At 72.8% G+C, this 48184-nt stretch carries 42 protein-coding genes and 1 rRNA gene (1 of these 43 cut by a window edge); 15 read left to right on the plus strand and 28 right to left on the minus strand.

The window, feature by feature from the left end; genetic code table 11:
- Positions 1-919, minus strand: partial view of an MFS transporter gene (locus tag ACIGXW_RS29770; protein WP_399575865.1) — the 5' portion only. Its footprint begins 710 nt before the window's first position; 919 of the gene's 1629 nt are visible here — the first part of the coding sequence; its start codon is at positions 917-919; its stop codon lies off the left edge, out of view.
- A 154-nt stretch (positions 920-1073) separates the two neighbouring features.
- Between ACIGXW_RS29770 and ACIGXW_RS29775 the strand changes: the two genes are divergently transcribed.
- Both ACIGXW_RS29775 and ACIGXW_RS29780 read left to right on the plus strand, forming a co-directional pair.
- Positions 1074-2258: a glycosyltransferase family 39 protein gene (locus tag ACIGXW_RS29775; RefSeq protein WP_399575866.1), complete on the plus strand. Its 1185-nt coding sequence runs from the start codon at positions 1074-1076 to the stop codon at positions 2256-2258.
- Positions 2259-2520: 262 nt separating this feature from the next.
- Complete coding sequence (locus ACIGXW_RS29780; RefSeq protein WP_399575868.1) at positions 2521-3549, plus strand: phosphatase PAP2 family protein; 1029 nt, start codon at positions 2521-2523, stop codon at positions 3547-3549.
- A gap of 88 nt (positions 3550-3637) precedes the next feature.
- On the opposite strand, the gene ACIGXW_RS29785 is transcribed toward ACIGXW_RS29780, so the two are convergent.
- Positions 3638-3853 (minus strand): I78 family peptidase inhibitor, encoded by a 216-nt coding sequence (locus ACIGXW_RS29785; RefSeq protein WP_399575870.1) that lies wholly within the window; start codon positions 3851-3853, stop codon positions 3638-3640.
- 503 nt (positions 3854-4356) lie between these two features.
- Here ACIGXW_RS29785 and ctaD point away from each other — a divergent pair.
- Positions 4357-6039: a cytochrome c oxidase subunit I gene (ctaD, locus tag ACIGXW_RS29790; RefSeq protein ID WP_399575871.1), complete on the plus strand. Its 1683-nt coding sequence runs from the start codon at positions 4357-4359 to the stop codon at positions 6037-6039.
- Positions 6040-6049: 10 nt separating this feature from the next.
- On the opposite strand, the gene ACIGXW_RS29795 is transcribed toward ctaD, so the two are convergent.
- Both ACIGXW_RS29795 and ACIGXW_RS29800 read right to left on the minus strand, forming a co-directional pair.
- Positions 6050-6940, minus strand: coding sequence for a hypothetical protein (locus ACIGXW_RS29795; protein WP_399575873.1), 891 nt, complete (start codon positions 6938-6940; stop codon positions 6050-6052).
- Between the two features lie 89 nt (positions 6941-7029).
- Complete coding sequence (locus ACIGXW_RS29800) at positions 7030-8280, minus strand: glycosyltransferase family 4 protein (RefSeq protein ID WP_399575875.1); 1251 nt, start codon at positions 8278-8280, stop codon at positions 7030-7032.
- Positions 8281-8556: 276 nt separating this feature from the next.
- Here ACIGXW_RS29800 and ACIGXW_RS29805 point away from each other — a divergent pair, with 276 nt between their 5' ends.
- Together ACIGXW_RS29805 and ACIGXW_RS29810 are read left to right on the plus strand one after the other, a co-directional pair.
- Positions 8557-9324 carry a hypothetical protein gene (locus tag ACIGXW_RS29805; protein ID WP_399575876.1) on the plus strand — a complete coding sequence of 256 codons (768 nt, stop codon included), beginning with the start codon at positions 8557-8559 and terminating at the stop codon, positions 9322-9324.
- 152 nt (positions 9325-9476) lie between these two features.
- The gene (locus ACIGXW_RS29810) at positions 9477-9794 is read left to right on the plus strand and encodes a hypothetical protein (RefSeq protein ID WP_399575878.1); all 318 of its coding nucleotides are present in this window, start codon (positions 9477-9479) and stop codon (positions 9792-9794) included.
- 88 nt (positions 9795-9882) lie between these two features.
- On the opposite strand, the gene der is transcribed toward ACIGXW_RS29810, so the two are convergent.
- The 4 genes from der to ACIGXW_RS29830 form a co-directional block, all read right to left on the minus strand.
- Positions 9883-11343, minus strand: coding sequence for a ribosome biogenesis GTPase Der (der, locus tag ACIGXW_RS29815; protein ID WP_360913594.1), 1461 nt, complete (start codon positions 11341-11343; stop codon positions 9883-9885).
- A gap of 63 nt (positions 11344-11406) precedes the next feature.
- On the minus strand, positions 11407-12114 hold the full coding sequence (locus ACIGXW_RS29820; RefSeq protein ID WP_399575880.1) for a lysophospholipid acyltransferase family protein: 708 nt from the start codon (positions 12112-12114) through the stop codon (positions 11407-11409).
- Entirely contained in the window at positions 12111-12881 is a 771-nt protein-coding gene (cmk, locus tag ACIGXW_RS29825; RefSeq protein ID WP_399575881.1) for a (d)CMP kinase, read from the minus strand. The genes ACIGXW_RS29820 and cmk overlap by 4 nt, the downstream gene beginning before the upstream one ends.
- Before the next feature lie 110 nt (positions 12882-12991).
- The gene (locus tag ACIGXW_RS29830; RefSeq protein ID WP_071965002.1) at positions 12992-14077 is read right to left on the minus strand and encodes a prephenate dehydrogenase; all 1086 of its coding nucleotides are present in this window, start codon (positions 14075-14077) and stop codon (positions 12992-12994) included.
- A gap of 478 nt (positions 14078-14555) precedes the next feature.
- Here ACIGXW_RS29830 and ACIGXW_RS29835 point away from each other — a divergent pair, with 478 nt between their 5' ends.
- Complete coding sequence (locus ACIGXW_RS29835; protein WP_399575883.1) at positions 14556-15821, plus strand: IS110 family transposase; 1266 nt, start codon at positions 14556-14558, stop codon at positions 15819-15821.
- A gap of 76 nt (positions 15822-15897) precedes the next feature.
- Positions 15898-16260: a DUF952 domain-containing protein gene (locus tag ACIGXW_RS29840; RefSeq protein WP_071965014.1), complete on the plus strand. Its 363-nt coding sequence runs from the start codon at positions 15898-15900 to the stop codon at positions 16258-16260.
- A 70-nt stretch (positions 16261-16330) separates the two neighbouring features.
- Here the strand turns inward: ACIGXW_RS29840 and ACIGXW_RS29845 are convergent, their stop codons facing one another.
- From ACIGXW_RS29845 to ACIGXW_RS29885, 9 genes are all read right to left on the minus strand, one after another.
- Complete coding sequence (locus ACIGXW_RS29845) at positions 16331-17641, minus strand: pseudouridine synthase (RefSeq protein ID WP_360913586.1); 1311 nt, start codon at positions 17639-17641, stop codon at positions 16331-16333.
- Positions 17641-18291, minus strand: coding sequence for an SMC-Scp complex subunit ScpB (gene scpB, locus ACIGXW_RS29850; RefSeq protein WP_071965013.1), 651 nt, complete (start codon positions 18289-18291; stop codon positions 17641-17643). The genes ACIGXW_RS29845 and scpB overlap by 1 nt, the downstream gene beginning before the upstream one ends.
- Positions 18292-18311: 20 nt before the next feature.
- Positions 18312-19319, minus strand: coding sequence for a segregation and condensation protein A (locus ACIGXW_RS29855; RefSeq protein ID WP_399575885.1), 1008 nt, complete (start codon positions 19317-19319; stop codon positions 18312-18314).
- An 82-nt stretch (positions 19320-19401) separates the two neighbouring features.
- The gene (locus ACIGXW_RS29860) at positions 19402-19944 is read right to left on the minus strand and encodes a hypothetical protein (RefSeq protein ID WP_071965000.1); all 543 of its coding nucleotides are present in this window, start codon (positions 19942-19944) and stop codon (positions 19402-19404) included.
- Entirely contained in the window at positions 19929-21056 is a 1128-nt protein-coding gene (locus ACIGXW_RS29865; protein WP_071964999.1) for a ParA family protein, read from the minus strand. Before ACIGXW_RS29865 ends, ACIGXW_RS29860 begins: the two co-directional genes overlap by 16 nt.
- A 321-nt stretch (positions 21057-21377) precedes the next feature.
- Positions 21378-22493 (minus strand): alanine dehydrogenase, encoded by a 1116-nt coding sequence (gene ald, locus ACIGXW_RS29870; RefSeq protein WP_399575938.1) that lies wholly within the window; start codon positions 22491-22493, stop codon positions 21378-21380.
- A gap of 221 nt (positions 22494-22714) precedes the next feature.
- Entirely contained in the window at positions 22715-24859 is a 2145-nt protein-coding gene (locus ACIGXW_RS29875; protein ID WP_399575887.1) for a tetratricopeptide repeat protein, read from the minus strand.
- Between the two features lie 179 nt (positions 24860-25038).
- Positions 25039-25674, minus strand: a complete 636-nt coding sequence (locus ACIGXW_RS29880) for an NUDIX domain-containing protein (protein WP_399575889.1) — start codon at positions 25672-25674, stop codon at positions 25039-25041.
- Between the two features lie 75 nt (positions 25675-25749).
- Entirely contained in the window at positions 25750-27402 is a 1653-nt protein-coding gene (locus ACIGXW_RS29885; RefSeq protein ID WP_071964996.1) for a CTP synthase, read from the minus strand.
- 462 nt (positions 27403-27864) lie between these two features.
- Between ACIGXW_RS29885 and ACIGXW_RS29890 the strand changes: the two genes are divergently transcribed.
- Positions 27865-29667 carry a glycoside hydrolase family 15 protein gene (locus tag ACIGXW_RS29890; protein WP_399575891.1) on the plus strand — a complete coding sequence of 601 codons (1803 nt, stop codon included), beginning with the start codon at positions 27865-27867 and terminating at the stop codon, positions 29665-29667.
- Between the two features lie 57 nt (positions 29668-29724).
- Positions 29725-31350 (plus strand): PucR family transcriptional regulator, encoded by a 1626-nt coding sequence (locus tag ACIGXW_RS29895; protein WP_399575893.1) that lies wholly within the window; start codon positions 29725-29727, stop codon positions 31348-31350.
- A 12-nt stretch (positions 31351-31362) separates the two neighbouring features.
- Here the strand turns inward: ACIGXW_RS29895 and ACIGXW_RS29900 are convergent, their stop codons facing one another.
- Together ACIGXW_RS29900 and recN are read right to left on the minus strand one after the other, a co-directional pair.
- Positions 31363-32481, minus strand: coding sequence for a glycosyltransferase family 4 protein (locus ACIGXW_RS29900; RefSeq protein WP_399575895.1), 1119 nt, complete (start codon positions 32479-32481; stop codon positions 31363-31365).
- 176 nt (positions 32482-32657) lie between these two features.
- Positions 32658-34409 carry a DNA repair protein RecN gene (recN, locus tag ACIGXW_RS29905; protein ID WP_399575896.1) on the minus strand — a complete coding sequence of 584 codons (1752 nt, stop codon included), beginning with the start codon at positions 34407-34409 and terminating at the stop codon, positions 32658-32660.
- 121 nt (positions 34410-34530) lie between these two features.
- Between recN and ACIGXW_RS29910 the strand changes: the two genes are divergently transcribed.
- Positions 34531-35955, plus strand: a complete 1425-nt coding sequence (locus ACIGXW_RS29910; protein ID WP_399575898.1) for a S41 family peptidase — start codon at positions 34531-34533, stop codon at positions 35953-35955.
- 9 nt (positions 35956-35964) lie between these two features.
- Here ACIGXW_RS29910 and ACIGXW_RS29915 read toward each other — a convergent pair whose 3' ends face one another.
- Genes ACIGXW_RS29915 through ACIGXW_RS29925 form a run of 3 tightly spaced genes read right to left on the minus strand, consistent with a single transcriptional unit; the run spans position 35965 to position 37950 of the window.
- Positions 35965-36897, minus strand: coding sequence for an NAD kinase (locus tag ACIGXW_RS29915; protein WP_071964990.1), 933 nt, complete (start codon positions 36895-36897; stop codon positions 35965-35967).
- Positions 36894-37700, minus strand: coding sequence for a TlyA family RNA methyltransferase (locus ACIGXW_RS29920; RefSeq protein WP_399575940.1), 807 nt, complete (start codon positions 37698-37700; stop codon positions 36894-36896). Before ACIGXW_RS29920 ends, ACIGXW_RS29915 begins: the two co-directional genes overlap by 4 nt.
- 13 nt (positions 37701-37713) lie before the next feature.
- The gene (locus ACIGXW_RS29925; RefSeq protein ID WP_399575900.1) at positions 37714-37950 is read right to left on the minus strand and encodes a hypothetical protein; all 237 of its coding nucleotides are present in this window, start codon (positions 37948-37950) and stop codon (positions 37714-37716) included.
- Positions 37951-38019: 69 nt separating this feature from the next.
- On the opposite strand from ACIGXW_RS29925, the gene ACIGXW_RS29930 reads away from it, so the two are divergent.
- On the plus strand, positions 38020-38367 hold the full coding sequence (locus tag ACIGXW_RS29930; RefSeq protein ID WP_071964987.1) for a sterol-binding protein: 348 nt from the start codon (positions 38020-38022) through the stop codon (positions 38365-38367).
- On the opposite strand, the gene ACIGXW_RS29935 is transcribed toward ACIGXW_RS29930, so the two are convergent.
- The 3 genes from ACIGXW_RS29935 to ACIGXW_RS29945 are packed head-to-tail and all read right to left on the minus strand — an operon-like array spanning position 38315 to position 41291.
- Positions 38315-39166, minus strand: coding sequence for an ABC transporter ATP-binding protein (locus ACIGXW_RS29935; RefSeq protein ID WP_399575902.1), 852 nt, complete (start codon positions 39164-39166; stop codon positions 38315-38317). The two genes, ACIGXW_RS29930 and ACIGXW_RS29935, sit on opposite strands and share 53 nt — an antisense overlap.
- 26 nt (positions 39167-39192) lie before the next feature.
- The gene (locus tag ACIGXW_RS29940) at positions 39193-40248 is read right to left on the minus strand and encodes a FecCD family ABC transporter permease (RefSeq protein ID WP_399575903.1); all 1056 of its coding nucleotides are present in this window, start codon (positions 40246-40248) and stop codon (positions 39193-39195) included.
- Positions 40245-41291, minus strand: a complete 1047-nt coding sequence (locus ACIGXW_RS29945) for a FecCD family ABC transporter permease (protein ID WP_399575904.1) — start codon at positions 41289-41291, stop codon at positions 40245-40247. Before ACIGXW_RS29945 ends, ACIGXW_RS29940 begins: the two co-directional genes overlap by 4 nt.
- A gap of 54 nt (positions 41292-41345) precedes the next feature.
- Between ACIGXW_RS29945 and ACIGXW_RS29950 the strand changes: the two genes are divergently transcribed.
- Together ACIGXW_RS29950 and ACIGXW_RS29955 are read left to right on the plus strand one after the other, a co-directional pair.
- Complete coding sequence (locus ACIGXW_RS29950) at positions 41346-42383, plus strand: ABC transporter substrate-binding protein (protein ID WP_399575906.1); 1038 nt, start codon at positions 41346-41348, stop codon at positions 42381-42383.
- A gap of 34 nt (positions 42384-42417) precedes the next feature.
- Positions 42418-43263: a siderophore-interacting protein gene (locus ACIGXW_RS29955; protein WP_399575907.1), complete on the plus strand. Its 846-nt coding sequence runs from the start codon at positions 42418-42420 to the stop codon at positions 43261-43263.
- A gap of 139 nt (positions 43264-43402) precedes the next feature.
- Here the strand turns inward: ACIGXW_RS29955 and ACIGXW_RS29960 are convergent, their stop codons facing one another.
- The gene (locus tag ACIGXW_RS29960; protein ID WP_399575908.1) at positions 43403-44431 is read right to left on the minus strand and encodes an HAD-IIA family hydrolase; all 1029 of its coding nucleotides are present in this window, start codon (positions 44429-44431) and stop codon (positions 43403-43405) included.
- Positions 44432-44506: 75 nt separating this feature from the next.
- Between ACIGXW_RS29960 and ACIGXW_RS29965 the strand changes: the two genes are divergently transcribed.
- On the plus strand, positions 44507-45814 hold the full coding sequence (locus ACIGXW_RS29965; protein WP_399575909.1) for a DUF1015 family protein: 1308 nt from the start codon (positions 44507-44509) through the stop codon (positions 45812-45814).
- A gap of 94 nt (positions 45815-45908) precedes the next feature.
- On the opposite strand, the gene ACIGXW_RS29970 is transcribed toward ACIGXW_RS29965, so the two are convergent.
- Positions 45909-46661, minus strand: coding sequence for a hypothetical protein (locus ACIGXW_RS29970; protein ID WP_399575942.1), 753 nt, complete (start codon positions 46659-46661; stop codon positions 45909-45911).
- Positions 46662-46736: 75 nt separating this feature from the next.
- Here ACIGXW_RS29970 and ACIGXW_RS29975 point away from each other — a divergent pair, with 75 nt between their 5' ends.
- The gene (locus ACIGXW_RS29975; protein ID WP_399575910.1) at positions 46737-48086 is read left to right on the plus strand and encodes a hypothetical protein; all 1350 of its coding nucleotides are present in this window, start codon (positions 46737-46739) and stop codon (positions 48084-48086) included.
- Positions 48087-48092: 6 nt separating this feature from the next.
- On the opposite strand, the gene rrf is transcribed toward ACIGXW_RS29975, so the two are convergent.
- Positions 48093-48184 (minus strand): 5S ribosomal RNA (gene rrf / locus ACIGXW_RS29980); the annotation flags it as partial.

The following is a 48184-nucleotide window of genomic DNA, read 5'->3' on the forward strand; positions in this document are numbered from 1 at the left end:
CCAGCGCCAGCATGGCCAGCACGATGCAGCCCACGGACGTGCCGAACGCGGGCCGGGTGAACATCGCCAGGTCGACCAGCGGGTGCTCGCGCCGGCGCTGCCGCCGTACGAAGAGGACGATCAGAGCGGCCCCGAGGGCCGCCGGGACGACCGTGCCCAGGGAGAGCGCGTCGGCTCCGCCGACCCGCTTGACGCCGTAGACGACGCCGAACAGCCCGAACGCCGCCATCAGCGCGCCGAGCACGTCCCACGGTCCGTTGCGGTCGCCGGTCGACTCGGGCAGCAACCAGCGTCCGATGGGGAGGCTGACCGCCATCAGCGGAATGTTGATGAGGAAGACCGAGCCCCACCAGAAGTGCTCCAGCAGGAAGCCACCGAGCAGCGGTCCGACCGCCGCGCCCACCGCCGCCACCGCGCTCCACACGCCGATGGCCACCGCACGCTCCCGACGGTCGGGGAAGACCTGCCGGAGGATGGACAGCGTCGCCGGCATGATCATCGCGCCGCCGACGCCGAGCAGGGCCCGGGCGGCGATCAGTACCTCGGGAGCCGTCGCGAGGGCGGCCAGCGCCGAGGCCACGCCGAAGAGCGCGTAGCCGAACAGCAGCACGCGGCGGCGGCCGACGCGGTCGCCGAGGGTGCCGAAGAGGATGAGCAGCGAGGCGCAGACGAGCGGGTAGACGTCGACGATCCACAGCAGCTGTATCGCCGACGGCCGCAGGTCCTCGGTGACGGCCGGCACCGCGACGTGCAGCACGGTGGCGTCGACGGCGACGAGGAGCAGGCTGACACAGAGGACGACGAGCACGGCCCAGCGGTTGGCGCCGGCGGGACCGTACCCGTCCGCGCGGCGCGGCCGTGGCCGCTGCCGGGGAACGCCGACCGGCCGTCGGGGGCCGGCGGTGGTCGTCCCGGACATCCACACACCTCCGTGTCGTGCGCTCGCGGCCGCCGATGGCCTGGAAATTATGGGGCCCCGGCGGAGTCGAGGGGCGAGTGAGTCGACAGAGTACGCGAGTCCCGCGGGAAGCCACGTGGCCCGCCTCACGTCGCGGGGCTGGGACAATCGACCGATGACCGATCTCGCCACCCCCTCCGGCATAGCCCCCGGCGCGGCGGCCGCGGCGCCCCGCGGCCGCGCCGCGCTGCGCCGCGCCGTCCCCGCCCTGCTGCTGTTCGCGGCGGTGCGGGCGCTGGGCGTCGTGGCGCTCGCCCTGTGGGGGCTGGCGGACGGCAAGGGGGCGCGGCACCTTCTCTCGGCGCGCTGGGACTCCATCTGGTACGCCCGCATCGCCGAGCAGGGGTACGGCTACACCCTCCACCTCCCGGGTGGCAAGGTCCACTCCGACATGGCGTTCTTCCCGCTGCTGCCGTGGCTGGAGCGGCTGCTGTCGGCCGTCCTCCCGCTGTCGGTGCCCGACGCGGGGCTGGTGGTCTCCGCCGTCGCGTCGCTGTGCGCGGCCTGGGGGATCTTCGCGGTCGGCGATCACCTGTACGGGCGGCGGACGGGTGTGGCGCTCGTGGTGCTGTGGGCGGCCCTGCCGGTCGGCGTGGTGCAGTCGATGGCGTACTCGGAGTCGCTCTTCACGGCGCTGGCGGCGTGGAGCCTGTACTGCCTGCTCACCGGGCGCTGGGTGTGGGCCGGGGCGTTCGCCGCGCTGGCCGGGCTGACCCGGCCGGTGGGGGCGGCGGTGGTCGCGGCCGTGTGGATCACGGCGGCGGTGGCCCTGCTGCGGGCGCGCCGCGCACCGGACCCGCGGCCGCCGCTGCCGCGCCTGCTGCTCGGCGTGGCGCTGGCGCCCCTGGGCTGGCTGGCGTACTTCGCCTGGGTCGGGGCGCGCACCGGCAGCGTCACCGGCTATCTGGACGTACAGGGCGGCTGGGGCAACGGCTTCGACGGCGGGCTGGCCTTCGGCTCCTTCGTCTGGGAGCGGCTGGCGGGCCCGGCGTTCCCGGCGGGCCTGGGCCTGCTGGCCGGCGTCGTCCTGGTGCTCGTGCTGTACCGGGCCGGGGTGCGGCAGGGGCAGCCGCTGCCGCTGCTGTTCTTCACGGGCACGGTCCTGCTGCTGGCGCTGACCGCCAAGGGGTACTTCGGCTCCAAGCCGCGGCTGATGATGCCCGCCTTCCCGCTGCTGCTGCCCCTGGCGGCGGCGCTGGCCCGGCTACGCACGGTACGCGCGGTGTCCGTGGTGACCGTCGTCGCACTTGCGTCGGCCGTCTACGGCGCGTTCTGGCTGCACGGCTCCGGACCCCCATGATCATATTTTCGGGACGCGCGGCGGGCCGGCGGATAACGCCGCGGAACTCCTCGGCCAATCGCCGATAAACGCCTTCGTACGGAATGGAATTAAAGCGGTCCGGTCCCTTGCCCGGGAGGGCTGACGATTCTTTAGCTGTTTCTTATTCCGGCGTTTCAAACCTGAGCCTCCGCCACGATTGAGACGCATTCCACATCACATCGTCATCACAAAGAGCCCCGAACGGCCTAAGCCTCCCGTCACGCAATGTAACGTCGATTGAGTGCGTACCGATGACGAGCTCGTCCCCGTGGAGGAGCACCCGACCGAGCCCGTGCGGCCGCGGATGACCCGTACCCGCCTGGGGATCTTTGCCGCGACCTCCGTGGTCTACGCGGCGATCGTGGTCGGCGTGGTCACCACGTCCTGGCCGGTGCGGTTCGACTGGCAGGTCATGCTCTTCCGGCCGTACAAGCAGTGGCCGGAGATCCATGCCTTCCTCGACTACTTCGTGGTCCTGGGCCAGCGCGGCCCGACCGCGGTGGCCGTGGCGGCCTGGCTGGGCTGGTGCACGTACAAGCACAGGACCCTGCGTCCGCTGCTGGTGCTGGGCACGTCGTTGCTGCTGCTCAACGCGACCGTGGGCGCCGCCAAGATAGGCATGGGCCGGCTCGGCCCGCACTACGCCACCACCGTCGGCTCGAACGAGATGTTCGCCGGCGGCGACATATTCCCCTCCGGTCACACCGCCAACGCCGTGGTGACCTGGGGCGTCCTCGCCTATCTGGCCACCACGCCGCGTGCCCGCCGGATCGCCTCGGTGGCCGCCGCGATGCTGGCCCTGGGCGTCGGGATGACGACGGTCTACCTGGGCACGCACTGGATGAGCGATGTGACCCTGGGCTGGACCGCGGGCCTGCTGGTGCTGCTGGTCCTGCCCTGGTTCGAGCCGCTCATGGCCCGCACCGACGCCTGGCTTCTGGGCCTTTGGCAGCGGCTGCGCGGGCGCCGCGCGCTCGTCCCGGCCGCCGTCCCGGTGGCCGCCTCCGTCCCGCTGGGCGCTCCGCGCGGCCCGGTCGACGACGAACTGCCCGTCCTCGAACCGGTGGCGGCGGGCAGCCGCCAGGGCGCCGGTGCCTCGGTCCGCGTCGCCGACGGCAGACCGCACCTGTCCCCCCGGCCGCACACCGCACGCTCCGAGCGGACGCCGGTCACCCCCACCGGCAGCCGCCGGCCGCCGCACGCCGACCGCGCGCCGCGCACCTCCCCACTGGGCCCCGGCGCCGGCCGCGGCCGCGCCGCCGGGAACTGACGGCCCCGTACCGCACATGACGTGAAGGCGGCCCCGGAATCCCCGGGGCCGCCTTCCGTCGTGTCGCGGCCGTGCGCCGCCCGCCGGGTCAGCCCTTCCAGCAGCGCTCCACGACACCGGCGCGGACCTCGAAGTTCAGCCGGCCGATCCGGTACTCCATGGTGATGATCGCGCCGGGCGGCAGGGCCCGTACGTCCGTCCAGCCGAGGGCCCGCGCGCGGACGGCGGCCGCTTCCTCGGGGAGGCCGACGTAGGCCCCGGTGTCGTCGTCGGGCTCGCTGGGGAGGTTGGGGAGAGGTGCCATGGCAGCCACCGTAGGCGGCGCCGCGCGGCGGCGGAAGCCGGGGCCGCCCGGGCGCGGAACCCCGCCCAAGGCACCACTGGTCACACTTCTGTCACAGAAGACCCGTCGGGGTTTGGCCCGGAAGACCTCACCCGTGCGAGCACTCCGCTTTCTCCCCAGCGCTTGCGCAAAACCTCTGCGGTGAATTCACCTATCCGTTCCGGAACGGAGCCGCTAACCGAGCTTCCCGCACCTCGAATTACCGGGCCCGGGCCCGCCGGGATATTGATCCACTTTGGTGCGCTATTGATCCCGGGGCGAATTCCCCGACGCCCGGCCACCGGAGGCCCAGCACACCCGGAATATAAAGTTCCGGGACATCACTCGCCGTCCATGGGCTCCGGTTTGACACGGTGTCGGGGAGGCACCCTCGCGCGGTGTGCTCCCGGCGGAGCATCATGGCGATACCCGAGAGAGCACCTGTGCACGAGTAGCCCGTGTGGGCCGACAGCGAGGGGGCACGGATGGGGACCGGGACCGCGCAGAGCACCGCAGCGGATCCGGCCGGAGCCCGGCGGCCCGGCCGGATCGTCGTGGACTGGCTGACGACCACCGACCACAAGAAGATCGGCCACCTCTACCTGATCACGTCGTTCGGCTTCTTCCTCGCCGCCGGCCTGCTGGCCATGCTGATGCGCGCGGAACTGGCCCGCCCGGGCCTGCAGCTGATGACCAACGAGCAGTTCAACGAGGCGTTCACCGCCCACGGCACGATCATGCTGCTGCTGTTCGCCACCCCGGCCTTCGCCGGCTTCGCCAACGCGATCATGCCACTGCAGATCGGCTCGCCGGACGTGGCGTTCCCCCGGCTGAACATGTTCTCGTACTGGCTCTACCTCTTCGGCGGCCTGATCGTGGTGGCGAGCCTGCTGATGCCGCAGGGCGGCGCGACCTTCGGCTGGACCGGCTACGCGCCGCTGAGCAGCATGGCCCGCTCCCCCGGCATCGGCACCGACATGTGGATCATGGGGCTGGCGCTGTCCGGCTTCGGCACGATCCTCGGCGCGGTCAACTTCCTGACCACCGTCATCGGCATGCGGGCCCCCGGGATGACGATGTTCCGGATGCCGGTCTTCACCTGGAACGTGCTCTTCACCTCGATCCTGATCCTGCTGGCCTTCCCCGTGCTGGCAGCGGCCCTGCTCTGCCTGGAGGCGGACCGGCGGTTCGGATCGGTGGTCTTCGAGGCCGAGTGGGGCGGGGCGCTGCTGTGGCAGCACCTGTTCTGGTTCTTCGGCCACCCCGAGGTCTACATCATCGCCCTGCCGTTCTTCGGCATCATCACCGAGATCATCCCGGTGTTCTCCCGCAAGCCGATCTTCGGCTATCTCACGCTGGTCGGGGCCACCATGACCATCACCGCCCTGTCGGTGGTGGTCTGGGCGCACCACATGTTCGCGACGGGCGCGGTGCTGCTGCCGTTCTTCTCCTTCATGTCGTTCCTGATCGCGGTGCCGACGGGCGTGAAGTTCTTCAACTGGATCGGCACGATGTGGAAGGGCTCGCTGTCCTTCGAGACACCGATGCTGTGGGCGGTGGGGTTCCTGGTGAGCTTCCTCTTCGGCGGGCTGACCGGGGTGATCCTCGCGTCGCCGCCGCTGGACTTCCACGTCACGGACACCTACTTCGTCGTCGCGCACTTCCACTACGTGGTGTTCGGGACGGTGGTGTTCGCGACGTTCGCCGGCTTCTACTTCTGGTGGCCGAAGTTCACCGGGAAGATGCTGGACGAGCGGCTGGGCAAGGTCCACTTCTGGACCCTGTTCGCCGGCTTCCACACCACGTTCCTCGTCCAGCACTGGCTGGGCACCGAGGGCATGCCCCGCCGCTACTCCGACTACCTGGCGGCCGACGGCTTCACCGCGCTCAACACGCTCTCCACCATCGGCGCGTTCCTGCTGGGCCTGTCGAACCTGCCGTTCTTCTACAACATCTGGAAGACCGCGCGGTACGGCAAGAAGGTCGGCACGGACGACCCGTGGGGCTATGGCCGCTCCCTGGAGTGGGCGACCACCTGCCCGCCGCCCCGCCACAACTTCCTCACGCTCCCCCGCGTCCGCTCCGAGTCCCCCGCCTTCGACCTGCACCACCCGGAGGTGGAGGCACGGGTCCGGCCGCCCGCCGCGGCCGGACCCACCCCACGATGACCGGGGCGCGCTACCGGGCGGCGGCCACCGGCGGCCGCTCGTCGACCTTGATCGAGAGGTCGTTGTCGACCGTGTAGTACGGGCTCACCCGGGCAGGGGCGTAGGAGGCCGCGTAGGGCTTCGCCGGGTAGGTGAAGATCTGCTTCTTGTCGGCGACGTCGTCCAGGATCCGGGCGATGCGGACCGGCTGCGAGCCCTCCGGCCCGCGCAGCCACAGGTCCCACACGTCCAGTCCGCCCCGCCACTCCTCGCACAGCTGTGCGTAGGAGAGGGCGAAGGTGAAGTCCTGGCCGTCGGCGGTGACCGGTGCGGTGCGCACCAGCTCGGGGGCGCGGCGGCAGCGGGCCTCGACGACGGCCCCGGCGAGCCAGGCGCCGGGGTCCTCGACCCGGTAGAGGCTGCCGTGGCCGGTTATGCCGGAGTCCTCGACGAGCACGTCCCCCGCCTCGGCGTGCGGGGCGCGCAGCCAGCTGCGCAGGGAGAGGTTGCCGTGCTTGGTCGCGTACGGGATGCGGACCGCCAGCGGCGAGGTGCTGGGGCCGGGCCTGCGGTCGACCAGGGAGCGCAGGTCGGCCAGGCCCGGCAGCAACCGCTGCGGGGCGGCCTCGCCGCAGGCCACGTGGACGTCCCAGCGGCCTTCGGGGAGGGCGACCGTGCTGGGCAGGACGGCGCGCACCCGGCCGGCACCGCTGGGCGCGAGCGGCAGACGGACCTCGTCGGCGTCGCCGGGCGCCTCGGCCGGGGCACTGCCGCGGCGGCGCAGCACGAGGGCCGCGGACCAGTGGGCGGCCGCGTCGGCGCTGCCGGGGACGTCGAGGTCGAAGGTGAGTCCGCCCGCGGAATCGGCGATGCAGTCGGCGCTGGGGTTTTCCGCGCCGAAGGCCAGGGGAGGGGCAGACACGTCGGTGCACTCCTCGGAGGTGGTGGTCGAAGGAAAGCCGGGAGGACGCTCGTCGGGGCTCCCGGGCACGGTGGGCTGGTTCGGCGGTGTCACGCGGCACGCACCCTTCGCAGCGCGGAGCGGGAGAGGTCCTTGGCCTGGAAGGCGCTGCTGAGCAGGGCGCCGCGGGTGCGGTGCAGCGAGCCGCGCAGGCTGCCGCGGGCGAGGAGGTCGGTGAACAGGCTCTCGTAGCGGCCGGCGACCCGGGCGGGGTCGAAGCGTGCCGAGCTCGCCAGGGCCTCGCGTCCCATGCGGGCGCGCAGCTCGTCGTCGTTGATGAGCTTCAGCAGCCCGGCGGCGACGGCGTCGGGCTTGCCGACGGGCACGAGCAGTCCGTCGACGCCGTCGTTGATGATCTCTCCGGGGCCGTGCGGGCAGTCGGTGGAGACCACCGGCACCCCGCAGCGCATCGCCTCGACGATGGTCATGCCGAAGGACTCCAGGCTGGAGGTGACCGCGCCGATGGAGCCCTTGACCCACTCGGGGTCCAGCGGCGTGGCCGGGCCCATGAGCAGGACGTGGTTGTACAGGCCGTGCTTGTCGATGAGGGCGCGCAGCTTGGCGCGCTCGGCACCGGCGCCGTAGATCCGCAGCCGCCAGTCGGAGCGCTCGGCGACGACCTTCGCGAAGGCGCGGATGAGGATGTCGTAGCGCTTGGCGGGGGCGAGCCGGCCGGCGGCGATCACCCATTTGCCGCTGCCGTCGGCGGGCTCGAGCGCCGGTGCGGGCACGCTGTTGGGCACGGCTTCGACGCGTACGCCCGGCAGCCGCATCAGCTTGCGGTAGGTCTCGGCGTCGGCCTCGGTCACGGTGGTGACGGCGTCCAGGCGCGGGTAGTGGGTGCGCAGCGTCAGCTTCAGGCGCGGGGAGTGGGTGCCGAGCGTCAGGTGCTCCTGGCCGACGCGGACCGGGCCGCGGCGGGCCTGCTGGGCGATGTGGACGTTGAGCCCGGGGCGGGTGCCGACCACCACGTCGCAGTCCAGGCCCCGCAGGTGCTCGGCGATCCGCCGGTCGGTGAGGGCGCTGTACTGCTTGTAGCGGCCCTCGGTGGCCGGGAAGACCGACGCCGGGCGCTGGTAGTCGGGGTCGTCGCCCTCGTAGCCGGGGCTGTCCTTGCGCAGATCCACCAGATGGCGCAGCCGCACCTTGGGGCTGGGGGTGAAGACCGGCTCCTGGCGGTGACGGAAGACGGAGACGATCTCCACGTCGTGCTGCTCGGCGAGGGTGCCCGCCAGGTTGTACGTGGTGCGGATCGTGCCGCCGATGCCGTACGCGTTGTGAATCAGGAATGAGATGTGCATTCGTCCCCATGCAGCCGGTATGCCGCGGACAGTCCTGGTAGCCCGCCTCCACTGAGAGGTTAGACCGTGGGGCGGGCCGGCAGGTTGGCCTTGATCACCAAGTCGTTCTTCAACAGATGGCGAATCGGTAGCGGATCCGGGAACTTTTCCGGGGCGTGACCCAGGCCATGGATCGTCCGTTGTCTCCTTACGAGCCGGGTTCCGCCATGCTCACCCCGCGTAGCGATCCGCAGTGCTTGCCCACCGAGTGTCACACCAAGTTTTAGAGGAGACCCCGTGCCGCGCATGCTCGATGTCAGCGACGAGGTACGCGCCGAGATCGGCGCCGAGGAAGCGGAGCGTCTGCTGGGCGGCGACAGCGCCCCGGGGCCCTACGACTGCACCTCCTGCCGCACCCCCGGCCACACCGAGAAGGAGCGCACCAGCACGGTGCTGTTCGTCGGGGACGAGACGGCCGTGCTGGCCTTCGCCCACGCCGCCTGCATCCCCTCCCAGGTGGTCCCGGTCTCCGAGGAGCAGCTGCAGGGCGCCGTGCGCTCCATCACCGGCGAGGGCGAGCCGGAGGTGCCGCTGCAGGCCGAGCTCGGGGTGACGAGCGGTCTGGTGCTGGTCAGCGGCAATGTGCACCCCGCACTGGTGGTGGAGCCGCTGGGGCCGATCGCCCGCCCGGGCACCACGGGCCCGGTCGACGTCTTCCTGGAGCTGCTCACCGAGCAGGGCTTCGCGCCCGTGACCGACGTCGACGAGGAGCCGCCGCCGCTCCCGGGCTGGTCGGTGCTGGTGGCCATGGGCAAGCTGCACGCGGTCATGCAGCCGCCGGCCGGGGGGACCACGCCCCAGGCCTGGTGGCAGGCGCACCAGGCGATGCAGGTCGCCGACGAGTGGCGGGCCGCGGTCAACAAGACGCGCCAGGTACTGGTCTTCTGTGCCCCGGTCGGGACGATCGGGGCACAGCCGCGCGAGGACCTGCTGCGCGAGGCCCTGGACCGGGCGGCCGCGGGCGGCCGGCTGGTGGGGGCGGCCATGCCGCTGGCGGGCACATGAGCGGCGACCTGCGCCCCGTCGTGCACCCGGCGGGCATCCTCCCGGCGGGCCATTCGCGCCCCGGGCCGCATCCGACGGGCCTCGAGGTCGTTGGCAGGGATGTGTACTCATACGAACCCGCCCGGACCTCGTACCCGAACCACATTCCCGGCATGCGGCCACCCCGCGACGCCTCCACGGAGAGTCACCCCGCCTCGGTCACCCCGATCTACGACGCTCTCTGCTCCGAGTACCGCCGATCCTTCCGGGCCCTGCCCGGGGACCGCTCGGGCGAGGAGGACCTGCGGTTCAAGGCCTTCGGCCCGCACCAGGGCGGGTACGGCTACGCCGGGCAGCTGACGGGGCCGTCCGCCTATCCGGGTCAGTCGGGGTACAACGCGGTGTGGGAGTCGTACTACGGGCGCCCGCGCGGCAGTCAGCTGCCCGCCCTGCCGCCCGCCCCGCGCGACGGCCACTCCCGCGGCTTCTAGCCGCCGCCCCGCTCCGGCACACGACGGAGCCCCGGACCCCGGTGGGATCCGGGGCTGCCCGGCGTCGTACTACCGTCCCGCTTCTCGCCTACTTCTTGCGACCGCGCTTCTCACGCACCCGCACCGACAGGTGGATCGGGGTGCCCTCGAAGCCGAACTCCTCGCGCAGACGGCGCTCGATGAAGCGGCGGTAGCCGGCCTCGATGAAGCCGGAGGCGAAGAGCACGAAGCGCGGGGGCTTGGTGCCCGCCTGGGTTCCGAAGAGGATGCGGGGCTGCTTGCCGCCCCGGATCGGGTGCGGGTGGGCCGCGACGAGCTCGCCGAGGAAGGCGTTCAGCCGACCGGTCGGCACCCGCGTCTCCCAGCCCTCCAGGGCCGTCTCGATCGCCGGGACCAGCTTCTCCATGTGGCGGCCCGTGCGCGCCGAGACGTTGACCCGCGGCGCCCACGCGATCTGCTGCAGCTCGGTCTCGATCTCGCGCTCGAGGTAGTAGCGACGCTCCTCGTCGAGGGTGTCCCACTTGTTGAACGCGAGGACCATCGCCCGCCCGGCCTCGACGGCCATGGTGATGATGCGCTGGTCCTGGACGCTGATGGTCTCGCTCGCGTCGATGAGGATGACCGCGACCTCGGCCTTCTCGACCGCCGCGGCGGTGCGCAGGGAGGCGTAGTAGTCCGCGCCCTCCTGCAGGTGCACGCGCTTGCGGATGCCGGCGGTGTCGACGAACTTCCAGGTCGTGCCGCCCAGCTCGATCAGCTCGTCGACCGGGTCACGGGTGGTGCCGGCCAGCTCGTTGACGACGACCCGCTCCTCGCCCGCGACCTTGTTCAGCAGGGAGGACTTGCCGACGTTCGGGCGGCCGATCAGCGCGATGCGGCGCGGTCCGCCGGGGGCGGTGCCGAAGGTCTGGGCCGGGGCCTCGGGCAGGGCGTTGAGCACCTCGTCGAGCATGTCGCCCGTGCCACGGCCGTGCAGCGCGGAGACCGGCATCGGCTCGCCGAGACCGAGCGACCACAGCGCGGTGGCGTCGGCCTCGCCGGACTGGCCGTCGACCTTGTTGGCGCACAGCACGACGGGCTTGCCCGCGCGGCGCAGCAGCTTGACGACGGCCTCGTCGGTGTCGGTGGCGCCGACCGTGGCGTCCACGACGAAGACCACCGCGTCGGCGGCCTCGATCGCGTACTCCGCCTGGGCGGCGACGGACGCGTCGAGCCCGAGGACGTCCTGCTCCCAGCCGCCGGTGTCGACGACCTTGAAGCGGCGGCCGGCCCACTCGGCCTCGTAGGTGACGCGGTCGCGGGTGACGCCCGGCTTGTCCTGGACGACGGCCTCGCGGCGGCCGATGATGCGGTTCACCAGCGTCGACTTGCCGACGTTGGGGCGGCCGACGACGGCGAGCACGGGCAGCGGGCCGTGGCCGGCGGCGGCGAGCTCGCTCTCGACCTCCTCGGCGTCGAAGCCCTCCTGCGCCGCGAGCTCCATGAACTCCGCGTACTCGGCGTCGCCAAGCTCACCGTGCTCGTCGCCGGAGTGGATCTGGTCGTTCATGAAGTCAATTCCCTGCTTTTGAAGTGCTTCGTCATCGGACGGACCGCCCGTGCGGGCCGCTACTCAAGTCTCGTTGGTCGTACGACCGGTCAGCCGCCTGGCTTCCGCCAGGTGTGCGGCCAGCCGCTGCTGGACCCGGGTCGCGGCCGCGTCCAGCGCGGTCCGGGTCCGCTTCCCGCTGCCGTCGCCCGCCTCGAACGGGTCACCGAAGACCACGTCGATCCGGCTGCGCAGCGGAGGCAGCCCGGGGACCAGCCGGCCCCGCTCGCGGGCGCTGCCCAGCACCGCCACCGGCACGATCGGCGCCCCCGACCGTACGGCGAAATAGGCCAGCCCGGCGCGCAGCGACGAGAAGTCGCCCTCGCCCCGGGTGCCCTCGGGGAAGATCCCCAGGACGTGGCCGCGCTCCAGCACGGCCAGCGCGTCGCCGATGGCGGCCCGGTCGGCGCTCTCGCGGTCCACCTTGAGCTGGCCGATCCCCCGCAGGAACGGGTCCAGCGGGCCGGTGAACGCCTCCTGCTTGATCAGGAAGTGCACCGGGCGGGGCGCGGTGCCCATCACCATGGGGCCGTCGATGTTGTGGGAGTGGTTGACGGCCAGGATGACCGGCCCCGCGGTGGGCACCCGCCAGGCGCCCAGGACGCGGGGCTTCCACAGCCCGTACATCAGCCCGATCCCGATCCGGCGGCCGACGGCGGCCCCGGCCTCGGTTCCGGTGACAGGTCCGCTCACGCCGCTGCCCGCCGCTCCCCGCCCTCGGTCGCGCTTCATCTCGACTCCGCTCCGGCCGAGTGCCCCTCCCTCGTCCCTCGGTCGGAACCCTCGACCTGCGCTGCGTCTCGATTGCGCCGCTCCTCCACGAGCGTGACGACGCACTCGATGACCTGCTCGAGCGTCAGCTCGGTGGTGTCGACCTCGACCGCGTCGGCGGCCTTGGCGAGCGGGGAGGTCTTGCGGCCGGAGTCGGCCGCGTCCCGCTTGATCAGGGCGGCCTGGGTGGCGGCCAGGTCGGTCGCCTCCTTGCCCTTCAGCTCACCGCTGCGGCGGGCGGCGCGCGCCTCGGCCGAGGCGGTGAGGAAGATCTTGAGGTCGGCGTCGGGCAGCACGGTGGTGCCGATGTCCCGGCCCTCGACGACGATGCCGTCCGGGGCCTCGGCGGCGATGGTCCGCTGCAGCTCGGTCAGGCGCGTGCGCACCTCCGGCACCGCGCTGACGGCGCTGACCGCCGCGGTGACCTCCCGGGTGCGGATGGGCGCCGAGGCGTCCGCCCCGTCGACGGTGATGGTGGGCGCGGCCGGGTCGGTGCCGGAGACGATCTCCGGCTTGGCGGCGGCGTCGGCCACGGCGGCGGCGTCGGCGACGTCGATGCCGTTGCTCAGCATCCACCAGGTGATCGCCCGGTACTGGGCGCCGGTGTCCAGGTAGCGCAGGCCGAGCTTGGCGGCCACGGCCTTGGAGGTGCTGGACTTGCCCGTGCCGGAGGGGCCGTCGATGCCGACGATGACAGCTGCCGGGGCGGTCCGGGCGGCGGTTTCCACGGTGTCAGACACCTTCCTTGTGCACGGGGCGGAGCGGATGGGCCCATATCAGGCTCACCCAAGGTTACTGGCTCGCCGGACCGCCCCGCGCAGCCGTACGGTCCGGGCGGCTACTGGCGCACCGCCCAGCCCCGGTCCCGGAGCGTCGCGGTGAGCCCCGCCACGGCCGCCGGCTCGACCATCAGCTGGATCAGGCCCGCCTGCTGGCCGGTGGCGTGCTCGATGCGTACGTCCTCGATGTTGACGCCCGCCCGGCCGGCGTCGGCGAAGATCCGGGCCAGCTCGCCCGGCTGGTCGCCGATGAGGACGCTCACGCTCTCGTAGGCCGCCGGAGCCGCGCCGTGCTTGCCGGGGACCCGGGAGCGGCCCGCGTTGCCGCGCCGCAGGACGGCCTCGATGCCGGCCGCGCCGCCCAGGCGCTTGTCCTCGTCGGCGGAGTCCAGGGCGCGCAGGGCGGTGACGGTCTCCTCGAGGTCGGCGGCGACGTCGGCGAGGACGTCGGCGACGGGCCCGGGGTTGGCGGAGAGGATGTCGATCCACATGCGCGGGTCGGAGGCCGCGATGCGGGTGACGTCGCGGATGCCCTGGCCGCACAGGCGCACGGCCGTCTCGTCGGCCTCCCGCAGGCGGGCGGCGACCATGCTGGAGATCAGCTGCGGGGTGTGCGAGACGAGGGCGACGGCGCGGTCGTGGGCGTCGGCGTCCATGACGACGGGCACCGCCCGGCACAGGGCGACCAGTTCGAGGGCGAGGTTGAGGACCTCGGTGTCGGTGGCGGGGGTCGGGGTCAGCACCCAGGGCCGGCCCTCGAAGAGGTCGGCGGTGGCCGCCATCGGGCCGGAGCGCTCGCGCCCGGCCATCGGATGCGTGCCGAGGTAGCCGCTGAGGTCGCAGCCGAGCTCCTCGAGCTCGCGGCGCGGACCGCCCTTGACGCTGGCGACGTCCAGATAGGCGCGGGCGAGGTCGTCGCGGATCGCCTCGGCGAGGGTCATGGCGACGTGTGCGGGCGGTACGGCGACGATCGCGAGGTCCACGCGTCCCTCGGGCGCCTGGTCCGTGCCGGCGCCGCGTGCGGCGGCCGTACGGGCCTGGGCGGGGTCGTGGTCCATGAGGTGCACCTGGACGCCGCGACCGGCCAGTGCGAGGGCGGCGGACGTGCCGATCAGTCCGGTTCCGATGACAAGGGCGGTTCTCACGGCCCCAGCCTAATGGGGCATCAAGGAGGTGCTGATCTCTTGCCCCCAGCCAGAAGGCCTTGAGCCCTATGACTAGAGCGAGGCAGTGCCGCCCCTGTCGGTCAGGGCCAAGGTCTGGTCCGCCACCTGGACATGAAGTCCTTTAGTGAGAGCGATCTCGCCCTGACCGGCATCAATCACGTCCGCCCACACCGCTGGGCAGATTGCACACACGGCGGCACGAGCTGAGACAGATTGGTTCATCGTGCCCGCTGTGGTGCTTCGGAGAGTTTTGTTGTCCGTGGCTTGAGTCGGCCGTGCGGATCACCTCTCACCACACCGAGGGCCATCGAGCTCTGGTTAAGAGCGAGGGCCGCGCGGCTCGCTGGGGTTGCGAACGGCTGGTGGGATGTTGTGCCCGTGAGCACTGCCATTAGGGAGCACGCGCACCCTGCACAGGCTCTGGCCTGCGTAAACGCCTGAGCACGAGGAGAACACGATGGAGATCACAGGGTTACCGGCGCCGGTGTTCTGCGGGGTGGACTGGGCCGAAGACCATCATGACGTCGCACTGGTCCGAACCGACGGCAAGCAAGTCGCCAAACTGCGGATCAGCGATGACAAGGCCGGTTTCGCCCAGCTCACCGCGCTGCTGAGCGAGCACGGTGACAGCCAGCAGTGCCCGATCCCAGTCGCGATCGAGACCTCACGCGGCTTGCTGGTCGCCTGCCTGCGAGCGACCGGCCGCCCGGTGTTCGCGATCAACCCGCTCGCCGTGGCCCGCTACCGGGACCGGCACTCGGTAGCCCGCAAGAAGTCCGACGCGATCGACGCTGCCACCCTGGCCAACATTCTGCGAGTCGACATGGCCGAGCACCGGCCCCTGCCGAAGGACTCCGAGCTCGCCCAGGCGATCGCCGTGCTCGCCCGCGCTCAGCAGGACGCGGTCTGGGCCCGCACCCAGTCCCACAACAAGCTCCGCTCCCAGCTGCGCGAGTTCTACCCCTCGATCCTGGTGGCCTTCGCCGACAAGCGCGATGGCGTGTCCTCTCGAGAAGCCCGCACCATCCTGGCCGCGGCACCGACCCCGACCGCAGCCTCCAAGCTCACACGCCGGCAGTTGCAGGCCCTTCTCAAGCGCGCTGGACGTATCCGTGGCATCCCGGCCGAGGCCGACCGGCTCCACGAGATCCTCCGCCGCGACTACCTGCACCAGCTGCCAGAGGTCGAGCACGCTCTCGGACAGCAGGCCGCCGCCCTAGTGCGGCAGCTGGAGACCGCTTGCGCCAACGCCGAGGATCTTGAGGCCGCCACCGTCACAGCGTTCGACCAGCACCGGGACGCGCAGGTCATCGCCAGCTTTCCGGGACTGGGACGATTAGCCGGCGCCCGCGTGCTTGCCGAGATCGGGGACGACCGATCCCGCTTCGCGAACGCCTCCTCCATCAAGGCCTACGCCGGAAGCGCACCGGTGACCCGGTCCAGTGGCAAGAGCTGCGTCGTGATGAGCCGCAAGGTCAAGAACCAGCGCCTGGCCGCCGTCGGCTATGTGTGGGCCTTCGCAGCCCTCACCGCCTCCCCCGCCGCCAGAGCTCACTACGACCGCCGCCGGGAGGCCGGAGACCGGCACGTCGCCGCCCAGCGGCATCTCTTCAATCGCTTCATGGGAATGCTCTTCCACTGCCTGCAAAACGATCAGGGCTACGACGAGACGAGGGCCTTCCCGAACCAGCCGTCGAAGGAGATCGTCGCCGAAGCCGCTTGACGCGTTCAGTGCGTGGGATGTCTAGTCAGCCCGCCGCCCGGGACTGGCGGGGCCCTCGTCGGGTACAACCGTGTTCATGATCTATCACGTGGTGCCGCTGGACGACTGGCTGACCGTGCCCGACCGCCCCTACTCCCCCGCGTCCCTCGCCGAGGAGGGCTTCGTCCACTGCTCCCCCGACGAGGCGACCACGCTCGCCGTGGCCACCGCGTTCTACCGCGAGGTGCCCGGCCCGCTGATGGTCCTGCTGATCGACGAGCACAAGCTGGACGTGATGGTGCGCTGGGAGGCCGCCGTGCCGGCGCCGCCGCCGGGGGTGGCGGCGGGCACCCTGTTCCCGCACGTCTTCGGCAGGATCACCCGTGACGCGGTGGAGGGCATGATGGAGATCCAGCGCGACGAGGAGGGCCGGGCGACGGGCCTGGCGGTGTGGTCGTAGCCCACGGGCGGCACGAGCGCCGCACGACCGAACGCCAGGGCGGGCCGTGCGGCCCGCCCTGCCGGGTGGTCTAGAGGTCGACCTCGCGCATGAGCATGCCGACCTCGGTGTTGGTCAGGCGGCGCAGCCAGCCGGACTTCTGGTCGCCCAGGGGGATCGGGCCGAAGCTGGTGCGGACCAGCTTCTCGACCGGGAAGCCGGCCTCGGCGAGCATGCGGCGCACGATGTGCTTGCGGCCCTCGTGGAGGGTCACCTCGACGAGGTAGTTCTTGCCGGTCTGCTGGATGACGCGGAAATTGTCGGCGCGGGCCCAGCCGTCCTCGAGCTGGATGCCGCTCTTGAGCTGCTTGCCGATGTCGCGCGGCAGCGGGCCCGTGATGGCCGCCAGGTACGTCTTCTGCACGCCGTACTTGGGGTGCGTGAGGCGATGGGCCAGCTCACCGTGGTTGGTGAGCAGGATGATGCCCTCGGTCTCCGTGTCGAGACGGCCGACGTGGAAGAGCCGGGTGTCGCGGTTGGTGACGTAGTCGCCGAGGCACTGGCGGCCGTCGGGGTCCTCCATGGTGGAGACGACGCCGGCCGGCTTGTTGAGCGCGAAGAAGAGGTACGACTGGGTGGCGACCGTCAGGCCGTCGACCTTGATCTCGTCCTTCTCCGGGTCCACGCGCAGGCCCTGCTCGGTGACGATCTCGCCGTTGACCTCGACGCGCGCCATCTCGATGAGCTCTTCGCAGGCACGCCGCGAGCCCATGCCGGCCCGGGCCAGCACCTTCTGCAGGCGCTCGCCCTCCTGCTCGGCGCCGGGGAAGGTCTTGGGGGTCTTCACCTGCGGCTTGTTGTGCCGCTCCCGGTTGCGCTCCTCGATCTTGGCGTCGAGCTCGCGCGGGCGGGCGGGGGCGTAGCCGTGACCGCGGGCGGGCCCGCTGCTGCGACCGCCGGAGCCGGCCGTGGAGCTCCGCTTGGGGCCGCCCTTGGCACCGCCGCGGGCCGCCGCGCCGCGACCGCTGGTGGGGCCGCTCTGACGGCCGCTGGTGGCGCCGCCGCGGGTGCGCTCGGCGTCCGGGCCCACGTCGTAACGGCGCTCCTCGGGGCGCGGACGACGCGGACGCTCCTGCTGCCGGTCATCGCGACGGTCGTCGCGGCGGTCCCCGCCGCGACCGCCCTCGTAACGCCCGCCCTCGGAGCGGCCGCCGTAGCTGCCGCCGCCGGAACGACCGCCGCCGTAGCTCCCGCCACCGGAGCGGCCGCCGCTCTCGGGGCGTCCGCCGCCGGAACGGCCGCCGCCCGCGCGCCCGCCCCCGGACGCCGGACGGGAAGACCCTGCCCGGCCGCCCCGGTCGTCCCGGTTGCCGCTTCCGCTGTTCCTGCCGCTGCTTCGCATCAAAGTTCCGTCTTGTCGTCTGCGTCGGTGTCCGGTGCGTCCGGATCGAACGACGGCACACCTTCCTGAGTGTCGCCCTCGATCGCTTCCGCCTCGGGGAGGAAGGGGGCGAGCTCCGGGAGCTCGTCCAGGCCGCGCAGGCCCATGCGCTCCAGAAAGTAATTCGTCGTCCTGTACAGGATCGCACCTGTTTCGGGTTCCGTCCCCGCCTCCTCCACCAGACCGCGCTGGAGGAGGGTGCGCATGACGCCGTCGCAGTTCACGCCGCGTACGGCCGAGACCCGCGAACGGCTGACCGGCTGACGGTACGCGACCACGGCCAGGGTCTCCAGCGCGGCCTGGGTGAGCCGGGCCTGCTGCCCGTCGAGGACGAAGGCCTCGACGGCGTCGGCGTACTCGGTGCGGGTGAAGAAACGCCAGCCGCCGGCCACGTGCCGCAGGTCGAATCCGCGGCCCTGGGCGGTGTAGTCGTCGGACAGCTCGCGCAGGGCGGCGGCGACGTCGCGCCGGGGCCGCTCGAGGACCTTGGCGAGGTGGTCCTCGGTGGCCGGCTCGTCGACGACCATGAGCACGGCCTCCAGGGCCGGCTTGAGGGCGAGCCGCGCGAGGGCCGTCTCCCCGGCCAGGTCTTCGGTCATCTCTTCGGCCATGTCGTGGATCACGTCTTCGGTCACGGTGTGCTCTCCTCCGGCTCCGGCCCGGTCCCGGTGTCCCGTCCGGCCTCCGGCTCGGTCTCCGGCTCGCGGTCGAACTCGTCCGTCACCGTCGGGCGGGCGTCCTCCGCGCCCGTCCAGCGGACGTTCAGGGCCCCCAGCGCCTCGTCCTGGTCCAGGGCGACCACCCGCTCGCGGTAGAGCTCCAGAAGGGCCAGGAAACGCGCCACGACGGTGAGGGTGTCCGGTGCGTCCTCGGTGAGCTCCCCGAAGCTGGCCTCGCCCGCCTCGCGCAGCCGGGTCACCACGACTTCGGCCTGCTCCCGGACGCTGACCAGCGGCGCGTGGATGTGGTCCACGTACACCTGGGGCGCGGGCTTGGGCCGCATGGCCTTGACGGCCAGCTCCGCCAGCCGCTGCGGCCCGATGCCGAGGACGACCTCGGGCAGCAGCTCGGCGTGGTGCGGCTCCAGGCCGACCGTACGGGGGTGGCGGCGGCCTTCCGTGGCCAGCCGCTCGCTGAAGATCTCCGCGATCCGCTTGTACGCCCGGTACTGCAGCAACCGGGCGAAGAGCAGGTCGCGCGCCTCCAGCAGGGCCAGATCCGCCTCGTCCTCCACCTCGGCGGCGGGCAGCAGCCGGGCCGCCTTGAGGTCGAGCAGCGTCGCCGCGACCACGAGGAACTCGGTGGTCTGGTCCAGGTCGAAGTCCGGTCCCATGGCACGGATGTGCGCCATGAACTCGTCGGTGACCTTGGACAGGGCGACCTCGGTGACGTCCAGCTTGTGCTTGGCGATCAGCTGCAGCAACAGGTCGAAGGGCCCCTCGAAGTTCGCCAGCCGGACGGTGAACCGCCCGTCGTCCGCACCACCGGCGGCCGCGGCGGCCTGCGGCACGTCCGGCCCAGGACCTTCCGGCTCCGGGGCCTCGTCGGCAGCCGGCGCCTCCGGCTCCGGCTCCACCGGCCGGTTCCCCGGGCCGCGGCCCAGCGGACGGCGGGCCGGAGAGGGAGCGGCTGCGGGCATCGGGGTTCCAGGGTGCGGGGCGGGGCGGCGGGCCGTGCGGCCCGGGGTGCGGGGACGGCGTTCGACTGCGGTTGACGGCAGGTTAGCGGCCGCGCAGGCGCCGCACGAGGATGCTCGCGTCGCCGCGCTGTTCCAGGTCGGCGAGGACGACGGCGACGGCCTCGCGGACGATGCGGCCGCGGTCGACCGCGAGCCCGTGTTCGCCGCGCAGCACCAGCCGGGCGTGCTCGAGGTCCATGAGCTCCTCGGCGGAGACATAGACGGTGATCTTCTCGTCGTGGCGCTCGCGCCCGCTGGGCCGGCGGTTGGCGGCGCGCCCGCGCCGCTTGCCCTGGGTGGCGGGCTCGCCCGCCGCACGGGCGGCGGCCGCGCGCTCGCGGCCGTCCACGGCGCGGCGCTCGGCGTCCTGCTCCTGGCCCGTGGCCGCCGCGGCCGCGGGGGCGGCCGCACCGCGCCCGTCCCGCTCCGCGCCCTTGGCCGGGCGCTCGACGTCGGGCCCGTCGCCCGGTCCCGGCACCCGCGGCTCGCCGTTCGCCTTCCGGCGCGGGGAGGAGGACTGCAGCCCCATCCCGCCGGTGGTGCGGAACAGCTCGTCGGCACCGGGCAGACTCACTCGGCGTGACACCGGGCGAGCACCTCCCTGGCCAGCTGACGGTACGCGGCGGCGCCGACGGAGTTGGACGCGTACGTGGTGATGGGCTCGCCCGCGACCGTGGTCTCGGGGAAGCGGACCGTACGGCCGATGACGGTGTGGTAGACGTGATCGTCGAACGCCTCGACCACGCGCGCGAGGACCTCACGGCTGTGCACGGTCCGCGAGTCGTACATCGTGGCGAGGATGCCGTCCAGCTCGAGTTCGGGGTTGAGCCGCTCCTGGACCTTCTCGATCGTCTCGGTGAGCAGCGCGACGCCGCGCAGCGCGAAGAACTCGCACTCGAGCGGCACGATCACCTTGTGAGCCGCCGTCAGCGCGTTGACGGTGAGCAGGCCGAGCGAGGGCTGACAGTCGATCACGATGTAGTCGTAGTCCGACATCAGCGGCTTCAGGGCGCGCTGGAGCGTGGATTCGCGGGCGACCTCGCTGACGAGCTGGACCTCGGCCGCCGACAAGTCGATATTGCTGGGCAGCAGGTCCATGTTGGGGACGGCCGTCTTCAGCAGCACCTCGTCGGCCGACATGCCCCGCTCCATGAGCAGGTTGTAGACCGTCAGATCGAGCTCCATCGGGTTGACCCCGAGGCCGACCGAGAGCGCGCCCTGGGGGTCGAAGTCGACCAGCAGGACCCGGCGTCCGTACTCCGCGAGCGCGGCGCCCAGGTTGATGGTCGAGGTGGTCTTGCCGACCCCGCCCTTCTGGTTGCACATCGCGATGATCTTGGCCGGGCCGTGATGGGCCAGCGGGCCGGGGATCGGGAAGTACGGCAGGGGACGCCCGGTGGGGCCGATGCGCTCACGGCGCTGGCGCGCGGCGTCGGGTGCGAGCGTCGCCGCGTACTCGGGGTCGGGCTCGTACTCCGCGTCGGGGTCGTAGAAGTGCCCGTCCGGCACTTGCTCGTAGTCGGCGAGACGGGTGGATTCCGCCCCGCCCCGGTCGCCGGCCATGGCGTTCACGTGTTGACCGTCCATGCTCTGGTGGGCTGTCGTCATGCTCTGGATGTTCTGGTGGGCTGCGAAGGTGTGGACAGCGACGGAGCCGACAGCTTGGAGTCCCACGGGACTCTGGCCCAGCGCAGGCATTCCTGGGTGACCACCCCCGGGAGCAAATGTCGACTCATTCACAAGTCGTCCTACCTCCTTGGTGACCAGGAAACATCTAGATACGTCAGCGTGGCACCATGCCGACGGTTGGCGACTCTATGGCGTGTCGGCGGTCCGCAGCAACACAATCCGCCGGAGACGGCACGATGTGTCGGCAATCGAACACCCTTCTGTCAAGGGTGTACGGCGGATAACCCGGAAGAATCACGGGCAGGTCAAAGCACGGCAAAACACCCCGGCCGGACCTTGCTCGACAAGGCCCGGCCGGGTGCGTGCTCTTATGGGTTACGCCATGACGGCTCAGCCGAGCAGGGTGCTCAGTTCGACGTGCGGCAGACCGTGCGCCTCGGCGACGGGGCCGTAAACGACCTGACCCTCATGCGTGTTGAGACCCTTGGCGAGCGCGGCGTCGCGACGCAGCGCCTCCTGCCAGCCGCGGTTGGCCAGCTCCACGATGTAGGGCAGCGTGGCGTTGGTCAGCGCGTAGGTGGAGGTGTTCGGCACCGCGCCCGGCATGTTGGCGACGCAGTAGAAGACGGAGTCGTGGACCTGGAAGGTCGGCTCCGCGTGGGTGGTCGGCTTGGAGTCCTCGAAGCAGCCGCCCTGGTCGATCGCAATGTCGACAAGTACACTTCCGGGCTTCATCTTGGCGACGAGCTCGTTGGTGACCAGCTTGGGGGCCTTGGCGCCCGGGATGAGGACGGCGCCGATGACCAGGTCGGCCTCGACGACGGCCTTCTCCAGCTCGTAGGCGTTGGAGACGATCGTCTGCACCTTGGTGCCGAAGACCTTGTCGGCCTCGCGGAGCTTGTTGATGTCACGGTCGAGCAGGGTGACGTGGAAGCCCATGCCGACGGCGATCTGCGCGGCGTTCCAGCCGGAGACGCCGCCGCCGATGACGACGGCCTTGCCCGCCGCCGTGCCCGGGACGCCGCCCGGCAGCACGCCGCGGCCGCCGGCCGAGCGCATCAGGTGGTAGGCACCGACCTGCGGGGCCAGCCGGCCCGCGACCTCGGACATCGGGGCGAGCAGCGGCAGCGCGCGGTTGGCGAGCTCGACCGTCTCGTACGCGATGGCGGTGGTGCCCGACTCGAGCAGCGCGTCCGTGCACTCGCGGGAGGCGGCGAGGTGCAGGTAGGTGAAGAGGGTCTGGCCCTTGCGGAGGCGGTGGTACTCCTCCGCGATCGGCTCCTTGACCTTCAGCAGCAGGTCGGCGGTGGCCCAGACGTCGTCGGCGGTGTCCAGGATGGCCGCACCGGCGGCCACGTACTCGGCGTCGGTGATGGAGGAGCCGACACCGGCCCCCTTCTCGACGAAGACCTGGTGGCCGTTGCGCACCAGCTCATGCACGCCGGCGGGCGTGATGGCCACGCGGAATTCGTTGTTCTTGACCTCGCGGGGGATGCCGACCTTCACGTCGATCACGGTCCTTATATCAGAGAATGACAGGCTAATCCTGATATGCCGGGCACACCAGAGCAGACCGCGTCGACCGCGGCGTTGCCAGTCTAATGAAGGATTGCGCGCTGTCTAGCCTTGCAATGCACCAATCTTTGCGCCAACCGCCATCGGTTTCTTAGGTCGAAGATCCGGTACCCTGCGTAACCCCTACCGCACCTCCGCCGGCACTCCTCTCTCTAAGGCTCTCCCGGAGGAGCACCCGCCGCCTCTCCTGCGGGCCCCTGGGCTCCCTCGCCCCCGGCCCCCAGCAGCCGCTCGGCGGTCTGCCGGTGCTCGTCCGCCGAGGCCGGGTCGCCCAGCCGCTCGAGGGTGTCCGCCAGCCGCAGCCGCACCGCCGCCTCCAGCCGGGCGTCGCCCGCGCCCCTGGCGCACTCCACCGCCTCCAGGCAGGTGCGCAGCGCCTCACGGGGCCGGCCGGCGTGCTCCAGCACCCGGGCGGCCTCGCTCAGCGCCCGGGCGTGCCCGGGCTGGTCCCGCAGCCTGCGGCAGGCGGCGGCCGCGGCACGCCAGTCGCGCAGCGCCTCCGCCCACTGGCCGGCGTAGCTGTGCACCGCGCCGAGGCGCCCGTACAGCCGTGCCTCGTCGGCGAGCTCACCCCGCGTCAGCCGCAGCTCCAGCCCCCGCCGGTACCAGTCGGCCGCCCGCTGCCAGTCGCCCAGCTGCTGATGGGCGGCGGCGATGGACTCCAGCGCGCGGCTGGTCGCGTACGGATCGCCCGCCTCGCGCGCCGACTGCAGCGCCTGGCGGTAGCGGTCGAGCGCCTCGGCGGTGCGCCCGGCCCGGGCGTCCAGGTCGCCGAGGTTCAGCAGCGCCGCGGCCTTCTCCAGCGGCATCTCGCAGCGCCGCGCCACGTCGAGGACGAGCTGGTGCAGCCCGTACAGCTCGGGCGCCGCCGCCTCCGGGCCCAGGTGGGCGGTGAGCGCCCGGGTCAGCGCGGAGACCAGCCGCCGCGCGAGGGTGTCGAGCCGGCCGTCCTCCACGGCCAGGCGCGCGGCGGCCAGCAGCGCCGGCAACCGCGCCAGCAGCCATTCCTCCGCGGCCCGCTCCGAGGAGAAGCGCAGCGGTCTGGGCAGCTGTTCGATCCGTCTGCGCACCGCCGGATCGTTCCGCTCGGTGGCGGCCCGGCAGGAGTGCAGCTGGCGCACGGTGCGCTCCAGCATCCGGGCGCGCGCCAGCTCGATCTCGGCGGGCCGCTCCTGCGCCTGCAGCAGCGCGCCGAGCAGCGGGGCCAGGCAGCCGGGCACCCGGTACTGCGGCGGCAGCGCGCCCGAGTCGCTCTCGGGTGCCTCCGGGCGCAGCAGGCCGCGGGTGGTGAGGTCCTCCAGCGCGGACTGGGCGGTGGCCAGCGAGGAGCCGGCCAGGGCCGAGGCGGTGTGCGCGTCGAGCAGCCCGGCCGGGGCCAGTGCGAGGAGGTGCAGGGTGCGGGCGGCGGGCGGCGGCAGCGCCTCGTAGGCGAGCCAGAAGGCCCGGGCGAGCGGCCGGCCGGCGTTCTCGTAGCCGTCGACGGCGGGCGGCAGTTCCCGCAGCCGCTTGGCGACGTCGACGATCGTCATCTTGGTGCGGGCCGCGAGCCAGCCGCCGACCAGCACCAGGGCGGCGGGCTGGCCGCCGCACTCCTCGACGACGGCGGCCGCCGCCACCGGGTCGCAGGTGATGCGGGTCGGGCCGGCGTACCGCTCCAGCAGTTCGACGGCCGCGGCCGTGTCCAGCCCGCCGAGGGTGCACGGCCGGACGTCGGGCACCCCGGTCAGCGGGCCGCGCGAGACGGCGACGACGAGGCAGTCGGGTTCGTCCGGCAGCAGCGGGTCCACCTGTTCGGCGCCCGCGGCGTCGTCGAGGAGCAGCAGCACCCGCCGCCCGTCGAGGGCGGCCCGCAGGGCCTGGGTGAGTTCGTCCTCCAGGGCGCCCGCCGGTACGGGGGCGCCGAGCTCGGCGAGCAGGGCGCGCGCGGTCCGTTCGGTGGGCACGGGGGCGCCGTCGGCACCCGTGAGGCGGGCGCGCAGTACTCCGTCCGGGTACTCCCTGGCGAGCTGCCGGACCAGTGCCTCGGCGAGGGCGGTGCGCCCGGAACCGGGGCGGCCGGCGATGAGCAGCACCCGGCTGCGGGGCTTCTTGCGGCCGGAGAGGGTGTCGAGCCCGGCGCGGACGATGTCCTCGCGCAGCTCCTTGAGCTCGCGCAGCCGTCCGACGAACCCCTCCGGTGCCGGACCCGCCGGCCGGGCGGGTGTCTGACGGGGGCTCACTCCCGTGCCCGGGGCGGGCAGCCGTCGCTCGGGCGGGGCCGCCGCCGGTCCGCCGGTTTCCACCGTCCGCTCCGCCACGGGTCCACTCCCGTTCCACCTGCACACTGCACGCACGAGCCCGCCGCGGCCGCGGTCGGGAACACAGCGAGCCTAGTTCACCGTCCGCCGCGCTCCGGGGAACGCGGAGCCGCCATGCTGAAGATCACCTATTCGGGTTGCATGACGATCGGACCGCGGAGGGTGTTCCCGGCGGGTCGTCAGGCCTCGAACGGGCGGGCCGGCCAGGGCGCGTCCGCCGGGCGCAGCGCGTCCAGGCCGTCGCCCGCAAGCGCGGCCAGCACCGAAAGGACGCCGACGACGAGGGAGTTGTTGTGGAGCTCGCCGGCCAGGATGCCGCGGGCCAGCAGGGCCAGCGGGACGCGGTCCAGCTGCATGTCGAGCTCCTCGTGCTCGACGGCGAAGCGGTCGCCCTCGACGTCGGAGATGCCGCGCGCCAGGAAGATCCGTACGGCTTCGTCGCAGCCGCCGGGCGTGGTGTAGACGTCGGTCAGCACCCGCCAGTCCTCGGCCTTGACGTGCGCCTCCTCGTAGAGCTCGCGCTGCGCGGCGTGCAGCGGGTTCTCGCCGGGGACGTCCAGCAGGCCGGCGGGGATCTCCCACAGCCGCTGCCGCACGGGGTGGCGGTACTGGTTCAGCACCAGCACCCGCTCCTCGTCGTCGAGGGCCAGGACGGCGACCGATCCGGGGTGCACCTGATAGTCGCGGGTGACGGGGGTCCCGTCCGGCATGACCACGGTGTCGGTGCGGACACTGGTCTTGTTGCCGGTGAACGGGGTGCCGGTGGCCGTGATCCGCCACTCGTCGGCGGTGTCCTGGATGGGTGCCTGCGCCATGTCTTCCTCCAGCAGATACGGAAACCGGGGTGAGTGCCTCCGGAAGGAGGCGCTCACCCCGGTCCACCGTATAGGTCAGCCCTGCTGGCGCTGCACGGCCGCCTTGATCAGGCCCGCGAAGAGCGGGTGCGGGCGGGTCGGGCGGGAGCGCAGCTCCGGGTGGGCCTGGGTGGCCACCAGGTAGGGGTGGACCTCGCGCGGGTACTCGACGTACTCGACGAGCTTGTTGTCGGGGGAGGTGCCGGAGAAGAGGATGCCGGCCTTCTTCTCGAGCTCACCGCGGTAGGAGTTGTTGACCTCGTAGCGGTGGCGGTGGCGCTCCTCGACGTAGGGCTGGTCGTCGTAGACCTCACGGACGATGGAGCCCTCGGCGAGCTTGGCCGGGTACATGCCCAGGCGCATCGTTCCGCCCATGTCGCCCTCGCCGGCGACGATGTCCATCTGCTCGGCCATGGTGGAGATGACCGGGTGTGCGGTGGCGGGGTCGAACTCGGTGGAGTTGGCGCCCTCGATGCCGGCCAGGTTGCGGGCGGCCTCGATGACCACGCACTGCAGGCCCAGGCAGAGGCCCAGCAGCGGGATCTTGTTCTCACGGGCGTAGGTGATGGCGCCGACCTTGCCGTTGACACCGCGGTCGCCGAAGCCGCCCGGGATGCAGATCGCGTCCACGTCCGAGAGCTGCTGCTTGGCGCCGGCCGGGGTCTTGCACTCGTCGGAGGCGACCCACTTGATCTTGACCTTGGCGCGGTTGGCGAAGCCGCCGGCGCGGATGGCCTCGGTCACCGAGAGGTAGGCGTCGGGCAGGTCGATGTACTTGCCGACGAGCGCGACGGTGACCTCGTGCGAGGGATTGTGGACGCGGTCCAGCAGGTCCTCCCACTGGGTCCAGTTCACGTCGCGGAAGGGCAGGTCCAGCTTGCGCACGACGTAGGCGTCCAAGCCCTCGGTGTGCAGGACCTTGGGGATGTCGTAGATCGAGGGGGCGTCGATCGCGGCGACGACCGCGTCCTCGTCCACGTCGCACATCAGCGAGATCTTGCGCTTGATGGCGGTGGGCACCTCGCGGTCGGCGCGCAGCACGATCGCGTCGGGCTGGATGCCGATGTTGCGCAGGGCGGCCACCGAGTGCTGGGTGGGCTTGGTCTTCAGCTCGCCGGAGGGGCCGATGTAGGGCAGCAGCGAGATGTGCACGACGAAGACGTTGTCGCGGCCGACCTCGTGGCGGACCTGACGCACCGTCTCCAGGAACGGCAGCGACTCGATGTCGCCGACGGTGCCGCCGACCTCGGTGATGACGACGTCCACGTCGTCGGTGGCCATGCGCCGGATGCGGTGCTTGATCTCGTTGGTGATGTGCGGGATGACCTGCACGGTGTCACCCAGGTACTCGCCGCGGCGCTCCTTGGCGATCACGGTGGAGTAGACCTGGCCGGTGGTGACGTTCGCCGAGCCGTCGAGGTCGACGTCGAGGAAGCGCTCGTAGTGGCCGATGTCCAGGTCGGTCTCGGCGCCGTCGTTGGTGACGAACACCTCGCCGTGCTGGAACGGGTTCATCGTGCCCGGGTCGACGTTCAGGTACGGGTCGAGCTTCTGCATCGTCACCCGCAGACCCCGCGCCTTGAGCAGCGCACCCAGGCTGGAGGCCGTCAGTCCCTTGCCGAGCGAAGAAGCGACACCCCCGGTGACGAAGAGGTGCTTGGTCGTCGTGGGCTTTGCTGCAATGGCCAAAGGGGGGCTCCCGTGGTCGCGAGTGAGGGTGCGTTCCGGCGATCACCCGGTTGTTTTCGGGGGTGCCGTCGCTGCGGTTGGGGGGTCTTGCGCCCACCGGTCCACGGGGTACCAGGGTATCAGCGCCCGGGGCCGTACGCGTCCGGTGACGCGGCGCGACGGCCCGCCGGACCGTGCGTCACGGACGTGTCGGCGGGCGTGTGCGGGGTACGCATCAGGCCACCCATTCGGCACAGATTCAACTCCCAACCGTCGCGCGTGTCCCAACTCCGCGTCGTATCCTGCTCGGACACACGCAGCGAGCCGGCCGGCACGGCACATCCCGCCTTCCCCCAGTTGCCTCCCCCAGCCACCGCCGGGGGTGCCCAGGGGGGGACCCCCTATCCGGAACAGAGCTCGTCGAAGATCGCTTGACCGCCAAGGCCCCCCGGGGTCCTGAGATGCCGTTCGACTGGAGATGACGTGGCCGGGCGTATCGAGGATTACGCACTCATCGGCGATATGCAGACCGCCGCCCTGGTCTGCCGGGACGGCACGGCCGACTGGCTGTGCCTGCCCCGATTCGATTCCCATGCGGCGTTCGCAGGGCTGCTCGGCGAAGAGGAACACGGCTTCTGGCGGATCGGCCCGTCGCACCCCTCGGGGGCCGCGCCGCCGCGGGCGGACCGCCGCCGGTACCGGGGGGATTCCCTCGTGCTCGAATCCGAGTGGGACACCCCGCGCGGCACGGTCCGCGTCATCGACTTCATGCCGCCGCGCGACGGCGCGCCGCAGCTGATCCGGATCGTGGAGGGCGTCAGCGGCCGGGTGCCGATGCGGTCCGCCCTGCGGATGCGGTTCTCCTACGGGCGGGTCGTGCCCTGGGTGCACAAGGTGGGCGACCGCACGGTGGCCGTGGCCGGCCCCGACTCCGTCTGGCTGGACACCACCGCCGACACCTTCGGCAAGGATCTGACGACCTACTCCGACTTCACCGTCTCCCCCGGCGAGCGCGTCGCCTTCACCATCAGCTGGCAGCCCTCGCACCGCGAGCCGCCGGCCCTGCCCGACCCCGAGGGGTCGCTGGAGACCACGGAGGAGTTCTGGCGGGAGTGGGTCGGCCACTGTACGTACCACGGCCCCTACCGGGACGCCGTGGTCCGCTCGCTGATCACGCTCAAGGCGCTGACGTACGCGCCCACCGGCGGCATCGTGGCCGCCCCCACCACCTCGCTGCCCGAGGAGATCGGCGGCGTGCGCAACTGGGACTACCGCTACACCTGGCTGCGGGACGCCGCCATCACCCTGTCCTCGCTGCTGCGCACCGGCTACCGCGAGGAGGCCCGCGCCTGGCGCGAGTGGCTGCTGCGCGCGGTGGCCGGGGACCCCGAGAACCTGCAGATCATGTACGGCATCGCCGGCGAGCGCGAGCTGAGCGAGGCCGAGCTGACCTGGCTGCCGGGGTACGAGAACTCCAAGCCGGTGCGGGTGGGCAACGGCGCGGCGGGCCAGCTCCAGCTGGACGTCTACGGCGAGGTCACCGAGGCCCTGCACCTGGCGCACATGACGGGCCTGGCCCGCAACGACTACGCCTCCGTGCTGCAGCTGCGCCTGATCGGCTACCTCGAGGACCACTGGAACGAGCCCGACGAGGGCATCTGGGAGGTGCGCGGCCCGCGCCGCCACTTCGTGCACTCCAAGGTGATGGCCTGGGTCGCCGTCGACCGCACGATCAAGCTGATCGAGTCCGGCGACGTCGACGGCCCGCTCGAGCGCTGGCGCGAGCTGCGCGAGGACATCCACCGCGACGTCTGCGAGAAGGGGTACGACAAGGAGCGCAACACCTTCACGCAGTCCTACGGCTCCAAGGAGCTGGACGCCTCCTTGCTGCTGATCCCGCAGATGGGCTTCCTGCCGCCCGACGACAAGCGCGTCATCGGCACCATCGAGGCCATCCAGCGGGAGCTGTCGACGCCGGACGGCTTCGTGCTGCGCTACCCCACCGCCGGCACGGACGCGGGCGTCGACGGGCTCGAAGGCGACGAGGGCGCCTTCCTCGCCTGCTCCTTCTGGCTCGCCGACGACCTGGCGATGATCGGCCGCGTCGACGAGGCCCGCCAGCTCTTCGAGAAGCTGCTGGCCCTGCGCAACGACCTGGGACTGCTCGCCGAGGAATGGGACTCCCGTCTCCAGCGGCAGGTGGGCAACTTCCCCCAGGCCTTCAGCCACGTGCCGCTGATCGACACGGCGCTGCGGCTGACCGCCTCGAGCGCCTTCGGCGGCTAGCGCCGGGGCGCCGGCACGCGGGTCGGGGCAGGGCGTGCGGCCTGTAGGTTCGCGGCCATGGAAACGCTCGCGCCCTCCCCTCCGCAGGGCACCATCACCGTCGCCCGGGCCCTCGAGCTGCCGGCCCTGCGGCGGGGCCTGCCCGAGGTGGTGGCCGCCGCCGACCGGCTGCACCGGCCGGTGCGCTGGGTGCACGCCGGCGAGGCGCCGAACATCGCCGCCCTGCTCAAGGGCGGCGAGCTGCTGCTGACCACCGGTCTGGGGCTGGGCAGCCGCCCCGCCGAGCAGCGCGCCTTCGTGCGCGGCCTGGCGGAGCGGGACATCGCGGCCCTCGTCGTCGAGCTGGGCTCGCGCTTCACGGCGCTGCCGGCCGCGGTGGTGGACACGGCCCGCTCCCACGGGCTGCCGCTGGTGCAGCTGCACCACGAGGTGCCGTTCGTGGCGGTGACCGAGGAGATCCACACCGAGCTCGTCAACGAGCACTACGCCCTGCTGCGCCGCGCCGAGGACGTGCACCGGCGCTGCACCGAGGTGCTGCTGGGCGGCGGCGGGGTGCCCGAGGTGCTGCGGCTGTTCGCGGACTTCGCGGGCAACCCCGTCTTCCTGGAGGCCTCGGACGGCCGCCTGCTGTACGCGGCCGGTCCGGCGCCGGCGCCGCCGGGGGCGGCCGATCCGCTCCAGGTCTGGGACGGGTTGCGGGCCGCCGGGCTGCCCGGGAGCGTCGTCGCCGACATCCCCGGCCACCATCCGGGCCACGGCCCGGGTCCGGGCGCGGTGCGGGCCCGGCTGACGGTCCTGCCGGTGAACGCGCCGCTCGCGCCCGTCCACCGCATCGCCGCGGACCGGGCGGCCGGGCTGCTGGCGGTCGTCCTGCTGCAGGCCCGGCAGGAGGAGGAGCTGGCCGCGCGCGGGCGGGGGGACTTCCTCACCGACCTCGCCGAGGACCGGCTGGCCGCGGCGGACGCGCCCGCGCAGGCCCGTGTTCTGGGCTTCCGGCCGGGTCCGGGGCCGCTGCTGCCGGTGGTGATGCGGATGGCGGCCGACCTGGTGCCGGCGGACAGCTGGGCGGCCGTGGCGGGGGCGGTCCACAAGGAGCTGTCGGGGGTGGGGGTGCCGGTGCTGCTGGGGGTGCGGCTGCCGGAGGGGCGGGTGCCGCTGCTGGTGGGGCTGCGCGAGGAGGGGGAACGGGCCGCGGTGGCCGACCGGGTGGCAGCGGCGCTGCGGGCGGGCGCGGAGCGGGCGTCGGCCCGGCCGCCGGTGGTCGTCGTCGGCGCCCCGGTGACGTGGGCGACGGCCGGCGCGGGCCTGCGCCACGCGGCGGAGGCGGCGACGGCGGCCCAGGGCCTGCCGGAGCGGCCCTGGCACGACGTGCGGCGGCTGGATGTGGACGTCCTGCTGTGGCGGCTGCGTTCGCACGGCGACCTGGCGGCGTACGTGGACCGGGTCATCGGTCCCCTGCTGGCCCATGACGCGGCGTCCCGGCCGCCGTTGCTGCCGACGCTGGAGACCTTCCTGGCCCGCGGCGGGTGCAAGGCGGAGACGGCACGGGAGCTGCATCTGAACCGGCAGACGCTCTACGACCGGCTGGGGCGGATCGGGCGCCTGCTGGGCACGGACCTGGAGGACCCGGAGACGGTGCTGGCCCTGAGCCTGGCGTTGCGGGCGCGGCGGCACGTCGGCTAGCGACGCGGCCGGTCACGGTCGTCGGACGAGCTCGTCGTAGACGCTCAGGACGTGGGCGACGGTGTCGTCCTCCGAGGGCCAGGAGGCCGCCTGTGCCCGGCCGGCGGCCACCAGGCGGGCGCAGCGCAGCGGGTCGTCGAGGAGGCGGGCCACCGCGTCGGCGAGGGCGGTGGCGTCTCCGTAGGGGACGAGCTCGGCGGCGTCGCCGAGGAGGTCGGGGACGCCGCCGACGGAGGTGGCGACCAAGGGGACGCCCGCGTGGAGCGCCTCCTGTGCCAGCAGGGAGCGGGCCTCCCAGCGGCTGGGCAGGATGGCGACGTCCGCCGCCGCGAGCAGCTCGGGCACGTCGTCGCGGCTGCCCAGGAGCATGACCGGCAGATGTTCGTCCTCGATCCGGCGCTGCAGACGGGGGCGTTCGCCGCCCTCCCCCGCCATGACGAGCAGCGGCTCGGGGTCCAGCTCCCGCCAGGCGCGCGCGGCGTCCAGGAGCGGCCCGTGGCCCTGGCCGGGTTCGAGGCGGCCGACGGTGACGAGCAAGGGGCGGGCGATCGCGCCGAGTTCGGCACGGGCCTTGTTCCGCAGGTGTTCGTCCTCCTCGGGCACGGAGGACGGGGCGGGCAGCGCCACGGGCGCCAGGCGGGCGTCGCGGGCACCGCGCCGCCGCGCCCGGTCGACGAGGTCCGGGGAGGCGCCGAGCACCACGGCGGCGGCCCGGGCGGCCTGGCGCTCCATGAGCCGTACGACGTGGGAGCGCGCCCCTTCGACGCGCACCGGGGCGTGCCAGGTGACCACCAGCGGCGTGGGCCTGCCGCGCAGCGCGAGGGCGGCCAGCATGCCGGAGCGCAGTCCGTGCGCGTGGACCACGTCGGCGTCCTCGCTCGCGGCCCGGATGGCGGCGGCGCGCAGGGCGCCCGCCCCCGCGCGCAGCGGTGTGAAGGCCGCCCCGGCGTCCGCGAGGCCGTACCGCTCGGCGGCGGCCGGGGCCCCGCACACCGTCACCCGCAGCCCGCGGGCCACCAGTCCGTCCGCCAGCGACCGCACGTGGGCACCGCTTCCCGCGCTCCCGCTGCCCAGGACCTGAACAGCGTGCAGAGGCGGCCGCCCGTGCGAGGGGCCGGGTGTGCTGCTCACGCGGGGGAAGCTCCTGTGTCGACGTCGGGCGGTGGCGTACGGCGAGGTGCTGCGCCCAGGATGCCAGCCTTCACCGACATCCCGGCACCACCGTTCCGAGGGCGGCCCGTCCTACCTCGCCCGCAGATCCCCGGATTCACCCACTTTGGGGATTCCGGCCGGATCCGGCGGCTGCCTCAGCGCCCCGCCCGGGCCGCCTCCAGCAGCTCCTCCGCGTGCGCCCGCGCCAGCTGCGAGTCCTCCTGGCCGGCCAGCATCCGCGACAGCTCCCGCACCCGTGCCTCGCCCTCCATCGCCTGCACCCCGCTGCGGGTGACGGCGCCGTCGTGGGTCTTCTCCACGACCAGGTGCCGGTCCGCGAACGCGGCCACCTGCGGCAGGTGGGTGACGACGACGACCTGGGCCGTCTGCGCCAGGCGCGCCAGCCGCCGGCCGACCTCCACGGCGGCCTTGCCGCCGACGCCGGCGTCGACCTCGTCGAAGAGGTACGTCGGCACCGGGTCGGAACCGGCGAAGACGACCTCCACGGCGAGCATGACGCGCGAGAGCTCACCGCCGGAGGCGCCCTTGCCGATGGGCCGCGGCTGGGCCCCGGGGTGCGAGGCGAGGAGGAGCTCGACGTCGTCCGCGCCGTGCGGTCCGTAGGCGACGGCGCGGCCGCCCACGTCGATGCCGGCGTCGGCGTCGGCCACCTCGTTCTGGCGGATGGCGAACGTCACCCGTGCGTGCGGCATGGCGAGCGAGGCGAGTTCGGCGGTCACCGCCTCGGCGAATCGCTTCGCCGCCTCCGTCCGGGCGTCGGTCAGCAGCTGCGCCAGGCCGCCGAGCTCGGCGCGCAGCGCGTCCCGCTCGGCGGTCAGTTCGCCGATGCGGTCGTCGTCGCCGTCCAGCTCGCCCAGCCGGGCGGCGCCGGTCTCGGCCCAGGCGAGGACCTCCGCGATGTCCTGGCCGTACTTGCGGGTCAGGTGCGTGAGCGCGGCGCGGCGCTCCTCGACGGCGGCCAGCCGGCGCGGGTCGGCGTCCAGGCCGGAGGCGTAGCCCGCCAGCTCCCCGGCCACGTCGCCGAGCAGGATGCCGAGCTCGCCGATCCGGTCGGCCAGGGCGGCCAGGGCCGGGTCGTGGGAGCGCACCGCCTCCAGGGCCCGCCCGGCGCCGGCGACGAGGGTGCGGGCGTCGACGCCCTCGGGGTCCTCGGGGTCGCCGGCCAGCGCCGCGTGCGCGACGGTGGCGGCGGAGGCGAGGGCCTCGGCGTGGCCGAGCCGCTCGGCCTCGGCGGCGAGTTCGAGGTCCTCGCCCGGCAGCGGCTCGGTGGCGGCGATCTCGTCCAGGCCGAAGCGCAGCAGATCGGCTTCCTGGGCGCGCTCGCGGGCGCGCGTGGTCAGCTCGGCCAGCTCGGCGCTCGCCGCGCGCAGCCGGCGGTAGGCGTCGGTGTACTTGGCCAGCGGCACGGCGACCGCGTCTCCGGCGTAGCGGTCCAGGGCCTGGCGCTGCCGCGCGGGGCGCAGGAGCCCCTGCTGGTCGGTCTGCCCGTGCACGGCCGCCAGGTCGTCCGCGAGCTCGGCCAGCAGCCCCACGGGCACGCTGCGCCCGCCCACATGGGCGCGCGAGCGGCCCTCCGCGGAGAGGGTGCGGCTGATGAGCAGCGTGCCGTCGTCGAGCTCGGCGCCGGCCTCCTCGGCCCGTACGGCGACGGGCGAGCGGCCGTCGACGGCGATGCGCCCCTCGACGACGGCGGCCTTGGCCCCCACCCGTACCAGCGCCGGGTCGGCGCGCCCGCCGAGCAGCAGGCCGAGGCTGGTGACGACCATGGTTTTGCCGGCGCCGGTCTCGCCCGTCACCGCCGTGAAACCGGGCGACAGCTCGACCACCGCGTCGTCAATGACGCCCAAGGACCGGATCCGCATCTCCTCCAACACGGATACGACCATACGAGGTTCCGGGGCCCCCTCGCGACGGCCTCCCCCACCGAGCACCCTGGGGAGAGCCCCACCACCGTTCCGGGTGACCGCTCCATCGCGCCCGCATCCCTTGGGGCGTCAGGCTGGATCCATGATCGATTCCGCGCGCGGCCGTCGCGCCGCCACTTTCGTTCTCGCCACGTCCGTCGCCCTCGCCACCTTCTGCGGAGCGCAGGGCGCCGTCGCCGGCTCCCCCCGCGCGTCCTCGGCCGGCTCGCTGGACGGGGTGTGGCGGATGGACGGCTACGGCACGGTCGTCTCCATCGAGGACGGGGGGCGGCGGATGCGCGAGTACGAGACGGCGGGCGCCGGCTGTCTGCCGGGCGACGTCACCGAGCTGACCGGCACGTCCGCCACCGTCACCCCGGCGGGCCCCGGCCGGGCCCGGCTCGGCTACGCGTCGAGCGTCGGCCACCGCACGCTGCGGCGCATCGACGCCCTGCCCGGGGCCTGCCGCGAGGCGCACCCCGCGAAGAACCCGCGGGCCGTCTTCGACACCTTCTGGCAGACGTATGCGGAGAATTACCCCTTCTTCGGTGCGAAGGGCATCGACTGGCGGGCCGTCCGCGACCGCTACCGGCCGCAGATCACCGACCGGACCACGGACGAGGAGCTGTTCGCCGTCCTGACGAAGATGATCGAGCCGCTGCACGACGGGCACACGTATCTGCGGAAGGGCCCCTGCGACGAGGACCCCGCGGGCTGCTTCGGCGGACACCGCGTGGACACCCCCTTCCCCACGCCCGAACTGATCAAGAAGATCAACACATCGGTCGCCGACACCGTCGGCGCCTCCCGCCTCCAGGAGTGGGGCAAGGGCAAGATCGCCTTCGCCGAGCTGCCGGACGGGATCGGCTATCTGCGCCTGACCGGCTTCGTCAACTACACCGACGAGCACACCTTCGCGGCGGACAGCGCCGAGCTCGGCCGCGCGCTGGACGCCGTCCTCGCTCCGGGCAGGAACCCGCGCGGCCTCGTGCTGGACCTGCGCTTCAACGGCGGCGGCTCCGACCGCCTCGGCCTGCAGGTCGCCGAACGGCTGACGGACCGCCCGTACACGGCCTATCTCAAGCACGCCCGGAACGACCCGAAGGACCCGCGCGGGTTCACGCCGGCCGAACCGGTGCGGGTGGTGCCGCACCGCGGCGCCGCCTACACGGGACCGGTGGCGGTCCTCACCGGCCGGCTGACCTTCAGCGCGGGCGAGACGACGACGCAGGCACTCATGGGGCGTACGCCGAAGGTGGTGCGGATCGGGCAGAACACGAACGGGTCGTTCTCCGACATGCTGGAGCGGCGCCTGCCGAACGGGTGGGGCTTCGGGCTGCCGAACGAGGAGTTCCTCGACCCGGCGACGGGCCGGTCGTACGACGGGGACGGGATCGCCCCGGACGTACGGGTGCCGGTGTTCACGGACGAGGAGTTCGCGTCGGGGCGGGACTCCGCGCTGGCGGAGGCGAGGAGGCGGCTGACGGGCTGGAATTCCAGCCCGTCCGGGGGCGCCTCCCGCCGGTAGCCGGGAAAGCTAGTGCGGCGCCCCGCGCCACCCCGCGACCGGCAGCGCGAACTTCGCCACCAGCCGGTCGGTGAACGACGCGTGGTGCAGCCGGGCCAGGCGGACCGGCACGGCGCCGCGCCGCACCTCCACCCGGGCCCCGGCGGGCAGCTCCACGGTCCGTCGCCCGTCGCACCACAGAACGCCGTTGGGGGTCTGCGGCTGCACCTCCACCGCCAGCACCGAGTCCGGCGCCGTCACCAGCGGCTTGGCGAACAGCGCGTGGGCGCTGATCGGCACCATCAGGAGCGCCTCGACCTCGGGCCAGACCACGGGACCGCCCGCGGAGAAGGCGTAGGCGGTGGATCCGGTCGGGGTGGCGCACACGACGCCGTCCCCGCCGAAGCGGGAGACGGGGCGGCCGTCGACCTCGGTGACGACCTCCAGCACCCGCTCGCGGGCGGCCTTCTCGACCGAGGCCTCGTTCAGCGCCCAGTCCGTGTGCACGACGTGCCCGTCGGTGCGGACGAGCACGTCGAGGGTCATCCGCTCCTCGACCTCGTAGGCGCGCGTGACGACCCGGTCGACGACCTTGTCCAGGTCGTCGCGCTCGGCCTCGGCCAGGAAGCCGACCCGCCCGAGGTTGACGCCCAGCATGGGCACCCCGGACCGCCGTGCGAACTCCGCGCCGCGCAGCAGCGTGCCGTCGCCGCCGAGGACGATCAGCAGCTCACAGCCCTCCAGGGCGTCCGGCTTGCCGGGACCCGCGTCGACGCGCTCCGCCGAACCCGGCAGCGGCAGGTCGGCGGCCTCCTCGGCCAGCACCCGCACCCCGATGCCGCAGCGCAGCAGCCCCTGGACGACGAGTTCGGCGCTGCGGATGGCCGCCGGCCGGCCGGTGTGGGCGAGCAGGAAGACGGTACGTCCGGACGGCTTTGCCGATGGTGCTTCTGAAGTGGTCAACGGGGCCCCTCCGCCACTGCACGGTCAACGTCCGCCGGGTCCAGGTCGGGCGCACCGGCGCGCAGCCACAGAAAGTACTCGACATTGCCCGACGGGCCCGGCAGCGGGCTGGCGGTGACCCCCAGGACGCCCAGTCCCAGTTCGGCCGCGCGCGCGGCGACCGCGCGCACCGCCTCGGCGCGCAGCTGCGTGCTGCGCACCACGCCGCCGGCGCCCAGGCGCTCCTTGCCGACCTCGAACTGCGGCTTGACCATCAGCACCAGGTCCGCGTCGGGCGCGGCGCAGCGCACCAGCGCGGGCAGCACCAGGCCCAGCGGGATGAAGGACAGGTCGCCGACGATCAGGTCGGCCGGCTCTCCGTCGATCTGCTCCAGCGTCAATTCGCGTACGTTCGTACGGTCCTTCACGGTGACCCGGTCGTCGCTCTGCAGGGACCACGCGAGCTGTCCGTAGCCGACGTCGACCGCGACGACGTGGGCGGCGCCCGAGCGCAGCAGGACGTCGGTGAAGCCGCCCGTGGAGGCGCCGGCGTCCAGCGCCCGCCGCCCCTCGACCTTCAGGCCGAGCGGGGTGAACGCGGCGAGCGCGCCCGCGAGCTTGTGCCCGCCGCGCGAGACGTAGTCGGGGTCGCTCTCGTCCTGGGTGACGACGAGGGCGGCGCTGGTCTCCACCTGCGTGGCGGCCTTGGTGGCCGTCGTTCCGCCGACGGTCACGCGGCCTGCGGCGATCAGCTGGCTCGCGTGCTCGCGCGAACGGGCCAGCTTGCGGCGCACCAGCTCCGCGTCGAGTCGGCGGCGGGTCACTGCCACGTGCGGTTCAGCTCCTGTTGTCGTACGGACGCGTGGGGCCCCCGGGCCCCGGGCGCTGGTCGAGCGCGGTGAGCGCGTCGCGCAGGCCCTGGTGTACATCCTCGTACACCTGCAGGTGACCGCTCACGTCGAGGTGGTCGGCGTCCGCCAACCGGGCCAGCCGTTCGTCCACGGCGGCATGGCCGGTGGGGGTGCGCTCCACGCCGAGGGGCTGCGGCGTCGGCGGCCGCGTCGGGTCGGTCATGGTTCCGACGCTACCCCGTGCCGGGGACATCTCCTGCGTTCCGGCCCCGCTGGGGTACCGTCCATTGCGATGGCGACCATTGAGGAGTGCCTGGACGCACTCGACCGGCTGGCGGAGAACCTCGCGGGCGCGGGCGGCGAGCTCCGCAGCGCCGCCGCGCCCGACCGCTCGCTCAGCTGCCACGTCACGGACCTCGACGTCACCTTCGTGGGCCACCTGCGGGACGGCCACATCAAGGAGGTGCGGACGGTGCCGGGCACGCCCGAGCAGCGGGCCGAGATCGGGCTGGAGATGACCGGCGACGACCTGGTGGCCCTGGTCGACGGCAAGCTGAACTTCGCGCGCGCCTGGGCCAGCGGCCGGGTCAAGCTGAAGGCGGGCCTGCGGGACGTGCTCCGGCTGCGGGCGATCCTGTAGCCGCGGCCGCCGTGCGGGGCCGGCGGGCGGCCGGTACGACCAGGGGGGTGCCCGTCTGCGGGTCGTCGATGACCTCGCAGCGCAGCCCGAAGACCCGCTCGACGAGCTCGGCCGTCACCACCTCGCCGGGCGGGCCCTCGGCGACGACCGCGCCGTCGCGCATGGCGATGAGGTGGGTGGCGTAGCGCGCGGCGTGGTTGAGGTCGTGCAGGACGGCGACGAGGGTGCGGCCCTGTTCCTCGTGGAGTTCGGCGCACAGGTCGAGGATCTCGATCTGGTGCTGGATGTCGAGGAAGGTGGTGGGCTCGTCCAGGAGCAGCAGCGGGGTGCGCTGGGCGAGGGCCATGGCGATCCACACGCGCTGGCGCTGGCCGCCGGAGAGCTCGTCGACGTACCGGTCGGCGAGGGCGGCGACCCCGGTGGCGGCCATGGACTCCTCGACGACGCGCTCGTCCTCGGGCGACCACTGGCGCAGCAGCCCCTGGTGGGGGTGGCGGCCGCGGGCAACGAGGTCGGCGACGGTGATGCCGTCGGGGGCGACGGAGGACTGCGGCAGCAGACCGAGGGTGCGGGCGACCTTCTTGGCGGGGTAGGAGCCGATGGCGGCGCCGTCCAGCAGTACCGATCCGGCGGCCGGCTTGAGCATGCGGGACAGGGCGCGCAGGAGCGTGGACTTGCCGCAGGCGTTGGGGCCGACGATGACGGTGAAGGAGTGGTCGGGGACGGCGACGGAGAGGTTCTCCGCGATGACCCGCCCGTCGTAGGCGAGGGTGACGGCGTCGGCTGTCAGTCGGCTCATGGGGGTGTTCCTGTCCTTGTGCGTGCTCATATCCGTCCCGCCTTGCGCTCGGTGAACAGCAGCCACAGCAGATAGCCGCCGCCGAGCATGCCGGTGAGGGCTCCGACGGGCAGCCGGTCCGCGCCGAAGAGGTGCTGGGAGGCCCAGTCGGCGGTGACCAGCAGGGTCGCGCCCGTGCAGGCGGCGGCGGTCAGGCCCGGCCCCGGGGAGCGGGTGAGGCGGCGGGCGAGCTGGGGGGCGGCGAGGGCGATGAAGGAGATGGGCCCGGCGGCGGCCGTGGCGGCGGCGGTCAGCAGCACGGCGGCCCCCATGCTCACCAGGCGGGTCCGTTCGACGGCCACGCCGAGCGCGTACGCCGAGTCGTCGCCCATCTCCAGCATCTTCAGGCCGCGGCCGTGGCCGAGGACGACGGGGACGAGCACGGCACACGCGGCCGCCGGCGGCCACACCTGCTCCCAGTCGCGGCCGTTGAGGGAGCCGACCATCCACATGGTGGCGCGGGCGGCGTCGGTGAGGCTGGCCTTGGTGAGCAGGTAGCCGATGACGGCGACGAGGACGGCGGACATGGCGATGCCGACGAGGACGAAGCGGTGGCCGTGCACGCCCTTCTTCCAGGCCAGCGCGTAGATCGCGGCCCCGGAGACGATGCCGCCGCACGCCGCCCCGAGGGCGACCGCCGTGGTGTCGCCCTGGAAGAGCACGATGACCAGGAGCGCCCCCACCGTCGAGCCCTGGGCCAGGCCGATCACGTCGGGGCTGCCGAGGGGGTTGCGGGAGACGGACTGGAAGACCGCGCCGGCCAGTCCGAGGGACGCGCCGACGAGCAGGCCGACCAGGACCCGCGGCAGCCGCAGGTCGTGGACGATGAACTCCTGTGCCGTCGTTCCGCCGCCGGTCAGGGTGCGCACGACGGCGGCGGACGACATGGGGTAGTCGCCGGTGCCGATGAGGGCGACGGAGGCGGCGAGCGCGCCGGCGACGAGCAGCAGCACGACGAGCGCGGCCCGGGGGTCCACGCGCACGGAGAGCCCGCCGCGGGTGCGCAGCGCCTTCACGGTCTTCGTTGTCCTGTCGGCCTTCACAGCTGGGCCATCCTCCGGCGCCGTACGAGATGGATGAACAGGGGCCCGCCGATCAGCGCGGTGACGATGCCGGCCTGCAGTTCGGAGGGGCGTACGACGACGCGGCCGACGATGTCCGAGCCGAGCAGCAGGACGGGCGAGAGGATCGCCGCGTACGGCAGGACCCGGCGCAGGTCGGGGCCGGTGAACGAGCGGACGACGTGCGGCACCATCAGCCCCACGAAGACGATGGGCCCGCAGGCGGCCGTGGCCGCGCCGCACAGCAGGGTGACCGAGCCCAGCGCGAGGACGCGCGTGGTGGTGAGCCTGGTGCCGAGCGCGCGGGCCTGGTCGTCGCCGAGCGCCATGGCGTTCAGCGGCCGGGCCAGCGCCAGGGCGACGACGACGCCCACCGCGACGAAGGGCGCGACCTGGGTGACGACGGTGGAGTTGGCGGAGGCCAGCGAGCCGACCGTCCAGAAGCGCATCCGGTCCAGGGCGGCGGAGTCCAGCAGCTGGACGGAGTAGACGTAGCCGTTGAGCGCGGCGGTCACGGCGGTGCCGGCCAGGGCGAGGCGCACGGGCGTGGCGCCGCGGCTGCCGCCCAGCGCGTACACGACGACGGAGACGACGGCCGCGCCGAGGAAGGCGAACCAGACGTATCCGGTCAGCGAGGTGACGCCGAGGAAGCTGATGCCGGAGACGACGGCGGCCGAGGCCCCGGCGTTGATGCCGAACAGCCCGGGGTCGGCGAGGGGGTTGCGGGTGAGGGCCTGCATGACCGTTCCGGCGAGGCCGAGCGCGGTGCCGGCCAGCACGCCCAGGAGGGTGCGGGGGACGCGTACGTCCCGTACGACCACGTCGGTGGAGTTGCCGGTGTAGTGGAAGAGCCCGTGCCAGACCTGGTCCAGGGGGATCTGCTTGGCGCCGACGGCGATGGACGCCGCGACGACCAGCAGCAGTACGCCCGTTGCGGCGAGCAGCCCCACGACGTGCGCGGCGCCCCTGCGGCGGGGTGCGGCCTCGGGGGCGGCGGTGGGGGGAGGGGGACTGTCAACCAACACTCGGTTAGGTTAGCCTACCCTCACATCCCCCCTCGTTGAGAGAAGCACTGCCCCATGAGCACCACCCGCACCAAAGCTCCCTCCCGCCGCGGCTTTCTGACCGTGGGTGGCGCCCTGGGCCTCGGGGCCCTGCTCACCGCGTGCGGTGGCGGAAAGTCGGACTCCGACGAGGGCAAGGGCTCCGGTGCGGCGGGCGCCAAGGACGGTGCGTGGAGCTTCAAGGACGACCGCGGCCGGACCGCCAAGTCCCCGAAGACCCCCAAGCGGATCGTCGCCTTCACCGGCACGGCGGCCGCCCTGCACGACTTCGGCGTCGAGTGCGTCGGCGTCTTCGGCCCCACCAGGCTCGGCGACGGCAAGCCCGACCCGCAGGCCGGCGACCTCGACGTCGACAAGCTGACGATCCTCGGCAACGCCTGGGGCGAGTTCAACATCGAGAAGTACGCCGGGCTCAACCCCGACCTGCTCATCAGCAACATGTTCGAGCCCGAAGCGCTCTGGTACGTGCCCGAGGACAGCAAGAAGAAGATCCTCGGCCTCGCCCCCAGCGTCGGCCTCACCGCCGCCCGCGTCTCCATGCTGGAGCCCATCAAGCGCTACGCCGCCCTGGCCGAGTCCCTCGGCGCCGACCTGGGGAGCCGGAAGGTCCTCGACGCCAAGGCCCGCTTCGAGAAGGCCGCCGAGACCCTGCGCAAGGCCGCCAAGGCCAACCCCGTCAAGGTCATGGCCGCCTCCGGCAGCGCCGACCTGTTCTACGTCTCCAACCCGGCCGTCAACGCGGACCTGATGTACTTCCGCGAGCTCGGCGTCGACTTCGTCGTCCCCGAGAAGCTCGACCAGGGCGGCTACTTCGAGAGCCTCAGCTGGGAGAACGCCGACAAGTACAAGGCCGACCTGATCCTGCTCGACAGCCGCACCTCCGCCCTCCAGCCCAAGGACCTGGCGAGCAAGCCCACCTGGGGGCAGCTCCCCGCCGTCAAGGCCGGGCAGGTCAGCCCCTGGCTCAGCGAGCCGCGCTTCTCCTACGCAGGCTGCGCTCCCCTCCTCGAGGACCTCGCCGCGGCTGTCGAAAAGGCCAAGAAGACCTCCTGACCCTTCCGAACGCAGGAAAGGACCTCCTCCCACGATGAGCGACGCCCCTCCCCCGCCCTACCGCTGGTTCGACCTCCACGTCATACGGACCGAACGCGTCAGCCCCTCCCTCATGCGCGTCACCCTGGGCGGGGACCGCCTCGGCGAGATGGTCACCGGCGGCCGCGACCAGCGCTTCAAGCTCTTCCTGCCCCAGCCCGGCCAGGCCGCCCCGGTCCTGCCAGAGGACCTGGGCATCGGCTGGTACGCGGAGTGGCGCACCCAGGACCCGGCGGTGCGGGCCGTCATGCGCTCGTACACCGTCCGCGAACTGCGGTACGAACCCGCGGAGCTGGACGTCGACTTCGTCCAGCACGGCGAGCACGACGAGGGGACCGGTCACAGCGGGCCGGCCTCCCACTGGTCCCGCACCGCACGCCCCGGCGACCGCGTCGCCATCCTCGGCCCGATCGCCGAGGAGAACGGCGGCGTCGACTTCCAGCCGCCCGCCGGCACCGACTGGGTCCTGATCACCGCCGACGAATCCGCGCTGCCCGCCGCGGCCGGCATCCTCGCCTGGCTGCCGGCGGGCACCCCGGCCAAGGTCTGGATCGAGGTCTCGCACCCGGACGACGTCCAGGACCTGCCCACGGCCGCGGAGGCCGACATCACCTGGCTGATCCGCGACAAGCCCACCGACCAGCCCGTCCTCGAAGCCGTCCGCTCCGCCGACCTCCCCGCCGGCACCCCCTACGCCTGGATCGCCGGCGAATCCGGCACCATCCGCACCCTCCGCCGCCACCTGGTCTCCGACCGCGGCTTCGACCGCCGCACGGTCACCTTCACGGGCTACTGGCGCCGAGGCGCAACGGAGGAAGACCTCCTGGCAGAACTGGGCTGACCTGCTGCAAACGCCGGACGGGCTGGAAAATCCAGCCCGTCCGGGGGCACCTCCCAGCGGTAGCCGGGGGAGTTTGAGGACCGGGGGTCCGGGGGCGGAGCCCCCGGTTACGGGAAGGGGCGGGGTGGGGGAAAAGCCCCTACCACCCCAGGCGAGCCAGCACCTTCCCGGCATCCAGCGCACAAGCCCCATCCCCCGCCACCGTCCAAGCGGCAGCACACAGCGCGCGCAGCGCATCCACCCGGTCACCGTCCCCGTCAAGGACAAGCGCCCCACCGTCCACCGAAGCCGTCCACCCCCCACAGCCAAAACCGTCGGCCGAGCCGACAACCTCCGGCTGCCCCTCCAACAACCCCCGCAAATCCTCCGCCACATACGTCGGCCGATGCTCCGGCCGCGCCCCGATCACCTGCGCCGCCGTCGTCACCCCGGTCAACACCAACAGCGAGTCCACACCCCCCACATGCGCCCCCTCGATGTCCGTGTCGAGCCGGTCGCCGACCACCAGCGGCCGCCGCGCACCGGTGCGCAGAATCGTCTCGCGGTGCATCGGCGGCAGCGGCTTCCCCGCCACCTGCGGCTCCGCCCCCGTGGCTATCCGCACGACCTGCACCGCCGACCCGTTGCCCGGCGCGATGCCCCGCGCACTCGGAATCGTCAGGTCCGTATTGGAGGCGTACCACGGCACGCCCCGGGCCACCGCGTACGACGCCTCCGCCAGCCGCGACCACGGCATGTCCATCCCGCCGAACCCCTGCGCCACCGCGGCCGGTTCGTCGTCCGCGGACTCCACCGGCACCAGCCCGCGCTCCCGCAGGGCGACCCGCAGCCCCTCCGCACCGATCACCAACACCCTTGACCCGGACGGCAACTGATCGGCGATCAGACGAGCCACCGCCTGCGCCGAAGTGATCACGTCCGTCGGCTCGGCGGGGATGCCCAGCTCGGTCAGATGCCCGGCCACCGTCTCCGGCGTACGCGCCGCGTTGTTCGTCACGTAGGCCAGGTGCATCCCGCCTTCCCGGGCCGCCTCCAGCGACTCCACGGCGTGCTCGATGGCCTCGCCACCGGCGTACACCACGCCGTCGAGGTCGAGCAGCGCCGTGTCGTAGGCGGCGCTCAGCCGCTCGTCGCTGCCGTCGGGCCGGGTCCGGACGGTCTGATTCATGCTGTGATCGCTCCCTGTGCTGTACGTCTCTCTCACGATCATTGCTCATTTGGCCATGAGACATAACATTTCTGAATGAGCACTCCAGGCCACGGCAACGGCGCCAACGGCAGTCTCGCGGGACAGGGGCTTCAACTGGTCCCCTTCCGAGGACTGCGCTATGTCCCCGACCGGGTGGGCAGCCTCTCGGCAGTCACCTCGCCACCGTACGACGTCGTGGTGCGCCCCGACGGCCTGCGCCACCTGGAGACCGCCGACCCACACAACATCGTCCGGCTCATTCTCCCCCAGGCCGCCACCGCCGCCGACCGGCACCGCCAGGCGGCCGAGACTCTCCGCCGCTGGCAGGACGAGCAGGTGCTCGCCGCCGACCCCGAACCCGCGCTCTATGTCTACGAGCAGCGCGGCGACGGCATACTGCAGCGCGGCCTCATCGGTGCGCTGCGCCTCACCCCCCGCGAGGAAGGCGTCGTCCTCCCCCACGAGGACGTCATGCCCCACATCGTCGAGGACCGTGCCGCCCTGATGCGCGACACGGCCGCCAATCTGGAGCCCCTGCTCTTCTCCTACCGGGGCAACGGCAACGGCACCGAGGGCGCGGCCGGCGTCATCGAGCAGGTCATCCGCACCGAGCCGCTGCTCTCGACCACGACGGAGGACGGCTACGCCCACCGCCTGTGGTCCATCACCGACCCCCACGACCTCGCCGTCGTCGCCAAGGACCTCTCCCACCAGCACGCCCTCATCGCCGACGGCCACCACCGCTGGGCCACCTACCTGCGCCTGCGCGCCGAGCAGCCGGCTCCCGGCCCCTGGGACTACGGCCTCGTCCTGCTGGTGGACACGGCCCGCTACCCGCTGCGCGTACGGGCCATCCACCGGCTGCTGCACCGGCTGCCGGTGGCCGAGGCCCTGGCCCGGCTGGGCGACGCGTTCCGCGTGACCACGATCGACGGCCCGCTGCCGGACGCCCTCGACGTACTGGCGCAGGCCGCGTCCGGGCCGGGCAACGCCTTCGTCCTCGCCGGCGACGGCCGCTTCCACCTCCTGGACCGGCCCGACCCGGAGCTGCTGGCCCGTACGGTCCCCACCGACCGCCCGCAGACCTGGCGCGAGCTGGACGCGACGGTCCTGCACTCGGCGCTGCTGGAGCACATCTGGCAGGTGCCGGACGACCCCGAGCACATCGGCTACATCCACGAGACCGCGGCGGCCGTCAAGCAGGCCGAACTCCACGGCGGTACGGCCGTGCTGATGCACCCCGTCCACGAGGACGTCGTGCGTGAACTCGCCGAGCAGGGCGTCACCATGCCCCGCAAGTCGACGTCGTTCGGCCCCAAGCCGGCCACGGGGCTGGTCCTGCGGAGCCTGGCCCTGAACTGAGGCAGCCCCCCGGACAAAAAGTCGAGGGTGGGACCCCCGGTCGGTCCGGGGGTCCCACCCTCAACATTCAGCGGTCACGAGTGACCGAGCGGGCTCAGCCCTGGCTGCCGGAGGAGCCGGACTCGGGCTTGGACTCGGACTCGGCGTCGTCGGCCTTGACGTCCTCGGCCTCGGCGTCCGCCGTGGTCTCGGTCCCGGCCTCGGTCTCGTCCTCTTCCAGGGCGTCGGTGAACTCCACCCCGTCCAGCTCGGCGAGCCGGTCGGAGGCGTTCGTCGTACCGCCCTGGTCGGCCTCGAGAGCCTTGGCGAACCACTCGCGGGCCTCGGTCTCGCGGCCCACGTCGAGGAGCGCCTCGGCGTACGCGTACCGCAGTCGCGCGGTCCACGGCTGGATGGAGTTCGACGCGAGCTCGGGGCTCTGCAGCGTCACGACCGCCGCGTCCGCCTGGCCCATGTCCTTGCGGGCGCCGGCGGCGACCAGGCGCATCTCGACCTGGCCCGCCTTGTCGAGCTTCTGCACCTCGGGCTCGCCGGCCATGGCCAGCGCACGCTCGGGGCGGCCCATGCCGCGCTCGCAGTCGGCCATGACGGGCCACAGCTCCACCGAGCCGGTCATCCGGCGGGCGGCGCGGAACTCGGCGAGCGCCTCGGAGTACTTGGCGGTCGCGTACGCGGCGAAGCCGGCGGCCTCGCGCACGGCGGCCACGCGCGAGGCGAGCCGCAGGGCGATGCGGGAGTACTCGTAGGCCTGGTCCGGGTCCTCGTCCAGCAGGTTGGCGACCATGACCAGGTTCCGCGCGACTTCTTCGGCGAGGCCCTTGGGCAGGCTCATGAGCTCCTGCCGCACGTCCTGGTCGATCTCGTCGCCGGTCACCTCGTCGGGGATGGGCAGCCGCTTCACCGGCTCCCGCTCGCCGCGGTCGTGGTCGCGGTCGTCACGGCGGCCGTAGCCACCGGAGCGGTCGTCGCGGCCACGGTAGCCGCCGCCACCCTGCCGGTCGTCGCGGCGGCCGTAGCCACCGCCCGGGCGACCACCGCGGTCATCGCGGCCACCACGGAACCCACCACGGTCGTCGTCGCGGCGCGGGCCACGGTCGTCGCGGCGGAAGCCACCACGCTCGTCGTCACGGCGGGGGCCGCGGTCGTCACGACGGTCGTCGCGACGGAAACCACCGGGACGGTCGTCGCGGCGCTCGTCACGGCGGAAGCCGCCACGGTCGTCGCGGCGCGGGGCACGGTCGTCACGGGGGAAGGAAGGACGCTCGTCGCGGCGGTCGTCGCGGCGGAAGCCACCACGCTCGTCATCGCGGCGCGGGGCACGGTCGTCACGACGGAACGCCGGACGCTCATCGCGGCGGTCGTCGCGGCGGAAGCCACCACGCTCGTCATCGCGGCGCGGGGCACGGTCGTCACGACGGAACGCCGGACGGTCGTCGCGACGCTCGTCGCGGCGGAAGCCACCACGCTCGTCGTCACGGCGCGGGGCACGGTCGTCACGACGGTCATCGCGACGGAAACCACCGGGACGGTCGTCGCGACGCTCGTCGCGGCGGAAGCCACCACGCTCGTCGTCACGGCGCGGGGCACGGTCGTCACGACGGTCGTCACGACGGAAACCACCAGGACGGTCGTCGCGACGCTCGTCGCGGCGGAAACCACCGCGGTCGTCGTCGCGGCGGGGGCCGCCGTAGCCACCACCGGAAGGACGACCACCACGGTCATCACGACGCGGACCACCGTAACCGCCACCGGAGGGACGACCACCACGGTCGTCGTCACGACGGAAGGACGGACGGTCGTCACGACGGTCGTCGCGGCGGAAGCCGCCACGGTCGTCGTCGCGGCGGGGGCCGCCGTAGCCACCACCGGAAGGACGACCACCACGGTCATCACGACGCGGACCACCGTAACCGCCGCCCGAGGGACGACCACCACGGTCGTCGTCACGACGGGGGCCGCCGTAGCCGCCACCGGAAGGACGTCCACCACGCTCGTCGTCGCGGCGGAACGAAGGACGGTCGTCACGGCGGAAGCCGGGACGGTCATCGCGACGGAAGCCACCGCCACGCGAGTCGTCACGGCGCGGGCCGCGCGGGCCTCCGCGACGCGAGTCGCCGCCCGAACGATCGTCGGGAGAGTTGGTGGACATCGACGTGACTCCTGTCTTCGGGTACCGCAGTCATTCTCGCGCACTCAGCTGGCCGGCGCGCTTCGGCAAAAAACAAAAAGGACCCCTGGTCCCAGCGTGAACGCTGGGACCAGGGGTCCTTGAAAGATTGTTCGGCGGCGTCCTACTCTCCCACAGGGTCCCCCCTGCAGTACCATCGGCGCTGAAAGGCTTAGCTTCCGGGTTCGGAATGTAACCGGGCG

Origin of the sequence: Streptomyces sp. NPDC053079 (genome assembly GCF_044546695.1) — a bacterium.
GTDB lineage: Bacteria > Actinomycetota > Actinomycetes > Streptomycetales > Streptomycetaceae > Streptomyces.

Excerpts from the sequence above, each read along its gene's own strand:
- ACIGXW_RS29855 (WP_399575885.1), bottom strand. The coding sequence starts at position 19,319 with ATGCCCGCAGCCGCTCCCTCTCCGGCCCGCCGTCCGCTGGGCCGCGGC.
- ACIGXW_RS29965 (WP_399575909.1), top strand. The coding sequence starts at position 44,507 with ATGAGCACTCCAGGCCACGGCAACGGCGCCAACGGCAGTCTCGCGGGA.
- scpB (WP_071965013.1), bottom strand. The coding sequence starts at position 18,291 with ATGGCCGAAGAGATGACCGAAGACCTGGCCGGGGAGACGGCCCTCGCG.
- ACIGXW_RS29960 (WP_399575908.1), bottom strand. The coding sequence starts at position 44,431 with ATGAATCAGACCGTCCGGACCCGGCCCGACGGCAGCGACGAGCGGCTG.
- ACIGXW_RS29925 (WP_399575900.1), bottom strand. The coding sequence starts at position 37,950 with ATGACCGACCCGACGCGGCCGCCGACGCCGCAGCCCCTCGGCGTGGAG.
- ACIGXW_RS29955 (WP_399575907.1), top strand. The coding sequence starts at position 42,418 with ATGAGCGACGCCCCTCCCCCGCCCTACCGCTGGTTCGACCTCCACGTC.
- ACIGXW_RS29820 (WP_399575880.1), bottom strand. The coding sequence starts at position 12,114 with ATGAAGCGCGACCGAGGGCGGGGAGCGGCGGGCAGCGGCGTGAGCGGA.
- recN (WP_399575896.1), bottom strand. The coding sequence starts at position 34,409 with ATGGTCGTATCCGTGTTGGAGGAGATGCGGATCCGGTCCTTGGGCGTC.
- ACIGXW_RS29880 (WP_399575889.1), bottom strand. The coding sequence starts at position 25,674 with ATGGCGCAGGCACCCATCCAGGACACCGCCGACGAGTGGCGGATCACG.
- ACIGXW_RS29845 (WP_360913586.1), bottom strand. The coding sequence starts at position 17,641 with ATGCGAAGCAGCGGCAGGAACAGCGGAAGCGGCAACCGGGACGACCGG.
- ACIGXW_RS29950 (WP_399575906.1), top strand. The coding sequence starts at position 41,346 with ATGAGCACCACCCGCACCAAAGCTCCCTCCCGCCGCGGCTTTCTGACC.
- ACIGXW_RS29935 (WP_399575902.1), bottom strand. The coding sequence starts at position 39,166 with ATGAGCCGACTGACAGCCGACGCCGTCACCCTCGCCTACGACGGGCGG.
- der (WP_360913594.1), bottom strand. The coding sequence starts at position 11,343 with ATGAACGACCAGATCCACTCCGGCGACGAGCACGGTGAGCTTGGCGAC.
- ctaD (WP_399575871.1), top strand. The coding sequence starts at position 4,357 with ATGGGGACCGGGACCGCGCAGAGCACCGCAGCGGATCCGGCCGGAGCC.
- ACIGXW_RS29800 (WP_399575875.1), bottom strand. The coding sequence starts at position 8,280 with ATGCACATCTCATTCCTGATTCACAACGCGTACGGCATCGGCGGCACG.
- ACIGXW_RS29810 (WP_399575878.1), top strand. The coding sequence starts at position 9,477 with ATGCGGCCACCCCGCGACGCCTCCACGGAGAGTCACCCCGCCTCGGTC.
- ACIGXW_RS29835 (WP_399575883.1), top strand. The coding sequence starts at position 14,556 with ATGGAGATCACAGGGTTACCGGCGCCGGTGTTCTGCGGGGTGGACTGG.
- ACIGXW_RS29910 (WP_399575898.1), top strand. The coding sequence starts at position 34,531 with ATGATCGATTCCGCGCGCGGCCGTCGCGCCGCCACTTTCGTTCTCGCC.
- ACIGXW_RS29775 (WP_399575866.1), top strand. The coding sequence starts at position 1,074 with ATGACCGATCTCGCCACCCCCTCCGGCATAGCCCCCGGCGCGGCGGCC.
- ACIGXW_RS29785 (WP_399575870.1), bottom strand. The coding sequence starts at position 3,853 with ATGGCACCTCTCCCCAACCTCCCCAGCGAGCCCGACGACGACACCGGG.
- ACIGXW_RS29865 (WP_071964999.1), bottom strand. The coding sequence starts at position 21,056 with ATGCCTGCGCTGGGCCAGAGTCCCGTGGGACTCCAAGCTGTCGGCTCC.
- ACIGXW_RS29895 (WP_399575893.1), top strand. The coding sequence starts at position 29,725 with ATGGAAACGCTCGCGCCCTCCCCTCCGCAGGGCACCATCACCGTCGCC.
- ACIGXW_RS29930 (WP_071964987.1), top strand. The coding sequence starts at position 38,020 with ATGGCGACCATTGAGGAGTGCCTGGACGCACTCGACCGGCTGGCGGAG.
- ACIGXW_RS29840 (WP_071965014.1), top strand. The coding sequence starts at position 15,898 with ATGATCTATCACGTGGTGCCGCTGGACGACTGGCTGACCGTGCCCGAC.